This is a genomic window from Catellatospora sp. TT07R-123 (genome assembly GCF_018327705.1).
Taxonomy (GTDB): Bacteria; Actinomycetota; Actinomycetes; order Mycobacteriales; family Micromonosporaceae; genus Catellatospora.
In genome coordinates this window covers 1,377,991-1,434,482 of sequence record NZ_BNEM01000001.1, presented here as the reverse complement: position 1 = coordinate 1,434,482, position 56,492 = coordinate 1,377,991, and the positions used below count along the sequence as shown (strand labels likewise).

Here is a 56,492-nt window from a genome sequence, read left to right as displayed (position 1 = left end):
ACCCAGACCAACCAGCAGTGGACCCTGCCCGCCTAGCGGGCCGGGACAAGACGATGCCGGGCCGGGAGGCGTCCGGCCCGGCATCGGGAAGGGCTCCCCGTGCCCGTTCGCGGCTGTCCGGATCGTTCGGTCCGTTGCCCGTTTCGGGTTCGGGGCATCGGTGGCGCACCTAGGGTGGACTGGGGGGTGTGCCATGGGTGAGGCGCAGTTCAAGGGCGTCATCAAGCTGGACGTGCGGGACTCGGTGGCGGACTGGACGCCGTACGAGTCGCCGAAGGCGCCGGACGGCGCCCCGAACGTGCTGATCGTGCTGTTCGACGACACCGGCCTGGCCGCGTGGGAGCCGTTCGGTGGCCGGATCGAGATGCCGACGCTCAAGCGGCTGGCCGACAACGGTTTGCGCTACTCGCAGTGGCACACCACGGCGCTGTGCTCGCCGACCAGGTCGGTGCTGCTGACCGGCCGCAACCACCACCAGAACGGCATGGCCTGCATCACCGAGGGCTCGATCGGGTTCCCCGGTGCGAACGGGCACATCCCCGACGAGTGCGCGACCATGGCGCAGGTGCTGCGGGACCGGGGCTGGAACACGTACTGGGTGGGCAAGAACCACAGCGTTCCCGTCGAGGAGGCCAACCCGGGCGCGAGCAAGCGCAGCTGGCCGCTGCGCAAGGGCTGGGACCGGTTCTACGGGTTCATCGGCGGCGAGACCAACCAGTGGTATCCGACGCTGGTCGAGGACAACCGCTACATCGACCAGCCGTACCCGCCGGAGGACGGCTACCACCTGTCCAAGGACCTGGCCGACCGGGCGATCCAGATGCTGCGCGACAGTCGCGCCTGCGCGCCGGGCAAGCCGTGGCTGATGTGGTTCAACCCGGGCGCCAACCACGCCCCGCACCACGTCGCCACCGAGTGGGCCGACCGGTACCAGGGCAAGTTCGACGACGGGTACGAGTCGTACCGCGACTGGGCGCTCAAGCGGATGACCGAGCTGGGGATCATGCCGGCGGGGACGAGGCTGACCGGCCTGAACCCGATGCCTGAGGGCACGTTCGACCCCAACGACACGGTACGGTCCTGGGACTCCCTATCCGGCGACGAGAAGAAGCTGTTCGCGCGGATGGCGGAGGTGTACGCCGGGTTCTCCGAGTACACCGACCACCAGATCGGGCGGATCGTCGAGTTCCTGGAGCAGACCGACCAGCTCGACAACACCCTGATCGTGTACTGCGCCGACAACGGCGCCTCGGGGGAGGGCGGCCCGAACGGGTCGGTCAACGAGAACAAGTTCTTCAACGGCTGGCCCGACGAGATGGCCGAGAACATGCGGCACCTCGGCGATCTGGGCAGCCCGAACACGTACAACCACTACCCGACGGGCTGGACGGCGGCGTTCAGCACCCCGTTCAAGATGTTCAAGCGCTACTCGTACGCGGGCGGCACCGCGGACCCGCTGGTGATCTCCTGGCCGAAGGGGATCAAGGCGCGGGGCGAGATCCGGCACCAGTACCACCACGTCACCGACATCGTGCCGACGATCCTGGACTGCTGCGGGGTGGAGTTCCCGGACACCGTGAACGGGGTGGCGCAGGTCCCGCTGCCGGGCGTGTCGATGAGGTACGGCTTCGACGACGCCGAGGCGGCCACCACCAAGCGGCAGCAGTACTACGCGATGCTGGGCACCCGGGGCATCTGGCAGGACGGCTGGAAGGCCGTCACCGTGCACGGTCCGACCTCGGGTCTGGGCAACTTCGACAAGGACGTCTGGGAGCTGTACTACACCGACGACGACCGGGCCGAGGCCGTGGACGTCGCCGCCAAGCATCCGGACAAGCTCGACGAGCTGAAGGCGCTGTGGTTGTCGGAGGCGGAGAAATACCAGGTGCTGCCGCTGGACGACCGGTTCCCGCGCGACATCCTGGCCGACCCGCGCCCGCAGCCGTTCCCGCCGACCGACTCCTACGTCTACTACCCGGACGCGGCCGAGGTGCCGGAGGCGATCGCGGCCAACATCCGCGGCCGGTCGTACCGGCTGCTGGCCAGTGTCGACGTCGCCGAACCGGACGCGTCCGGGGTGATCTTCGCGCACGGCTCGCGGTTCGGCGGGCACGCGCTGTTCCTCAAGGACCGCCGGGTCCACTACGTGTACAACTTCCTCGGGGTGCCGCCGGAGCAGCGGTTCGTCTCCGAGCCGCTGGCACCCGGCCGGTACGTGTTCGGGGTCGAGTTCGCCAAGCAGGGCGAGGGCGAGCACCACGAGACGCTGGGGCACACCAAGCTGTGGGTGAACGACACGATGGTGGCCGAGGGTCCGATGCGTACCCAGATCGGGATGTTCTCGCTGTGCGGCGACGGCCTGTGCGTGGGGCGCGACAGCAGCGACCCGGTCAGCGCCGACTACCCGCAGCCGTCGGCGTTCCGGGGCGGCACCATCCGCCAGGTCGAGGTCTACGTCGGCCAGGACCAGTACCTCGACCTGGAGAAGGAGGCCTTCGCGGCCCTGGCCCGGGACTGACCCGCGGGCCGTCGCCCTGCGCGCTAGCGTCTGCGGGCATGAGATCACGATTGCTACTGGCCAGTGCCGCCGCGGGGGCGGTGCTGCTCGCGGGCTGCGCCGCCCCATGGAACCGGGGCGCGCAGCCCGAACCCGCGCCGGTGTCCACGGAGGACGCGACGGCGACGAGTGAGGCGCTGGCCCTGCTGCGCCTGGGCAACAACTTCGTCGAGACGAGGTTCCGGACGGACCTCGACGTCGGCGGCCTGGTCACCACGGTCGCCTGGACCGACAACCCGCGGAGGCGCTTCGAGGCCACCTTGAAGGCGTCCGGCCGGGTGATCGAGCTGCGCGGGGTCGGCGACGCGGTCTTCCTCAAGCCCGGCGGGGCGGTGCCCGGGGTCGCGGACGGCTGGTACCGGCTGGACCCGGCCAGGGTGCCGCGGAACTTCGCGATCGACTTCACGCCCGGCCACAACGATCCCGGCGGCTCGGACCGCCTGATCGACGCGATCGTGTCGGCGCAGGTGTCGGGCCGGGTGATCAGCGGGACCATCGACCTGGCCAAGATCGGGGTCGGGATCGGCATCAGCATCCCGACGCCTGACGGCGGATTCCCGGAACGGGCGCACCACCAGCTGTTCGACGCGACGCTCGACGACCGCGGCTACCTGATCCGCTTCGAGCTGCCGATCAGCGACTCCGCCGACGCCGTGCTCCAGTACGGGGACTTCGGGACACCGGTCGACGTCGAGGCGCCGCCCGGTGCGCCGTCCGCGCCGGAAGCGCTGTACGCGCTGCTCGGCTCGCCCGGGGCCTGACCGGGTGCCGCCGCGGCCGTCGCCTGCCGGGGCGGCCGTGGCGCATCGGAGTGGCGCGGCGTGCGGGTGGTGTGCCACGATGGGCAACAGTTCTAGAACAGTTGGAGGAACTGTGGGAACCATCGCTGCTCAGAGCCTTGCCGTGCTGCCCGCCGCCGGGCTGATGCCCGACCCTGGCAGCGCCGGCCGGTTCGGCGAGTACGGCGGGCGCTTCGTGCCCGAGTCGCTGATCCCGGCCTGCGCCGAGGTGGAGGAGGCGTTCCGGCAGGCGTGGGCCGACGCGGGCTTCCGCCGCGACCTGAACCGCCTGCTGTCGGTGTACGCGGGCCGCCCCACCGCCCTCACCCCGGCCTGGCGGCTGTCGGCCGAACTCGGCGTGACGCTGCTGCTCAAGCGGGAGGATCTGGCGCACACCGGCTCCCACAAGATCAATAACGTGCTCGGCCAGGCCCTGCTGGCCAAGCGGATGGGCCGCACCCGCCTGATCGCCGAGACCGGCGCCGGGCAGCACGGTGTCGCCACCGCCACCGCCGCCGCGCTGCTGGGCCTGTCCGCCACCGTGTTCATGGGCGAGAAGGACATGGCCCGCCAGGAGCTGAACGTGCACCGCATGCGGGTGCTCGGCGCCGAGGCCGTGCCGGTCACCAGCGGCAGCCGCACGCTCAAGGACGCCACCAGCGAGGCCATGCGCTACTGGGTGACCTGCGTCGACGAGGCGTACTACTGCCTCGGGTCGGTGATGGGGCCGCACCCGTACCCCTGGATGGTGCGCGAGTTCCAGCGGGTCATCGGCGACGAGGCGCGGGCCCAGTGCGCGGCCGAGCTGCCCGCAGCCATCCCCGACTACGTGGTCGCCTGCGTCGGCGGCGGCTCCAACGCCGCGGGCACCTTCGCCGGGTTCGCCGACACGAAGGCGCAGCTCGTCGGGGTCGAGGCCGCCGGGGGCGCCGCGATCGCCGACGGGCGGGTCGCGGTCATGCACGGGCACCGCTCGTACGCCGTCCAGGACGAGCACGGCCAGATCCTGGAGGCCGAGTCGATCGCCGCCGGGCTGGACTACCCCGGCGTCGGCCCCGAGCACGCCCACCTGCACGACATCGGCCGCGCCCGCTACGTCACCGTCACCGACGACGAGGTGCTCGCCGCCGTACGCAGGCTGGCCCGCAGCGAGGGCATCCTGCCCGCGCTGGAGTCCGCCCACGCCGTGGCCTGGGTGATCCGCGCCGCCGAGGGCGGCGAGCTGCCGCAGCACGCCACCGTGCTGCTCACCCTGTCCGGCCGCGGCGACAAGGACACCGCGACCCTGCTGGAGGTGGCCCGGTGACCGCGACCATCGCCGGCACCGCGCTCGGCCCGCACCTGCGGCGGCGCCGCGACGCCGGGCGCAAACTGCTCGCGCCGTACCTGACCGCCGGGGTCTGCGAGAACTGGACCGACTACCTGCGGGCCTACGCCGACAACGGGGCCGACGCGATCGAGATCGGACTGCCGTTCTCCGAACCCGTCGTCGACGGGCCGACCGTGCAGGAGGCGTCGCACCAGGCGCTGCGCCGCGGCGCCAACGTCCGCGACATCCTGGCCGAGCTGCGGCGGGTGCGCCTGGACGTGCCGCTGGCGGCCATGACCTACTACCACCTGGTGCAGCGCGACGGCCTCGGCCCGTTCTGCGCCAACCTCGCCGAGGCGGGCGTGCGCGGGCTCATCGTGCCCGACCTGCCGCTGGACGAACTGGGCGCGTTGGAGCACGCCGCCGAGGCGGCCGAGGTGGACCTCGTGCTGGTGGCCGCGCCCAGCAGCACCCCGGCCCGGCTGCGCGACATCGCCCAGCGCAGCCGCGGCTTCATCTACGCGGTCAGCGTGATGGCCCCGACCGGGGTCCGCGCCGAACTCGCCGACACCGCCGGGCAGCTCGCCGCCCGGCTCAAGCAGTCGACCGACCTGCCCGTGGTGCTCGGCTTCGGCATCGCCACGCCCGACCACGCCGTGGCGGGGGCGCGCGACGCCGACGGGGTCGCGGTCGGCTCGGCGCTGATGCGCGCCATCCTCGACGGGGACACCCCGGCCCAGGTCGGGGCGCGGGTGGCGGCGCTGCGCGACGCGCTGGACCGGGCGTATCCCTGAGCGGTGCGGCGGGGACGCGATACTGCTCGCGTCCCCGCCGCACCGCCGACAGGAGTCCCCGCGCATGCCAGGTCCCCGCTACCGGGCCATCGCCGCCGACCTCGCCGACCGCATCCGCCACGGCGAGTACGCCCCGGGCACCGCGCTGCCCGCCCAGCGCGAACTGGGCAGCCGCTACGACGTGGCGCTGGCGACGGTGCGGCAGGCGTTGCAGGCCCTGGTCGACGACGGGCTGATCGTGGTCGAGGCCGGCCGGGGCACCTTCGTCGCGCCGACCCGCCCGGCATACCGGCTGGACACGCTGCGCAGCTTCGTCGACGACCTGCGCGACCAGGGCCACCAGGTCGCCACCCGGGTGGTGTCCTGCTCGCTGCGGGCCATGCCCGCCTGGGTCGCGGCGCTGTGGGACGAGCGCGACACCGCCGCCCGCGCGCTGCGGCTGGAGCGGCTGCGGCTGGTCGACGGGGCACCGGCCATCCACCAGGTGTCCTGGGTCGACCAGCCGTACGCCGACACCGTGCGGACCTGCGACTTCAGCCAGACCGCGCTGTACGCCGCGCTCGCCGACGCCGGGATGCGGATCGCCTCGGCGGGCGAGCAGATCGCCGCCCAGGCCCTGCCCGCCGCCAGCGCCGCCCTGCTGGGCCGCCCGGAGGGGACACCGGTGCTGGTCAGCGAGCGGGTGACCCGGACGGTCGCGGGGACGGTCGGCGTGGTGGACCGGGCGGTCATCGCCGCCGAACTGGCCATCCGGGCCCAGCGGACGATGCACCAGGTCTCGGTCCAGTGGGGCGCCCCGGCCCGCGCCTGACCACGGGACAGCGACGCCGCCGCCGACCGCATACGATCCCGCCCGTGTCCCACACGTCTCAGCTAGACCTCCGGGTGGCCCAGCCGTTCGACCGCGACCGGGTACTGGCCAACCTGCGGCTGGTGCACGCACCCCGCCTGCACAAGAACAGGTCGTTCGGCATCGCCGCCGGGCTCGTCGGCGTCGGCGGCGCGGTCCTCCTGCTCGTGTACGACCGGATGAGCGTGTACGTGGTCCTCCTGCTCATGCTCGCCGCGTCCGGCTGGTACCTGCGCTGGGCCACCGAGCGGTGGTTCACCACGGGCATCGACGACCTGCCCGCCGTCTGCCGGGAGGACGGCGTGCTCACCCTGACCGAGGACCGGATCATCCAGGAGTTCCCCCAGCTGCGCAGCGAGCTCGCCTGGAGCGCCGTCGTCAGGGCGGTCGAGACCCCGGCGGGCTGGCTCCTCTACTACGGCCGGTGGCACACGGTGTCCGTGCCCCGAGCCGGGCTGACCGACGAGCAGATCGACCAGCTCCGGGCCTTCCTCACCGCCCGGGGTCACCTCGGCTGACCCCTGACCTGGGAAAATCTGCTGCCGATCGCTGATGGCGCCGGTCACATCAGGGCGGTTGCGGGCGCTCGGCGTCAGTACCATGCCGCGCATGCTCCTCCCGCCCACCCCGGCACCCGGCCTTGCGGCCGAGCCTGCCGCCGACCCGCGGCCGCCGGGTCCCCGGTGGCGGACCTTCCTGGCGCGCAGCGGCCGGCTGTTCGCACCCCTGGCCGCGATGCTGCTCGCCGCTGCGATCAGCCAGGTGATCGGCCTGCCGCACTTCTGGGCCGTCGGCGTGCTGGCGGCCGCTCCCATCGGCGCCGGGTGGGTGGCCTACCGCCTGGGCCGCGCGTGGGGTGTCCGGAACCTCGCGGTGGCCACGGCGGTCGTGGCCGGGCTCGGTGCCGTCGGCGCCGGCTATGCCGCACCGCTGACGGCGCTGACCGAACGCGGTGTGCCGACGGTGGCGGTGGTCCAGTCGAAGGAGCGCGACTCGCGATGGCTGAAGGCGTCCCGGTACGGCACCCACAGGTCGTGGCGCTACCGGCTGGTCGCCGCCGACGGGCGTCCGATCGCGGGCGAGCTGGTCCGCGGCCCCGGTGAGCTGCGCGTCGGCGACCGGGTGGAGGTCGTCTACGACCCGCGGGGCCGGATCGAGCCGCAGTTGCCGGCTGCCCTCTCCGGTGCCGGGCCCGTCATGACGGCCTCACTGTCGCTGGTGCTCGCGGCGGTGCCGCTGGGGTCGTGCGCGGTCGGGCGCAGCATCCGTCCCGACGCCGACGAGCGGCTGCGGGCGGCGCTGATGCGCGCCGAGGCGGCCAGGTCGAGGCGTCGCCCGTCGCCGCCGTGGTTCCGCCCGCTCGGGCGGACCCGGCGCGTCGTCGGCCGGGTCTGGTGCGGGCTCGGGCTGGTCGTGGCGGGTGCAGGGGTCGCCGCCATCGTCTGGGGCGGCGGCCGGGGGAGCGCGGGTGACGACTCCACCGGGCCGGTCCTCGCGGTGGGGGGCGGCTGGTTCGGGGCGATCCTCGGCGTCCTCGTCGTGCTGCTCAGCCTGGGGCCCGCGTTCGGCCGGGACACCCGGACCCGCTAGGTCGGTCCACCGCCTGCCGGTCTAGATCTTGTGCACTTTCTGCTGTCAGGGCGACGGAAAGTGCACAAGATCGCCGGGTCGCCGGTCATGCGCCGCCGGGCAGGCTGGCGAGCGCGCGCACCGCGTACGCGACGGCGGCCGTCACCTGCGCGGCGAAGTCCAGGTCGAGCGTGTCGACGGTGTCGCTCGGGCGGTGGTAGTGCGGGCTGCGGAACTCCGTCGTATCGGTCACCATCACGCCCAGGCGGCCGCTGTCCCAGTACGGCACGTGGTCGCTGCGCGCACCGTCGCCCGCGTGGTCGGCGGGCAGCGGCAGCGGCAGCACCGGCAGCGGCGGGTGCTGCGCCCGGCCGCCGGCGAAGATCGCGGCCAGCCAGTCGCCGGCGTCCTCGTCGCCGATCGCGGCGATGAAGTCCGCGCGGTGGAACGCCGACAGGTCCACCCCGAGCTCGTCCCCGACCTCCGGGAACGTCTGCGAGTGCGGCCGCGGGTCGCGGAACCCGATCGACTCCAGCACGATCACGCCCTCGACGTCCTCGCCCGTCGCGTCGAGCCGGGCCACGTGCGCCGTGCTGCCGTTGAACGGCTCCGGATCGCACTCCTCCCCGCCGAAGAAGCAGAACCGCAGCGTACGGGCCGGGGCGGGCCCGGTGGCGAACAGCCGCGCGAGCTCCAGCAGCCCGGCCACGCCGCTGGCGTTGTCGTCCGCACCCGGGCTGCCCGCGACGCTGTCCCAGTGCGCGCCCAGCTCCAGCACCGGGCCGCCGTCCGTGCCGGCGCGCTCGGCCAGCAGGTTCACCTCGTGCGGCGCGTCACCGTAGCGCTCGGTCACGACCTGGTAGCCGTACCCGGTCAGGTGGGCGGTGACGTGGTCGAGTGCCGCCCGCACCGCCTCGGAGTTGCGGCGGTGCCGCGGCCCGTACGCGGTCAGCTGCTCGATGTGCTTCCGCAGCGCCGCAGCGTCGATGATTCCCATGCCGACGGTTCTATCGACCGGGTGCAACAGGACATCCGGGTCGGCTCTAGGCTGCTTGCATGATCTTCCGGGAGGCGACGCGGGCCGACCTGCCCGCCGTCATCGCGCTGCTCGCCGACGACGTGCTCGGCAAGGCCCGCGACTTCGCCGAGGTCGACGACGCGTACGAACACGCGTTCGCCGCGATCGAGGCCGATCCGCGCAACCTGCTGATCGTCGCCGACGACGGCGGCGAGGTCGTCGGCTGCTTCCAGATCACCTACATTCCGGGGCTGGGTCGCCACGGTGCCGAGCGGTCCCTGATCGAGGCGGTGCGGGTGCGTGCGGACCGGCGCGGCCACGGCCTCGGCGCCCAGATGATGCAGTGGGCCATCGACCAGGCCCGTGCCCGGGGCTGCGCCCTGGTCCAGCTCACCACGGACAAGTCCCGCCTCGACGCGCACCGCTTCTACGAGCGCCTCGGCTTCGTCGCCAGCCACGAGGGGATGAAACTCCCGCTGACCTGATCGGCGCTCGGTGCCGGGTCACGCGGCTGCGATGTGCAGGACCTCGTCCATGTAGCGCCCGGCGGCGGCGGAGGCCTCGTCCGAGGTGCTCCCGTGCTGGCGCGCGTCCAGGTACGCGGCGTACCAGTCCCACCAGTTGTGGGGCGCGTGCGTCTCCTCGTAGGGACCGTGGTGCTCGGACGTCTCGTGCAGCAGACCTGCCAGGGAGGCGATGTCCATATCAGCTGACGCTATACCCGTTTCGGGGGCCGCGGGCCTGGTCAGCGCAGGTGGCGGGCCAGGGGCGACCACAGGGTCAGCTGGACGAGGGCGAGCAGGGTCGCGAAGGGCAGCAGGGTCCAGGTGCCCGTGGTCTGGGCGAGGGTGCCCGCCAGCCACGGCAGGGTGGCGCCGCCCAGGGTGGTCAGGCCGTTGGTGATGCCGATGGCGGTGGGCACGAGCCGCTGCTCGGTCAGCCGGGGCATGACGGCCATGGTGGTGGGGAAGATCGGGCCGAGGAAGAACCCGAGCAGGCCCATGCCCGCGGCGGCCGCGGCCGGGTGCGGCACGGCCCAGATCAGCAGGCAGGCCGTGGCGGTGCCGCCGAGGCAGCCGTACGCCATGGCGGCGGTGCCCAGCCGCAGCCGCCCCGCGATCGGGCTGATCAGGAACCGGCCGAGGGTGAGCCCGAGCCAGTAGCCGCTGACGGCGTACCCGGCGAGCAGGTCGGACAGGGCCCGTTCGGTGCGCAGGTAGCTGAAGCCCCAGCTGCCGACACTGATCTCCAGTCCGACGTACACGGCCAGGAACAGGGCGGCGACGATGACGCGCGGCTGGCGCACCGTCGTGGACAGCAGGCCGGGGCCGGCGGCCTGCTCGTGTCGGCGTTCGGGGCGTGGCGTGCGCGGGTGCGCTCGCAGGAAGCCGATCAGCAGCGGTACGCAGATGAGGGCCTGCACGGCCCATACGGCGGTCCAGTCGGTGCGGGTGAGCATCCACGCGGCCATGAGCGGGCCGAGCAGCGCGCCGACGCCGAAGAACGCGTGCAGCCGGTTGATCCGGTCGGTGGCGTGCGGCAGTTCGGCCAGATAGCTGTTCAGGGCCGATTCGAGCAGGCCGGTGCCGGTCCCGGCGAGCAGCGCCACGGCGACGAAGGCGGGCAGCGGCGGCCGGGTGGCGGTGTAGACCGCGGCGGCCGCGAAGGCCGCGGTGCCGAGCAGCAGCGTCGCGCGTACGCCGAGCCGGTGGATCAGCACGCCGGCCCCGGTGGCGCCGAGCAGGAACCCGGCCCCCGAGGTGAAGAAGGTCAGGCCGATGGTGGCCTTGTCGACGCCGTAGTCGGCGATCTGCGCGGGCAGCAGCACGCCGCCGACGCCGGAACTGATCCCGACCAGCAGGAACGCCGCGTACGCGAGCACCACCGCGGCCTGGGCGTCGGGGCGTGCCAGCGCGGGCGCGGCCTGCTCAGCCACGCGGGGCGCAGGCGCTGTCACGGATCACCAGTTCGGTGGCGAGTTCGACGCGGGGGCTTTCGATCTTCTCGCGTTGGGCCAGGCGCAGGACGGTGCGGGCGGCGAGCAGGCCCATCTCGGCCAGGGGTTGGCGGACGGTGGTCAGCGGCGGCGAGCACCAGCGGACTTCGGGGAGGTCGTCGAAGCCGACGACGCTGACGTCGTCGGCCACGCGCAGTCCTTTGCGGCGGATCGCCTCGTAGACGCCGAGGGCCATCTGGTCGCTGGAGGCGAAGATCGCGGTCGGCGGCTCGGCCAGGTCCAGCAGCTGGGTGCCGCCGGTGTACCCGGCCTCGTGGTAGAAGTTGCCCGGGTAGATCAGCTTGTCGTCGAGCGGCAGGCCGGCGGCTTCGATCGCGGTGCGGTAGCCGTCGAGGCGGGCTCGGCTGCACAGCAGCTGCGGGGGCCCGGCGATGAATCCGATCCGCTGGTGTCCCAGGCCCAGCAGGTATTCGGTGGCGCGCAGGGCGCCGTTCCAGTTGGTGGCGCCGATGGTGGGCGCCTCCTGCGGCGGTACCCCGGCCGGGTCGACGATGACGACCGGGATGTTGAGGCGGCGCAGTTCGGCCTGCAACGGCGGCTCCAACGTGGACGTCACGAAGATGACGCCCTCGGTCGAGCGGGAGCGCATGTTGTCCAGCCACTGCTTGGCCGACGAGGCGCGGCGGTGGATCGCCGAGACGACGGTGCCGACCCCGGCCGCGTGTGCGACGTCCTCGACCCCGCGGATGATCTCGACGGCCCACGGGCTGTCCAGATCGTTGAAGACGAGGTCGATCAGACCGGACGTGCTGCGTACGGAGGTGGTGCGGCGCTGGTAGCCGTGCCGGTTGAGCAGCTCCTCGACCCGTTGCCGGGTGGTGGGGGAGACGTCGCTGCGGCCGTTGATGACCCGGGAGACGGTGGGTACGGAGACTCCTGCCTCACGGGCGATCGCCGCGATGGTGACCTTGCGGTTGTCGTCCACGCCGGGGGTGCTCCTTCGGTGCTCGGGTTCGGCCGCGCGATGGTCGGCCTCGGGGAGGACGCTGTCGGCCCTCCCCGGTGTTGCGGGGGTTGGTTGACCTTGAAAGGTACCGGTCGGCCTGAGCGGTCAGCCCTTGACACTGCCCGCGAGGCCGCCGACCAGTTGTCGTTCGGCGATGGCGTAGAAGGCGAGTGCGGGGAGCATGGAGAGGATGACGTAGGCCAGGACGCGGGCGGTGTCGTCGGCGTATTGGCCTTGGAAGGCTTGGACGCCGACGGGCAGGGTCCACCAGTTCTGGTCGGTGAAGACGACGAGGGGGAGCATGAAGTTGTTCCAGCTGGCGACGATGGCCAGGACGGAGACGGTGGCCAGGGCGGGTCTGGCCATGGGCAGCAGGATGCGCCAGAAGAAGGCGAAGGGTCCGCAGCCGTCGAGGGTGGCTGCTTCCTCTACTTCGGCGGGGATGGTGCGGAAGAACGAGCGCAGGATGATGATCGTGGTGGGGAGTCCGAAGGCGGCTTGGGGCAGGATGACGCCGAGGGGGTTGTCGAGCAGGTCGAGGCTGCGCAGCAGGATGAACAGGGGCAGGATCGCGACGGCGAACGGGAACATGAGTCCGACGGCGAACAGGGTGAACAGGAACTCCCGGCCGCGGAAGCTGAATCTGGCGAAGATGTATGCGGCGGCGGCGGATGCGGCGACGACGACGATGACGGTGGCCAGGGCGATGAGGGTGCTGTTGGCGAGTTGGCGCCAGAAGACTTCGCTGCCCAGGATGCCGGTGTAGTTCTCGGGGTGCCAGGGGTGGGGTAGGCCGATGGGGTTGGTGGAGAGCTGGCCGTTGTCTTTGAAGCCGCCGAGGATGCCGAATCCGATCGGGATGACGATGAGTGCGCCGATGGTGATGGAGATCAGATGTAGGAGTGTGCGGCGGGCGCGGGTGGCCATGGTGGTTTTCATCGCTGGACTCCGCGGGTGGTGAGTGCGCCCTCGAGGTCGCGGCGGAGTACGAACCGCTGGTAGAGCAGGGCGAAGATGAGGCTGAGCAGGAACATGGCGATGCTGATGGCGCTGGCGTAGCCGACTTCGAAGCGGCGGAAGCCGTACTGGAACATCGTGACGGCCATGGTTTCGGAGCTGTGGATGGGTCCGCCGCCGGTGAGGACCCAGACCATGTCGAACAGCTGGATCGTGCCGATCACCGACAGGAACAGGCTTACCCGGATGGTGGGTCCGAGTAGCGGCAGCGTCACGTGCCGGAAGACCTGCCAGGGTCCGGCTCCGTCGGTCGTGGCCGCCTCGGTCAGCTCGCGCGGGATGCCCTGCCGCCCGGCGAGGAGGAGGATCATGTGGAAGCCGAAGTACTTCCAGGAGATGACGAAGAACAGGGCGTAGATGACCTGTTCGGGGTCGGCGAACATGTCGCCGCCGAACGCCAGTCCCCGGTTGGGTGAGAAGACGAGGGTGAACAGGACCGCGGTGGTGACTTCGGAAAGGACGTAGGGGGCGAAGAAGACGAGGCGGTAGACGGCGCGTCCGCGTAGGGGCTGGTTGAGCAGCATGGCCAGGGCGAGTGAGACCGGTAGCTGGACCAGGACGGACAGGGCGATGAGCAGGCCGCCGCGGCGCAGGTCGCCGAGGAAGGTGGGGTCGGCGAATGCGCGGGTGTAGTTGTCGAGGCCGACGTAGTTCTCGGGCAGGTTGAAGCCGTTCCATTTGAACAGGCTGGTGTAGCCGGCGACCACGATCGGCACGAGCACCAGCAGCAGGAACAGGATCAGGGCCGGGGCGAGGAAGACGGCGATGGTGCCCAGTCGGCCGACACGGGGCCGGGCGCCCCGGGCCGGGGCCCGGCGGCCACGCGGAGGCGTGACCGCCGGGAGCGCCGTCAAGAGCTCGGTCGCCGTGTCTTCGGGTCGTCGTCCGGTGTTGGTCGACAGGGTCATCGGTCCAGCTCCAGCCGGTCGTCGTACACGGAGGCGGGTTCTTGAACGGGGCGCATTACTGGCTCTTCGCGACCTGGGTGATGTCCTTGACGATCTGCTCCGGGGTCTTCGACCCGGCGATCAGCTCGGCGACGCTGTCGTTGACCTGCTGCCCGACCGCGGGCGGGTACGCCTGGTCCAGGTACAGCTGGAACCCGGTCGCCGCGGCGAGGCTCGTGGCGACGACCTTGCTGTTCGGGTCCTTGACCCCGTCCACGGCGTCCTTCACCGTCGGCAGCACCGCGCCGGTGGCCGCGCTGGTCCGCTGGTTCGCCGCGGTCATCAGCGACTTCAGGAAGTCCGTGGTCGCCGCGGGGGCGTTCTTGCCCACCACGAACCCGTTGCCGCCGCCGAACGCCTCCGCGACGGTGCCCTTGCCGCCGTCCACGGCCGGGAACGCGAAGAACCCCAGCTTGTCACCGAGACCCTTCTTGCTGGTCGACGACGACGCCTGGACCGACGGCGCCCACTGGCCCATCAGCTCCATCGCCGCGCCGCCGTTGCCCATCGTCGCCGCCTGGCCGTCCGGGCTGCCGTACTCGGCACCGAGGAACGCCTTCTGGAACGGGGACAGGGCGACGAGGTCCTTCAGCGCCTTACCGGCGGCGATGAAGTCGGGGGTGTCGAAGTTGCCGTCCTTGGCCGCCTGCTGCAACGCGCCCAGGCCGCCGATCCGCATCGCCAGGTACGCCCAGTAGAAGTGGCCGGGCCACTTCTCCTTGCCCGCCAGCGCGATCGGGACGATGCCCTTGGCCTTGATCGCCGACACCGTCGTGAGCAGCTCGGCCCACGTGGTCGGCGCCGCGGTGATCCCGGCCTGGGCGAACAGGTCCTTGTTGTACCAGAACCCGACCATGCCCACATCGAACGGAATCCCGTAGATCTTCCCGTCGATCGTGAACGGCTGCACCGCCGCCGGCAGCAGCGTCCCGATCCACGGCTGGACGTCGGCCGTGATGTCCTTGACCAGCCCCGCGTCGACCTGCTGCTTGAGCACGCCGCCGCCCCAGGACTGGAACAGGTCCGGCGGCGACCCGGCCTGCGTCGCCGTGGTGAGCTTGGCCTTGAACGCCTCGTTCTCCAGGGGCTGGATCTCGATCTTCACGTTCGGGTGCGCGGTCGTGTAGTCCTTGGCCATCGCCGCCCACACGGGCAGCATCGGCTCGGTGTTCTGGATGTGCCACCAGTTGATGGTCTGCGCGCCATCCGGGCTGGCGGGCTCGTCGTCGCCGCACGCTGCGAGCAGAAGCGCGCCGGCGGAGGCACCGGCGATACCCAGCAGCGATCTGCGGGAGAGGTACGCGGTCATAGCCGTCCCTTCGAGGTACTGGCATGTACTCGGGGTGCCGACCTTGGTCGGCCGTGGGGGATGAGCTGAGCAAGTACCGGTTCCGAAACTTTCAGCATCGAGCCGGTCGTTTTCAAATGATGGCGGGCACGTTACGACCCTTGTACGCCAACGGTCAAGGGCTGTTGCGGCGCGGGCTTGGGCGCTATGGTGGCCGAGAATTCCGAGCGATCATCCCCGAAACTTCCGGGGACTGGGCCGGAAGTGGGACTGCCAGAGGAGATTCAGCATGTCGACCGACTTCGCAGACGTGGTGACGGCCGCGCGGTCCATTCGCAACCCGGTCCTGCCCGGGTTCCACCCGGACCCGTCGATCCTGCGCGTGGGCGACGACTACTACCTGGCCACCTCGACGTTCGAGTGGTATCCCGGCGTACGCGTGCACCACTCCCGCGACCTGGTCCACTGGCGCCCCCTGGGCGGCATCATCGACCAGAAGCGGCTACTGGACCTGCGCGGCAGCGGCGACTCCAACGGCGTCTGGGCACCAGACCTGTCCTGGCACGACGGCGTGTTCTACCTCGTCTACAGCGACGTCGCCAGCTTCGCCTCCGGCTTCTGGGACCCCCAGAACTACCTCACCACCGCCACCAGCATCGACGGCCCGTGGTCGGACCCGGTCAAGCTCCACTCCCACGGCTTCGACGCGTCCCTGTTCCACGACCCCGACGGCACCACCTGGCTCCTGGCCATGTCCGCCGACTGGCGCCCGGGCCGCGACCGATTCGCCGGCATCGAAATCCAGCGGTACGACCGCACCCGCAAACGCCTGGTCGGCAACGCGCAGACGATCTACACCGGCACGGCGGCCGGCCTGACCGAAGGCCCCCACCTCTACCATCACGACGGCTGGTACTACCTGCTCACCGCCGAAGGCGGCACCAGCTGGCAGCACCAGGCGACCATCGCCCGCTCCCGCACCCTCCACGGGCCCTACCTCGCCGATCCGCGCGGTCCTCTGCTCACCTCGCACGGCCGCCCCGACCTGGCCCTGCAGAAAGCCGGACACGGCAGCCTCGTCCAGACCCAGACCGGTGACTGGTACCTCGCCCACCTCGTCGGGCGCCCCTACACCCCGCTGGGCAACTGCGTCCTCGGCCGCGAGACCGCCATCCAGAAGGTCGACTGGCCCACCGGCGGCTGGCCGTCGATCCCCGGCGGCATCCCCGCCGACGAAGTCCCCGCCCCCGACCTGCCCATCCACGAGTGGCCGCCGGAGCCCGCCACCGATCACTTCGACGCCGCGACCCTCGGCCCCGCCTGGTCCACGCTGCGACGGCCGGCCACCCCCGACTGGGTCGACCTCACCAGCCGCCCCTCCCACCTGCGCATCCACGGCGGCCAGTCACCCGTCGGCAGACAGGCCCCCAGCCTGGTCGCGCGTCGGGTCGGCTCGGTCCACTGCTCACTGGAAACCGTGATCGAGTTCGACCCCGCCGACCACCGCCACCTCGCCGGCATCACCGCCTACTACAACACCGCCAACTGGCATCACGCCTACCTCACCCGCAACGACGACGGCCGACGCACCCTCGAACTCCTCACCAGCAACCACGGCCGCCTCACCACCCATCCGCAGCTGACCGTCGACGCCACCAGCGCCGACCGGGTCGGGCTGCGCGCCACGTTCGACGGCCCCGCCGTCTACTTCGCCTACAACCTCGGCCACGGCTGGCACGACATTCCGCACCAGTTCGATGCCACCATCCTGTCCGACGAGCACGCCGCCACCGTCATCGACGGCGAACCCGCCGCCTGGGGCTTCACCGGCGCCTTCCTCGGCCTCTGGGTCCAAGACCTCGGCGCCGACGGCATCCACGCCGACTACGACCACGCCACCTACCAAGAGCACTGACCCCCGCCTTACGCACCGACCCACCCCGGACCTGGACCCACCCCAAGATCGGCCAAGTTGCCCGGCAAACGGCCGAAAACAGGGCACTCAAACGCCCGATCGCCCGGCAACTTGGCCGATCTTGGAGCAACGGCGGGCACCTCGCGTACCTGCACCAACGCCGTACCGGAGCGGAATCCGCCGCTCCGAGCGGGCGTTCGTTCGCGCAACCCGACGCGCAGTCAACCAGGAAGGACCCTTCCATGAACGTCAGACGGTGGTTCACCGTCGGCGCCGTCGCCCTCGTGGCAGCCGGTGCTCTCAACGCCATGCCCGCCACGGCCGGCCACATCCCGGACCCGGCCGACCAGAGCCTGCGTACCCTCGGTATGCGGCACGACCTGTACATCGGCACCGCCGTCGACATGGCGGCCCTCGACGACCCGGCCGACCCGCAGTACCGGGAGAAGGTCGCCTCGGAGTTCTCCACGGTCACCGCGGAGAACGTGATGAAGTGGGAGAGCCTGGAGCCCACCCGAGGCACGTACGACTGGGCGGCGGCCGACCAGCTGATCGCCTTCGCGAAGCAGAACAAGCAGCTGGTGCGCGGCCACGTGCTCGTGTGGCACAACCAGCTGCCGAGCTGGCTCACCGCCGGGGTCGCCGACGGCACGATCAGCGACGCCGACCTGCGAGGCATCCTGAAGAACCACATCACGAACGTGGTGCGGCACTTCAAGGGCAAGATCTGGCAGTGGGACGTGGTCAACGAGGCCGTCAGCGACCCGTGGGACAACCCGCCGACCCTGCACTACAAGGGGTTCTGGGCCGAGCACCTGGGCGAGGGCTACGTCGCCGACGCGTTCCGCTGGGCGCGGGCGGCCGACCCGAAGGCGCTGCTGTTCTACAACGACTACAACATCGAGGCGTTCGGTTCGGGCGACCCGGCCAACGACAAGACCCAGTTCGTGTACGACATGGTCAAGGGCCTGCGTGACGCGGGCGTGCCGATCGACGGCGTGGGCAGCCAGGGCCACCTGGGCACCCAGTACGGCAACTACGACACGTTCCAGGTGGCCGACGCGCTCAAGCGCTTCACCGACCTGGGGCTGGCGACGGCGTTCACCGAGGTGGACGTGCGCAGCCAGTTGACGGACAAGGTGCAGGCGGGCGACTCCAACGAGGTCAACCCGCGGCTCCAGGCGTCGGCGTCGAACTTCAGCGTGCTGCTCCAGGCGTGCCTGGCCAACCGGCACTGCCTGTCGTTCACGGTGTGGGGCTTCACCGACAGGCACTCGTGGGTGCCGACGTGGTTCAAGGACCCGCCGGAGGGCCTGGCCACGCTGTACGACGAGAACTACCAGCCCAAGCGGGCATACCAGATCGTGAAGGCGGACCTGGTGTTCGCCGGTGCGCCGTACGTGCTGCCGCGCATCGCGCAGAAGCCCCGGCGCTGACCCGGGTGGCGGCGGTGGGGCCGGACCGGTCCCGCCGCCGCGTTCACGCCGGGGCGAGCTGCGCCAGTTCGGCGGCGATGCGGGAGGCGTCGCGCGACCCTAGTTCGGCGTACAGCGCCAGCGCGGCGCGCAGATGCTCGCGGGCCGCCCCGGCGTCGCCGAGGTCGAGCGCGCACCGGCCCGCACCCTCCTGGCCACGGGCCCGCTCGACGCGGCTGTCGACCTCGGCGGCCGGCCGCAGCGCCAGTTCATGCTGTTCCCGGCCCTGCCGCGGCCGCCCGGCGGCGCGGTGCAGCTCGCCGAGGCTGTTGCGCACCTCGGCCTCGCCGAGCCGGTCGCCCAGATCCTGGAACGTTGCCAGGGCCTGGTCCAGGGCGGGCTGCGCCTCGGCGAACGTGCCGAGGCCGGACCAGGCGCGGCCGAGGCAGGCCAGGCTGGTGGCCTCGCCGTAGCGGTCGCCCATGTCCCGGTAGATGCCCAGCGCTTCGCGCAGCGCGGTCAGGGCGGCGTTCGGGTCGCCCGCCTGGCGGTGCACGTCGCCGAGGCAGGTGAGCACGTTGGCGGTGCCCAGCCGGTTGCCGAGTTCGCGGAAGACCGACAGGGCCTGTCGCGCGGCGTGGACGGCGGCGTCGTGCTCGCCGGTCATGCGGTGCAGCTCGGCCAGGTAGGTCAGGGCGTTCGCCTCGCCGAGCAGGCTGCTCAGCTCGCGGTACCGGCCGAGGGCCTGTTCCAGCACCTGGGCCGCACCCGGGTAGTCGCCGCTGAGCTGGCGTACGTTGCCGAGGTTGAGCAGCGCGTGGGCTTCCCCGAGGCGGTGGCCGAGCACCCGGTAGCGCCCGAGGGCTTCGGTCAGGGACCGGTCGGCGGCGGCGTAGTCGTCGACGAGGTACTGCACCACGCCCTGGTTGGTGTACGCGCCCGCCTCACCGAGCGAGTCGCGCAGGTCACGGTAGATCCGCAGGGCGTCGGCGGCGGCCTGGGCCGCTTCGGGGAAGTCGCCGGTGAGCTGCCGGACCATGCCGAGGTAGGACCGGACGTTGGCTTCGCCGAGCCGGTCGCCGCCGGTCAGACACTGCCGCAGCGCCCGCTCCAGCAGCGCGGTGGCAGTGGCGTAGTCGCCGGTCAGGTAGCGGATCACGGCGAGGTCGAGCAGCGCCGCCGCCTGCGCGACGCCGTCGCCGAGCCGGGTGGCGGCGGCCACGGCCGCGGTGTGCACGTCGACGGCCTGGTCCCAGGGGCCGTCGCTGTGCAGGAGGTAGGCCAGGCCGGCGGCGATGCCGACGTAGCGGGCGTCGTCGCCGGTGTCGGCGGCGTGCGCGAGCGCGGCCAGCAGGTTGGCGCGCTCGGCGCGCAGCCAGGCGACGGCCTGTTCGTGGCCGGTCGGCTCGGGCACGGTCACGGGCGCGGGCGGCACGGTCGCGGCGGTCGGGCGTACGTGCCTGGTCAGCTGGCTGTCGGCCCGGGTGGCGGTGTAGCGGTGGTAGTCGAGCAGGCGCCGGTCGGCGGCGGCGCCGTCCGCGGCGGTGTCCTCGGCGGCGGCCAGCTCCGCGGCGTACCGGCGCATCAGGTCGTGGATGGTGTAGCGGCCCGGCTTGTGCTGGCTGATCATGCTGGCCTGCGCCAGTTCGGCCAGCAGCGGGCGGATCCGGCCGAGCGGCAGGTCGGCCAGGTTGGCCGCGGCCGGGGCGGTGAGGTCGTGCCAGGGACGGCGGCCCAGCAGCCGGAACAGCCGGGCGGCGGCGGGGCTGAGGCGATGGTAGGACAGCCAGAAGACGCTGCGGATGTCGACGGCGGTGTCGTCGGCGGACCAGCCGGTCAGGCCGGGCCCGTCGTCGCGCAGCTGCGCGGCGAAGACCGACAGGTCGAAGTCGGGGTGGGTGGCGGCGCGGGCGGCGACGATCGCCAGCGCGAGCGGGAGCCCGCCGCAGCGGGCCACGATCTCCTGGACGCCGGCCTGGTCGGCCCGCAGCCGGCCGGGGCCGAGGCGGGCGGCGAGCAGCAGTTCGGCGTCGGCGGCGGTGAGCGGTGCGACCCGCAGGGGATAGGCGCCCTCCGAGACGATCAGGCCGGGCAGCTCGTCCCGGCTGGTCACGATCGCCATGCAGGTCGGCGAGCCGGGCAGCAGGGGCCGGACCTGGTCGGCGTCGCGGGCGTTGTCGAGCACGACGAGCACGCGCCGCTCGGCCAGCAGGCTGCGGTACAGGCTGACCTGCGCGTCGTGGTCGGCGGGGATGCGGGCGGCGGGCACGTCCAGTGCTTCGAGGAAGCGCTGCACCGCCTCCCCGGCGGGGGTGGGGCTGTGGGTCGGGTCGTATCCGCGCAGGTTGGCGTAGAGCTGCCCGTCGGGGAAGTGGGCCAGGACGCGGTGCGCCCAGTGCACGGCCAGCGTGGTCTTGCCCACGCCCGCGTTGCCGGACAGCGTCGCCACGTACATGGCGGTGGGGTGGGCGTCGGCTTCGGCGCGCAGCCGGTCGAGGCGGTGGAGCAGGTCCTGGCGCCCGCTGAAGCCGTTGACGTCCAGTGGCAGCTGCGCGGGGATGCGGCGGGGCGCGGGTGCGGGGGCGGGCTGCTCGCGGTCGCCGCGCAGGAGCTGCCGGTGTACGCGGGCCAGGGCCGCCCCCGGGTCGCTGCCGAGTTCGTCGGCGAGCCGCCGGCGGATCAGCCGGTAGTGGGCGAGGGCGTCGGCGGGTCGGCCGCTGCGGGACAGGGCGTGCATGAGCTGTGCGGCGATGCGCTCGTCGAGCGGATGCGCGTCGGCGGCGGCGGTGAGCCGGGGCAGCAGCCGGGCGTGCTGGCCGCAGCCGAGGGCGACGTCGTTGCGGTCGAGTTCGGCCGCGCGCTGCTGCTGGTGCAGGGTCTCGCGGACGCCGTTGAGCCAGGGGGTGTCCAGCCCGGTCAGCGCCGGTCCGGTCCACAGGGCGAGGGCCTGCTCGAACAGGTCGAGCGCGCCGGGTCCGGCGGCGGCGCGGGCCTGGCCGACCAGGTGGTGGAACCGGTGGAGGTCGAGGGCGTCCCGGTCGACGGCCAGGCGGTAGCCGCTGCGGCCGCGTTCGATGCGCGAGCCGCCGTCGGCCAGCACGGTACGCAGCCGGGACAGGTAGCTGTAGAGGGCGGCCCGGCGTTCGCGGGTGGGTCCGGCCCAGACCCGCTCGGTGAGGGTGTCGGCGGAGACGCTGTGACCGGCCTCGACGAGCAGGACGGCCAGCACGCACCGCTGCCGGGCGTGCCCGAGGTCGAGCGGCTGCCCGCCGCACCGGGCGGTGACGTCGCCGAGCAGCGTGAACTCCACCGCCATGTGCACCCCAGAACCCCGACTGATCGAAAGATTCAAGGTTCTCACAAGATTTCGGTATGGTCGCGCCGTCATCCTCGGAACTGATCCGGTTCCGGTCTCGGCGACGGCGTCCGCCCCAGGTCCCAGCGTGGGCGCCGTCGCCGTTTCTGCTGTCCGCCCCGCGATGTACGCCGGGCTTCTTGCGGAATCTTTCATACAGCACTGCCGATCAGCGCCAGATTACGGGCGTGCGCGCGTGCTTCATGAACCGTATCAGTGCAGTACAGCAGCCATTTTAGGCGATCTGCACGGACCGAAACTTTTCCGGAAGTTGTTGACGGTGTTACGGCGACGTGCCCAAAATGATGACCGCGAATCGAACGATCCGCCCTCCACAAAGGAATCGGCAGCTCCGCCCGGCTGCCGACCTCGTCCGGCGCGGCGGCTCCCACTGGCCGCGCCGGACGCGCCCACGGAACTCCCTCACTGCCCGAGGAGGTACCCATGTCATCCGTACGACCTCTGCGCCGCCGCGCGCTCGCCGCGCTCACCACCGCTGCGGCCGTCGCCGCGGGCGCGGTCGCGGTGCTGGCCGCAGCCAGCCCGTCGGCGGCCGCGAACACCTGCAGCGCCGGGTACGTCGCGCTCACCTACGACGACGGCCCGATCGCCGGCAGCACCACGAACCTGATCAACGCGCTCACCTCGAACGGCGTCCGTGCGACGTTCTTCGACATCGGCCAGAAGGCACAGGCCAACCCGTCCCTGGTGCAGGCGCAGAAGAACGCGGGCATGTGGATCGGCAACCACAGCTGGACCCACCCGCACCTGACGCAGCTGTCCACCGCCCAGATCACGTCCGAGATCAGCCAGACCCAGCAGGCGATCCAGCAGGCCACCGGCACCGCTCCCAAGCTGTTCCGGCCGCCGTACGGCGAGACCAACGCGACGCTGAAGTCCATTGAGGCGCAGTACGGCCTCACCGAGGTGCTGTGGAGCGTCGACAGCCAGGACTGGAACGGCGCCAGCACCGCCCAGATCGTCCAGGCCGCGAGCACCCTGACCAACGGCGGCGTCATCCTGATGCACGACGGCTACCAGACCACGGTCAACGCGATCCCGCAGATCGTGGCGAACCTGAACAGCCGCAACCTGTGCGCGGGCATGATCTCCACGGCGACCGGCCGGGCCGTGGCCCCCGACGGCACCACCCCGCCCAGCGCCAGCCCGTCGCCCGGCGGAGGCGGCGGCAGCTGCACCGCCACCTACCGGGAGACGCAGCGGTGGGGTGACCGGTTCAACGGCGAGGTGACGATCCGCGCCGGGTCGACCGCGATCACCAGCTGGACCGCGACCGTGACGGTGCACGCGCCGCAGAAGGTGTCGACGGTGTGGAACGGCAGCCCGAGCTGGGACAGCAGCGGCAACGTGATGACGGTGCGCCCCAGCGGCAACGGCAGCCTGCCCGCCAACGGGTCCACCACGTTCGGGTTCACGGTCATGGCCAACGGCCAGTGGGCCGCGCCGACCGTTTCCTGCCGTACCCCCTGATGAACTCGCCCGGTCGGCGGTCCGGTCCAGGACAGCGGATCGCCGGCCGGGCGCCCTCGCCGACGAAAGGCCGACCACATGTTCCTGCCGAACCGGGGCCTGTCGCGCACCGCGATCGCGCTGGGCGCGCTCAGCCTCGCGCTCGGCGCGGCGAGCCCCGCCGCAGCCCATCCTCAGGCCACCGCCGACATCGTCGACACCGCGCGCGGGAACGGCGACACCGTCAGCTTCACCTTCGACGACGGCCCGAACCCGGCCGACACGCTGCGGCTGCTCGACGTGCTGCGCCGCCACCACGTCAAGGCGGTCTTCTGCCTGTGGGGCGACCATGTCGTCGAGCACCCCGACGTGGTGCGGCGCATCGTCGCCGCAGGCCACACCCTGTGCAACCACAGCATGCACCACGACGACCTCAGCGTCCTGACGCCGGCGCAGATCGAGGCGGACCTGGCCGAGACCAGCGCCGCGATCCGCCGGGCGGTGCCGGGCGCGCGCATCCCGTACTTCCGCGCCCCGTTCGGGGCCTGGGGGCAGGCGCCCGAGGTCGCCGCGCGCCTGGGCATGCAGCCGCTCGGCTGGCGGCTGGCCATCACCGACTGGGAGCCGCCGGGCACCGACGTCCTGGTGCAGCGGCTGCGCGACGGCATCACCCCCGGCGCGGTGGTGCTGATGCACGACGGCGGCGGCGACCGCAGCCAGACCGTCGACGCCGTCGACCGTGTCATCCCGGAACTGCGCGCCCAGCACTGGCGCTTCACCCTCCCGCAGCCCCCCGGCCACGCCGCCTGATGCCGCGTCCGGGCGCGGACGGCCCTGCCCACCGCCCGCGCCCGGCCGCTCAGTGGGCGTGGTGGGGGTTGGGGCGGGGGTGGAGGGTGGTGGGGGAGGGGGCGCGGCGGGCTACCGCGAACGAGAGCAGGCCCAGCAGCAGGGCGATCAGCGAGGTCACCGCGTACACGGTGGGCAGGGTGATGCCCGCCGCGAGCACGGGGCCGACGCCGAAGGCGGCGATGCCGTACCCGAGCTGGTAGAACGCGATGACGCCGCCCGCGACCGACCCGGAGAACCCGGCCAGCTCCGACTGGCCGAAGCTGATGGTCAGCGGCAGCAGCGCCGAGCAGCCGATGCCCGCCATCGCGAACGCCAGCACCGCCAGCGCCGGCTGCCCGGCCGGCAGCAGCGCGATCAGCACGAACACGGCCGCGAGCAGGAACGGCAGGCTGTGGTACACCGTCCGGGGGCCGATCACGCTCTGCGCGGCGGCGAACCCGACCCGGCCGAGGGTCACCATCGCCCAGAACGCGGTCAGCGACAGCGCGGCGACGGTGGCCGAGGCGCCGAGGCTGCCGGTGACGTCGAGGGTGGCCCAGTTGCCGTTGACGGTCTCGCAGACGCCGTACGCGACGGCGAAGCCCGCGTAAACCCAGAACCGCGCCGGGACCGCCGCGCGCCCGTCCGTGGCCGCCGGGGTCGCCGCGGTGCGCATCGCCAGCGGCAGGCTCACCAGCAGCAGCCCGACCAGCAGCAGCGTCGACAGCACGGGCAGGCCCCACCAGAACCCGAGCCCGACGAACAGCGCCACGAACACCGGCGCCAGCGCGGTGCCCAGGCCCAGCAGCGCGTTGAGCACCAGCACCGCCGAGTCGACGCTGCCCGGATGGAACGCGGCGGCCAGCGAGTTCAGCGCCGGGACGGTCAGCCCGAACCCGGCGCCCAGGGCCGCGGTCGCGGCCAGCAGCAGCGGGTACGCCGCGGCCTGGTGCATCACCGGGATGCTGGCCAGCAGCAGCGCCATGGACAGCAGCGAGCAGGCCAGGCCGGTCAGGTACACCGGCTTCGTGCCCCAGCGCCGCGACAGCCACGCCCCGACCAGCGACGCGGTGATGGCCAGCACCACCTGCGGCAGGAACATGGCGCCGTAGCGGCTGGTGGACAGGCCGTACTCGGCCGGGTCGGTGAAGATGGTGCTCGCCGCCGGGATGGTGACGAGCACGATGCCCTGCACGACGCCCGCGACGTCGACGACCAGCCCTTCGGTGCGCGAGGCCATGGCGCCGGCTCAGCGGGCCTGGTCCGGACCGCCCGCGGTCGTGGCGACGGATTGGACGCCCAGGCGTTGCAGCAGGTGGTCGCCGACGCGCAGCGCGTTGGCCATCGCGGTCAGCGCCGGGTTGACCGCGCCGATGCTCGGGAAGCAGCTGGTGTCCACGATGTACAGGTTGTCCAGCTCATGGGCCTTGCAGTTCGCGTCGAGCACGGAGCTGTTCGGGTCGGTGCCGAACCGGCAGGTGCCCGCCTGGTGGGCCACGCCCGCGATCGGGATGTCGCTCTTCATGTACGCGAACCGGTGGATCAGGTGGCCGGAGTGCATGCCCAGGTGGCCCAGCATCGACTTGAGCTGCCGGTACAGCCGGTCGGCTGCGGTCGGGTTGCTGTTGCGGTAGGTGAGCTTGATGTTGCCGTCGGAGCTGAGCGTGACCCGGTTCTCGGGCAGCGGCAGGTCCTCGGTCGACAGCCAGAAGTCGACGGCGTGCCGGGCGACGTCGGCCAGCGCCCAGGTCGGGGCCAGCTTGGTCGCGAGCGGCTTCTCGCCGCGGAACATGTCGGGCTGCGACTTGCCGATCATCTGGATGTTGCCCATGGGGTAGTCGAAGTCGGGCCCGCGGAAGTAGAAGTCGTTGACGCCCAGCGTCTTCTGGAACACGGTCGGGTTGGGCTCCTTCGACAGGGCCAGCACAGCCTGGCTGTCGTGGAACATGTAGTTGCGCCCGACCTGGTCGGAGCCGTTGGCCAGCCCGCGCGGGTGCTGGTCGGTGGCCGAGGCGAGCAGCAGCTTGGCCGAGTTGGCGGCACCGGCAGACAGCACCACGATGTCGGCGCTGTAGCGCTCCTCGTGCCCCTCGTGGTCGACGACCACGGTGGTCACGGCGGTTCCGGCCGCGTTCGTCTCCAGCCGCACCACCTCGGCGTGGGTGAGCAGCTCGACGTTGGGCTGCTGGAGTGCGGGGCGTACGCCGAAGACCTCGGCGTCGGACTTGGCATGCAGCGGGCACGGGAACCCGTCGCAGCTGGCGCACCGTACGCACACGCTGTAGGGCATGTTCGTCTCGGTGAGCCGGATGCCGCACGGGGCGTGGAACGGGTTGTACCCGGCCGCGGCCAGGTCGTCGGAGAGCTGCTGGATGCGCGGCTCGTGCGACACCGCCGGGAACGGGTAGGGCGCGCTGGCGGGCGGCTCGGTCGGGTCCTCGCCGCGCGTGCCGTGCACCTGGTACATCTGCTCGGCCAGGGTGTAGTAAGGCTCGATCTGGTCGTACGTGATGGGCCAGGCCGGGGAGACGCCGTCGTGGTGCTGCAACTGGCCGAAGTCCTCGCGGCGCAGCCGGTACAGCGCGGCGCCGTACAGCTTGGTGGCGCCGCCGACGAAGTAGTGCACCTGCGGCTGGAACGGCTTGCCGTCCCCGGTGTACCAGGTGTCGGCCGAGATGTACCTGTTGTCGATGAAGACGTCGGCGGCGCTCCAGTTCGCCGGTTCGCGGGGCAGCCAGTCGCCGCGCTCCAGCAGCAGGATGCGCTTGCCCGACCCGGCCAGGTGCCGGGCGAGCGTGCCACCGCCCGCCCCGGTGCCGATGATGATGACGTCGTAGCTGTCCACGGCTATAGCTCCTCGAGTATCTCGGCCAGGATGATCCGCCCGGCGGCCTCGATGAGCGCCAGGTGGGAGAACGCCTGCGGGAAGTTGCCGAGGTGGCGGCCGGATTCGGTCTCGAACTCCTCGGCGTACAGGCCCAGCGGCGAGGCGACGGCTAGCAGCCGCTCCATCATGTCGCGGGCGCGGTGCATGTCCCCGACCGCGGCCAGCGCCGACACCAGCCAGAACGAGCAGATGAGGAAGGTGCCCTCCTTGCCGCTCATGCCGTCGTCGGTCTCGTCGGTGCGGTAGCGCAGGACGAACCCGTGCTCGCTCAGCTCGTCGGCGATGGCCGTCACGGTCTTGCGCAGCCGCTCGTCCTCGGGCGGCAGGAACCCGAACAGCACCGCCAGCAGCGTGGAGGCGTCCAGCGAGTCGGTGGCGTAGTGCTGGCGCAGCACGCCGCGCTCGCTGACACCGTGGGCCAGGATGTCCGCGCGGATCTCCTCGGCCACCGCGCGCCAGGCCTTGCTCTGCTCCTGGTCGCCGCGGATGTCGGCCAGGGTCGCAGCCCGGTCCAGGGCCACCCAGCACATCAGCTTCGACGACACGTAGTGCTGCGGATCGCCGCGCGCCTCCCAGATGCCCTGGTCGGGTTGCTTCCACACCTTGATGGCGCATTCGGCCTGGGACTGCACGATCGGCCACAGCCGCCGGGGCAGGCGGCGGCTGTGCCGGGTGTGCAGCAGGATCGAGGCGAGTACGGCGCCGTAGACGTCGTTCTGGCGCTGGTCGAACGCGCCGTTGCCGACGCGCACCGGGCGGGCGCCGTCGTAGCCGGACAGGTCGTCGCGGGTGGTCTCGGGCAGGTCGCGGCGGCCGTCGATGCCGTACATGATCTGGAGGGAGCCGTCCTCGGTCGCCTCGACGTCGGCGACGAACTGCATGAACTCGTCGGCTTCCCAGTTGAGGTTGAGCCAGTGCAGCGCCTTGAGGGTGAAGGTGCTGTCGCGCATCCAGGTGTAGCGGTAGTCCCAGTTGCGCTCGCCGCGCGGCGTCTCGGGCAGCGACGTGGTGAGCGCGGCGACGGTGGCGCCGGTCGGCATGTAGGTCAGGCCCTTGATGACCAGGGCGGAGCGCTGGAGCGGTTCGCGCCAGCGGTGGTCGGGCACGCGCGCCCCGGCCAGCCAGGTGCGCCAGTAGTCGGTGGTCGCCTCGATCATGGCCTGGGCCTGCTGCTCGTCGGGCACGCCGGTGGTCGACGAGCCCCAGGACAGCGCGCAGTAGGCGCGCTCGCCGGCCTGCAGCACGTGCCTGCCGCGGACCCGGCTGCCCTCGATGCCCATCGCGAGGTCGGAGCGCAGGCGCAGGGTCTGGCCGGGGCCGGTGGTGGCGGCCGAGGAGCAGTCGCCGTCGGCCAGGGTCCATTCGGCGGGCGTACGGCCGTAGTCGAACACCGGTTCGCAGATCAGCTCCAGCTCGACCTGCCCCTTGAGGCACTGCGCGGTGCGCACCAGCACGTGGGCGGCGTCGTAGTCGGCCGGTGGCCGGGTGTGCGGGGTGACCTCGCAGTCGCCGGAGCGCTCGGTGACGATCAGGGCGTCGGTGATCAGCAGCCAGCCCGACGGGGTGCGCCACGTCGTCTCCAGCACGTTGGTGCCGGGGCGGTAGAACCGGGCCGTCGGGTGGGCGATGCCGTACGGCGCGAACCGGAACGTGCCCGCCTCGCGGTCCAGCAGGGCGCCGAAGACGCTTGGGGAGTCGAAACTGGGCACGCACAGCCAGTCGACCGAGCCGTCGGCGGCGACGAGCGCGCCGGTGTGGCAGTCGGACAGGAAGGCGTACTCGGCGATCGGCGGGAAGGGCGAGACCGCTCCGGCGCTCGGTGGTGCGTCGGCGACCGTGTCGACAGCGGTCATGACTTCGCCCCCTGCCTGGCGTTATTCATGCGCACGGCGCCAGCGTATGACCGAGCGTGTGTCGACAGTGACGGATTGCTGATTCCGATACCCGGCGGCGGGCTAGCGTGGGACACGCGGAACCGTCGCTGGAGGCTGGCGTTGGACTTGATCCATCTGCGGCTGGTGAGCCCGCCGGGGCGGACCGGTCAGATCATGGCCCTGCTCGCCGCCGATGCGTGCACGGTGAACGTGGCGCTGCATCGTGCGGCGGTCACCGACCCCACCGCGGACCTGGTCGAGTGCGACGTCGTGCCGGGTGGCGTGGACTCGGTGCTGGCCGGTCTGCGTGACCTGCAGGTGCACCGGTACGGGTCGCTGAGCGCCCAGCCGGTGGCGCTGACCGTCTCCGACCGGGCCGAGGCCGCCGCGGCGGCGCTGCCCCGTGCCATGGCGCGGGGGCCGGTCTGGGCGGCGGTCGAGGCGCGCATCGCCGCCGACGCGACCTACGCGCCCAGTTTCTACCTGTACCTGGTGATCGCCGGGGTCATCGGCGCGGTGGGCCTGCTGACCAACTCGCAGATCCTCATCGTGGCGGCGATGATCCTCGGGCCGGAGTACGGCGCGATCGCGGGCGTGACGCTCGGGCTGGACCGCCGGGCCGGTTGGCGGGTGCGCCAGGGGCTGCTGGCATTGGCGGCAGGTTTCGGCCTGGCGATCGTCGCGGCGTACGCGTTCACCCTGGTGGTGCGCGGTCTGGCCATGATTCCGCCGGCCTACGCCGCAGGGGTGCGGCCGGTCTCGCACCTGATCGACACCCCGGACTTCTTCTCGGTGGTGGTCGCGGTGCTGGCCGGCGTCGTCGGGATGGTCGCGCTGACCCACATCCGCACCAGCACCCTGCTCGGGGTCTTCGTCTCGGTCACCACGATCCCGGCCGCCGCCGACGTCGGGGTCGCGCTCGCGACGGGCAGCCTCCGGGCCGCGCGCGGTTCCCTGCTGCAACTCCTGCTCAACATAGTGCTGCTGGTCGTGGTGGGCTTCCTGACGCTGCGGGCACAGCGCGCCATCTGGGCCCGCATCACCCGCAGGACCGCATCACGCCGTTCCTGATACTCAGCCTGATTTGCCGAGCTTCATATGATCTGCGGTTTTCATCCTCAACGGTGTGTGACGATGACCTGCGGGGGCGGAGGCATCGCCTCCCCGGACTCAGCACGGGGCGATGATGGATGCGGACGTGAGAGTGGTCATCGTTGGCGGCGGTTTCGCGGGCGTCGCCTGCGCGAAGCGGCTGGCCAACGAGTCGGGCGTACGGGTCGATCTAATAGACCGAGCTGGATACCACCAGTTCCAGCCCCTGTTGTACCAGGTGGCCACTGCGGAGCTGACCTCCGAGGACATCCGGTTCGACCTGTGCCGCCTGTTCCGGGACAGTCCGAACGTCACCGTACGCAAGGCGGTGGTGGCCGCCGTCGACCCGCAGGCCCGGACGGTCACGCTCGACGACGGGCAGGTCCTGGCAGCCGACCACCTCGTCCTGGCCGCCGGTGCCCAGCCCAACTTCTTCAACACCCCCGGCGCGGCCGAGCACGCGTTCCCGCTCTACAGCGTCGATGACGCCCAAGCCGTACGCGGCCGCATCCTGACCATCCTGGAGGACGTCAAGCAGCGCCCGGAGCTGGTGGAGCAGGGCGCGCTGAACTTCGTCATCGTCGGCGGCGGGCCGACCGGCGTGGAGACGGCCGGTGCGCTCGGCGAACTCATCCACGACGTGCTGCCGCACGCCTACCGGGGCCTGCCGCTCGATCGTGCGCAGGTGATCCTGGTCGATGCCGGTCCCGCCCTGCTGACCGCCTTCTCCGCTCAGGCGGGTGGCTACGCCGCCACGCAGCTGCGCAAACGCGGCGTCGAGCTGCGGCAGAACACCAGCGTCAAGCAGATCGACCCCGATCAGGTGACGCTGTCCGACGGCGAAGTGATCAAGACCAGGCTGGTGGTCTGGGGCGGCGGTGAGAAGGCCGCCGCCGTCGCCGCCACGGGCGGCCTGCCGACCGGCCACGGCGGCCGGGTGACCGTCGGCGGCGACCTGACCGTGCCGGGCTTCCCGCACGTGTACGCCCTCGGCGACGTCGCCAACATCCCGTCCGGCGACGAGCCCGCGCTGCCGCAGCTGGGCAGCGTCGCGCAGCAGTCGGGCCGGTGGGCCGCCGACAACATCCTGGCCGAGGCACGCGGCAAGACACCGCACCCGTTCCACTACCGGGACAAGGGCATCATGGCCATGATCGGCCGGAAGGCGGCGATCGCCGAGGTCGGCGCCCACCGTCACGAGATCCACGGAGATTTCGCGTTCGCCGCCTGGCTGGGTGTGCACATGCAGCTGCTGGACAGCATCGGCGCGCAGCTCAAGGCGTACGCGGCCTGGGCACAGGAGTTCTACCTGCGGCCCGACCACCGCTCGGCCGAACTGCTGGAGCCGTCGCGCGTCGACAGCCCCCGCATCGACTGGGACCAGAAGGGCTGACGGTCGGCGCTGCCACACCTCACCCGGCGAACACGTCGACATCACACGGCGAAAAGGACTGCGACATGCGTGTAGTGGTGGACCTGACGAAGTGCGAGGGGTACGCGCAGTGCGCGTTCCTGGCGCCGGAGGCGTTCCGGATGGTCGGCGACGAGGCGCTGATGTTCGACCCGTCGCCGCCCGATGAGCTGCGGGAGAAGGTGCTGCGGGCCGCCGCGGCCTGCCCGGTGCAGGCGCTGCAGGTCGACATGGCCGATCTGCCGCCGCAGCCGCAGGCCGAGACGACGGCGGTCCACGGCGACGACCGGCTGCGGCACGACGGCCGCGTCGTGATCGTGGGCGCGTCGCTGGCGGGGCTGAAGGCGGCCGAGCAGTTGCGGGCCGAGGGGTTCGCGGGCTCGCTGACGATGATCGGCGACGAGCCCGAGGAGCCCTACGACCGGCCCCCGCTGTCCAAGCAGGTGCAGACCGGCTGGGTCCATTCGGCCGACACCACGCTGCCGCGGCGCCGCGAGATCGACGCCGAATGGAAGCTCGGTGTCGCCGCGACCGGCCTCGACCTCGACCGCAACGTGGTGACCCTGGCCGACGGGCAGGAGGTCGGGTTCGACCGGCTGCTCATCTCCACCGGCGTACGGGCCCGGCCCTGGCCCATCCCGGAGGAGGCGGCGCTGGACGGCGTGTTCACCATCCGCACCCGCGCCGACGCGTCCGGGCTGCGCGAGCGGCTGATGAACAAGCCGTCGCGGGTGCTGGTGATCGGCTCGGGCTTCACCGGCTCCGAGATGGCCTCGGTCTGCGTGGAGCTGGGCATCCCGGTGACCGTGGCCGAGGCGGGGCCCGCCCCGCTGTCCGGGGCGCTGGGCGGCGTGATCGGCCGCATCGCCGGCGGCATCATGCGCGAGCACGGGGTCGACCTGCGTACCAACACCATGGTCACCTCCCTTCAGGGTGAGGACGGCAGACTGCGGCGGGCGCTGCTGTCGGACGGCACCACCATCGACGTCGACGTGGCCGTGGTCGCGCTGGGCGGCATCCGCAACGTGGAGTGGCTGGAGAACTCGAACCTGGCGGTCGGGGTGTGGGGAGTGGCCTGCGACGCGGGCTGCCGCGCGTTCGACGCGAACGGGCTGGTCACCGACGACGTCTTCGTCGCCGGGGATGTGGCGCGCCAGCCGCAGCCGATGTTCGGCTACCAGTTCCTGGCCATGGAGCACTGGGGCAACGCGGTCAGCCAGGCCGAGGTCGCCGCGCACAACATGATCAGCAGCGAGAGCGACCGCTGGCCGCACCTGGAGGTGTCGGCGTTCTGGTCGCTCCAGTTCGGCAACAACATCAAGTCGGTGGGCGTGCCGACCTTCGCCGATCAGGTCGCGATCACCCAGGGGTCCGTGCACACCCGGCAGTTCGTCGCGGCGTACGGCTACAAGGGCCGGATGGTCGGCGCGGTCAGCTGGAACCAGGGCAAGTGGCTCGACTTCTACGAAGACCTGATCGAGCAGGCTGCCCCGTTCCCGCCGCCGTACGAGATGACGAACCCGCCCGAGGACCGCACCCCGGTGCCCGCCGAGTTCCCCGAGCGCACCTACCCGGGCCGGGAGGCCACCGTCGTGGTCACCGGCCACGACCCCAGCGAGCGCCGGGCCACTCTCGTCCGCAACGCCCGCCGACGCTGAGCAGGAGCGACCGCGATGACCGAACCGAGCCTCTACGACGAGATCCTCGACTACGCCAACCGGGCCAACCCGTGGCCGCTGTACGAGAAGCTGCGCTCCCAGCCGGTGTGGCAGGAGGCCGACGGCACCTTCGTGGTCAGCACCTATCGCGAGGTGCTCGCGCTCCAGCACGACCCGCGGCTGAGTTCCGATCCGAGCAATCTCCTGCCCGAGTTCGCCGCCATGCGCCCGCCCGCTGAGGCGGGCGGAGGGGCGACGGGCTTCATCCGCACGGATCCGCCCCGGCACGACGTCCTGCGCCGCATCGCCATGCGGCAGTTCGGGCCGCCGCACCGGCCCGACTACGTCGACAGTTTCGTGCCGGCCATGCAGGGCATCGTCGGCAAGCTGGTCGACAAGCTGGCGGACAAGCAGGAGGCCGACGTCGTCGACGACGTGGCCTACCCGCTGCCGGTGGCGGTCATCTGCCGGATGCTCGGGGTGCCGCCCGAGGACGAGCCCACGTTCAGCGCGTGGGTGGAGCCGATCGTCAACTCGCTGGGCAATCCCACGCCGGAGCAGTTGAAGGAGCGCGGCGACGCGGTCCAGGCGATGGCGAACTACATGTTCGAGCTGGCGCAGCGCCGCCGGGCCGAACCCGGCGACGACATGATCTCGGGGTATGTCCAGGACGACGGCCCGGACGGGCGGCTGGAGGGCGCCGACCTGTTCGGCACGCTCGTGCTGCTGCTGATCGCCGGGCACGAGACCACCGTCAACCTGATCACCAACGGCTGGCTGACCCTGCAACGGCACCCGGACGTGCTGCAGCGGCTGCGCACCGAACCCGACTTCAGCATCCGGCTGGTCGAGGAGCTGCTGCGCTACGAGCCGCCGGTGCACATCCTGCCGTTCCGGACCGCGACCGACGACATCGAGCTGGGCGGCGCGACCATCCGCAAGGGACACCCGATCTCGGTGATGCTCGCCTCCGGCAACCACGACAGCACCTGCATCCCGCACGCCGACCGCTTCGACCCCGACCGGCGCGACAACGTGCACCTGTCGTTCGCCAGCGGGGTCCACTACTGCTTCGGCGCGCCGCTGGCCCGGCTGGAGGCCCAGCTGGCCCTCACCGAGCTGGCCAGGCGGCTGGACAACCCGCGCCTGCTGGCGGACCCGCCGCCGTACCGGCCCAGCCCGGTGCTGCGCGGGCCCGTCCACCTGCCGATCGCCTACGACGGCGTCAGCCCGGCCTGACCCGGGCACACCTCGAACCCTGTCCGAGCCAGAAAGGCTGACCGCCATGACCGCACCAGCGGCACCGGCCGCGGCACCGGCCGACGTCTTCGTCATCTTCGGTATCAGCGGCGACCTCGCCAAGGTGATGACGTTCCACTCGCTGTACCGGCTGGAGGCGCGCAACCTGCTGGACTGCCCGATCATCGGGGTCGCCGCCGACCCGTGGACCGAGCAGGACCTGCGCGAGCACGCTCGCGCCGCGATCGAGGGCAAGGGCGACAAGGTCGACGAGGACGTGTACGAGCGCCTGATGGGCCGCATGTCCTACCTCGCGGGCGACTTCGCCGACCCCGGCACGTACGCCGGGGTCGGGGCGGCGATCGGCGACGTGCGCACCCCGGTGTACTACCTGGAGATCCCGCCGTCGCTGTTCGGGATGGTCATCAAGGGCCTGGCCGACGCGAAGCTGGTGCGCGGGGGCCGGGTGGTGGTGGAGAAGCCGTTCGGCCACGACCAGCAGTCCGCGCGGGCGCTGGCCGACGAGCTGCACCAGTACATCGCCGAGCCGCAGCTGTTCCGCATCGACCACTTCCTGGGCAAGATGGGCCTGGACGAGCTGCTCTACCTGCGGTTCGCCAACACGTTCCTGGAACCGGTGTGGAACCGCAACTACGTCGACTCGGTGCAGATCACGATGGCCGAGGACTTCGGGGTCGAAGACCGGGGCCACTTCTACGATCCGGTCGGCGCACTGCGTGACGTGGTCGTCAACCACCTGATGCAGGTGGTGTCGGCGGGGGCGATGGAGGCCCCGGCCGGACCGGACCCGGACACCATCAAGAACGCACAGGTCGCGCTGTGGAAGGCGGTCAACACCGCCGCCCCGGCGCAGTACGTGCGCGGCCAGTACGAAGGCTATCTGGGCATCGACGGGGTCGCGAAGGACTCGGCTACGGAGACGTACGCGGCGCTGCGACTGGACATCGACAACTGGCGCTGGTCGGGGGTGCCGTTCTTCATCCGTACCGGCAAGTGCCTCTCGACGACGCAGACCGAGTTCCGGCTGATCTTCAAGAAGCCGCCCCGGCTGGGGCTGCGGCTGCCGTTCGAGCGCAAGCCGGAGACCAACGAGATCGTGGTGCGCCTCGATCCCGGCACGGGCATCCGGTACTGGTTCGACGCCAAGCGCGCCGACTCCGCCGAACCGCAGGCCGTCAGCGCCGACGTCGAGTTCGCCCGCGAGGGCGGCGAGGGAGCCACGCCGTACGAGGTGCTGCTCCAGGCGGCGCTGGTCGGCAACAGCATGCGGTTCACCCGGCAGGACGGGGTGGAGGAGACGTGGCGGATCATGCAGCCGCTGCTGGACTCGCCGCCGCCGGTGCACCCGTACGCCAAGGGCGGCATGGGCCCGCAGGCCGCCGACGCCCTGGTCGCCGAGGTCGGCGGCTGGCGCGACCCCTGGCTGTCCTGACCTTTCCGCTGTCCTGACCTTTTCCACCACATGGCCATCTCTGTCCGCCTAACGCCGATATCGTGAGGCTATGGGCGAATAATCGCCTGAGGACGGGGGAGACCATGCGTGACTGGCTGCTGTCGGACCAGCCCGCGCAACTGCTGCCGGCGCGCCAGCAGATGGCACTGACGCTGATGTTCCACATCGTCTTCGTGCCGCTCGGGGTCGCGCTGCCCACGCTGATGCTCATCGCCCACCACAAGGGCCTGCGCCGCGACGACCCGGTCGCGCTGCGGCTGGCCCGCCGCTGGTCGCACGTCGCCGGGCTCACCTTCGCCGTCGGCGCGGTGTCGGGCACCGTGCTGTCGTTCGAGATGGGCCTGCTGTGGCCCGGCCTGACCGGCGTCTTCGGCGACGTGTTCGGGCTGCCGTTCGCGATCGAGGGCATCGCCTTCTTCCTGGAGGCGATCCTGGTCGCGATCTACATCTACGGCTGGCGGCGCCTGAAGCCGTGGACCCACTTCAAGCTCGGCCTGCCGATCCCGTTCATCGCCCTGCTGGGCATGTTCTCCATCATCTCGGCGAACTCGTGGATGAACACCCCGGCCGGGTTCACCATGGGCTCCGACGGCCGCCCCACGAACATCGACCCGATCGCGGCGATCATCAATCCCGCGCTGCCGTACGAGTTCACGCACTTCCTGCTCGCGACGTACATGGCCGCCGGATTCCTGGTCGCCTCCGTGTACGCGGTCGGCTGGCTCAAGGGCCGCCGCGACCGCTACCACCGGCTCGGCTTCCTCATCCCGTTCACCGTCGCCGCGATCGCCACGCCGCTGCAGTTCATCGCCGGTGACACCATCGCCCGCTGGCTGCCCACGGCCCAGCCGGCGAAGTTCTCCGCGATGGAGGTGGTCACCCAGTCCGGCACCCACCAGCCCGAGGTCATGTTCGGCCGGTACGACCCCGCGACCAACACCGTCAGCGGCGGCATCAGCATCCCGGACCTCAACTCGATCCTGGTCGGCTTCAGTCCGAACACCTACGTGCAGGGGCTGAACGCGGTGTCGCCCGCCGACCTGCCCTCCAACATCAACATCGTGCACTGGGCGTTCGACATCATGGTCACCATCGCGTCGCTGCTGATGGTGCTGGCACTGTGGTACGCGTTCCTGTACTGGCGCAAGCGCGAGGTCCCGAGCAGCAGGCTGTTCCTGTGGTGCGCGATCGCGGCAGGTCCGCTCACCGTCCTGGCGGTCGAGTCGGGCTGGATCGTCACCGAGGTCGGCCGCCAGCCGTGGATCGTCTACAACGTCATGCGGACCTCGCAGGCCGTCACCGACTCCGACGGCGTCTGGGTCAGCCTCACCGTGGTCGCCCTGCTCTACCTGTTCCTGGCCGCCGCCACCATCACCGTGCTGCGCGCCATGGCCCGCCGCTGGCGGGAAGCCGACCACGCCGACGACACCGCCGCCGTGTACGGCCCCCGCCCCGGCCTCGACCGGAGCACCGCCGCATGAGCACCGCGGGAGCCGTCGCCGCGGTCCTGGTCATCGCGATCACCCTGTATGCCTGGTCCGGCCTGGCCGACTACGGCGCCGGGCTCTGGGACCTGCTCGCCGGCGACCGCGACAGCGGCCGCCGCCCCCGCCAGCTCATCGACACCGCGGTCACGCCGGTGTGGGAGGCCAACCACGTCTGGCTGATCTTCATCGTGATCCTGACCTGGACCGCGTTCGGGATCGCGTTCGCCTCGATCATGACGACGCTGTTCATCCCACTGTGCCTGGCCCTGCTGGGTGTCGTGCTGCGCGGGGCCAGCTTCGCGCTGCGCAAGGACGCCGCCCGTGCCGGACGCCGCCACCTGGCGGGCTGGCTGTTCGGCCTCGGCTCGATCCTCACCCCGTTCTTCCTGGGCGCCGTGCTCGGCGGGATCGTCGCCGGGCGGGTCCCGGTCGGCAACGCCGCGGGCAACGAGATCACCAGCTGGTGGAACCCGGTCTCGGTGCTGACCGGCGTGCTCGCGGTGGCCACCGGCGCGTTCCTGTCGGCCGTGTACCTGGTCGCCGAGGCCCGCCGCCGCGACCTGCCCGACCTGGAGCGCTACTTCTGGACCCGGGCCGTGGTCATGGCGGTGGTCGGGCTGGCCGTCGGGCTGGCCGCCGCGATCGCGCTGCGCGGCGACAACCGGCAGATGTTCGACCGGCTCGTGAGCCGCAGCATCCCGTTGCTGCTCATCGGTGTGATCGCGCTGGGCGCGACGATGTGGCTGGCCCGCCGCGCGGTGGTGCGCGGGCTGCGCGTGGTCGCCGCCGCCGGGGTGGCCGCCCTGATCTGGTCCTGGGCGGTGGCGCAGGCGCCGTACCTGCTGCCGTTCACGCTCACCATCGCCGACGGCGCGGGCGCCCCCGCGACGCTGCGCTGGCTGCTGATCTGGGCGGTGATCGCGCTGCTGCTGGTCGTCCCGGCCCTGGCCCTGCTGTACACCCTCGACCAGCGCACCACCGACCTCGGCGAGGACCCGACCACCTCCCGCCCCGAACCCGACCTGACCCGTTAGGCGAGCGCATGGACTCCCTGCGTACGACCGGCGCGAAAGCCTGGTCCCTGGTCGGCATCGGACTGGTGGCCGCCGCCGTCGTCTTCCTGATCATCCTGCTGAAACCGCTGGCCGTCGCGCTCGGCGCCGCGCTGTGCGTGTCGCTGGCCCTCACCCCCGCCGTGGACGCCCTGGCCCGGCGCGGGCTCAAGCGCGGCATGCTGGCCGGGCTGGCGATCCTGCTGCTGCTCCTGGTCGCGGTCGGGGTGCTGCTGCTCGTCGTCAAAGGCCTGGCCAGCCAGTGGAGCGAGCTGTCGGCGGCCCTGAGCAAGGGCGTCGCCCAGCTGCGCGACGTGCTCGCGTCAGTGGGCCTGGCCGGCTCGCTGGCCGAAGCGGCCCGCACGTCGGTGTCCACGCACGCGGCGAGCCTGATCTCCGGCCTCGGCCCGCCGCTGGGCAGCCTGCTCGGCGGCCTGGCGAGCCTGTTCATCATCGGCTTCGTCTTCCTGTTCACGACCTTCTTCATGCTCAAGGACGGCCCGGCCATGGCCCGCGCGGCGGTGCCGTGGGTGCCGCTGGGCCCGGCGTGGCTGGCCCAGATCGGGAAGATCATCCGGGGGTACGTCGTCGGGCTGACCCTGCTCGGCGCGTTCAACGCCGCCGTGGTGGCGCTGGGCGCCTTCGCGCTGGGCGTGCCGCTGATCGGCACCCTCATCGTGATCACGCTGCTCGGCAACTACGTGCCGTACCTGGGGGCGTGGGTCGCCGGGGCGTACGCGGTGCTCATCGCGCTGGCGGCGGGCGGCGCCCAGACCGCGCTGCTCATGATCGTGGTGGTGTGCCTGGCCAACGGCACCCTCCAGACCATGCTGCAACCCTTCGCGTACGGCGCCGCCCTGCGCATGCACCGCTCACGATCCTGCTGTCCACGGTCGTCGGCGGCCTGCTCGCGGGCATCATCGGCGTCATGATCGCCGCCCCCGTCGCCGCGATCATCCAGCACACCGCCCACATGCTCCGCCACCCCCCGCCGGTGGCCGGACCCAAGACCGGCCGAGTTGCCGGGCAATCGGGCGAATGAGGGCCCTTCTTTCCCACGTTTGCCCGGCAACTTGGCCGATCTTGAGGGTGTTCGGGCGAGCGTGGTGGAGCGGCCGGGGCTGTTGCGGTGTTGGGCGGGTGGGCGGGGGCGGTGGGCTAGGCTGGGTGCTCGTTCTCGCTGCCGGGAGGTCGCTGTGCAGGGATCGGGCGCCGCCGCCCTGGCCGCCACGGACGCCGTCGGGCGGCCGCTGCTGGTCTACCGGGACGAGGCCACCGGTGAGCGGATCGAGTTGAGTGCCGCGGAGCTGGCCGACGGGGTCGCCCGGACCGCGAGCCTGCTGCGCGACGGGTGCGGGCTCACCGCCGGGGATCGGATCGCGGTGCTGCTGCCGCCGCACTGGCAGACCGCCGCCGTGGTGCTCGGTGCCTGGTCGATCGGTGTCGCGGTGTCGTACCGGTCATGGGCGACCGCGGGCCTGGACGACCGCGGTGGCACCGAGCCGCTGGACGCCGTGTTCGCGGCCCGCGACCGGGTGGGCAGCTGGCTGGAGACCGTGCCCGAGGCGCGGCACCGGTACGTCCTCGGCCTCGGCGCCCGGGACGCCGCCCTGGCCGAGGTCCCGGACGGCTACCTCGACTACGCCGCCGAGGTGGGCCGGTTCGCCGCCCACACCCCGGCATACCGGTCGATCGCGGGCACCGATCCGGCCACCCCCGACGGCACGACCTTCCAGGAGTGGGCCAGGTTGGCCGGCGGCATCGCGCACTGGCTGGAGCTGCGGCCCGGGGACCGGCTGCTGGTGGACACCGCCAGGCACGCCGACCCGGTGAGCTGGCTGCTGGCGCCGCTGGCGGCGCGGGCGACCCCGGTGATCGTCGCGAACCTCGGCCCGGACGCGGTGGACCGGATCGTCGCGGCCGAGGGCGTCACCCGCGTGCCCTGACCGGGCTCAGCCGAGCTTCACCTGGTACTGGTCGTGCCGCGCCCAGAACTCGATCCATTCCTCCTCGCTGAGAGTGCGACCGGACGCCCCGATCTCGGCCAGCTCCCGGAAGAACGCCTCGCGCGGCGGCGCCGGTGCGAACAGCACCAGCATCGACGCGAGCTCGTCGGTGTCGTTGCGGAACCCGTGCGCCACGCCCTCGGGTACGTGCAGGAAGTCGCCGCTGCGCGCGGTGATCCAGTGCGCGCCGTCATAGAGGGTCAGCTCCCCGGAGGTGACGTAGAACGACTCCGAGAAGGTCTTGTGCAGGTGGGCGTCGGTGGCGCCGGTGCGCGGCGCCGCGACCCATTCGAACAGGCCGAACCTGCCCTGGGTGGCGGTGCCCGGGGCGATGAACCGGGCGGTGCTGCCCGTGCCCATGGTCACGCCTTCGATGCTGTCGGCGGGGTGGAACCCGGCTCGGGCCGGGGTGGCGAGGTCTGTCATCACTGCGCTCCAGGTGGTGTTCGACTCATGGGTGTACGGGTGCGACGTCCGCGAGGTAGTCGGCGACCTGCTGCTCCAGGTGGCTGCGGCAGGCGCGGTACAGGTGCGGCCCGAAGCTGATGCGGGCGACGCCGAGCGCGGCCAGCCCGCCCAGCCCGCCGCCGCTGCGGGCCAGGATGTTGACCGGTGCCCCGGCCGCGGCGACGACCTCGGCGACGGCGTCCGGTGCCGACAGCCCGATCGGGTACACGCAGTCGGCCCCGGCGGCGTGGTAGCGGCGGGCCCGCCGGACGGTCTCGTCCAGCAGCGCCGCCGGGTCACCCGCCGGGCGCAGGTACGTGTCGATGCGGGCGTTGAGCACCAGGTCGATGCCCTGGTCGTGAGCGGCGGCGCGTACCTCGGCCAGCAGGTCGGCCTGCCGCCCGGCGTCGACGAGTTCGCCGGTGCCGGGGTCGGAGTCCTCCAGGTTGCACCCGGCGGCACCGGTGGCGGCGAGCCGTTCGACCAGCTCGGCGGGTGTCATCCGGTAGCCGCGTTCCAGGTCCGCGGTGACCGGGACGCCCACCGCGGCGGCGATGCGGGCGATCGCGTCGAGCAGCAGCCCGACCGGCGCCGCCTCACCGTCGCGGTAGCCGAGGCTGTCGGCCATCGCGGCGCTGCTGGTGGCCACGGCGGGCAGCCCGGCGGCGACGACCGCCCGCGCCGACGAGCAGTCCCAGACGTTCGGCAGCAGCAGCGGGGTGCCGGGCCGGTGCAGCTCACGCAGGGTGGCCGCGTGCCGGTTGACCGCGGCCGCGGGGTCGCTGGTCTGCCCGCCCGCGGCGGCGGGAGACCAGCGACCGTGCGGCTTCACGACAGCGGCCAGGGCCGGGCGGCGGCGCCGAGCCGGTTCCAGGCGTTGATCACGGTGATCGTCCACATGAGTTCGGCCAGCTCCGTCTCGCCGAAGTGCTTCGCGGCCGTGTCGACGACGTCGTCGCCGACCGGCGCCTCGGTGAGCCTGGTCATCGCCTCGGTCAGCGCCAGGGCGGCGCGCTCGCGCTCGGTGAAGAACGGGGTCTCCCGCCACACCGGCAGCGCGTACAGCCGGCGGGGGTCCTCGCCGCCGTTGACGGCGTCCTGCGAATGGGTGTCCACGCAGTAGGCGCAGCCGTTGAGCTGCGAGGCGCGGGCCCGCACCAGCTCCAGCAGCCCGGCCTCCAGGCTGACCTCGCGGGAGGCGGTGTCGAGGGCGTTCATGGCCTTGTTGATGTGCGGAGCGAGCTTCCCGACGGCGACGCGGACCGGGATGTCGAGGTAGGTGTTCGTCATGACCATTAATTTACGAGGAGAGTGGCTCCATACTAAGGTCCAATCGTGTGAGTATCGAGTGGGCCAATTCTGTCGACCTGCATCTGGACCTGGACGCTGCGGGCGGCCGCCGCCAGGCGCTGGAACACGCGCTGCGCGAGGCGATCCGGTCCGGGCGGCTCGCGCCGCAGACCCGGCTGCCGTCGACCCGGGCGCTGGCCGCCGGGCTGCACCTGGCCCGCAACACCGTCGCCGCCGCGTACGAGCAGCTCACCGCGGAGGGCTACCTCAGCGCCCGGGTCGGTTCCGGCACCGAGGTGGCCGGTGCGCCGGCGCGGCCCGCGCCCGCCGCCGCGCCCGCCGCACCCGCCGCGCCGCGCTACGACCTGCGCCCGGGCAGCCCGGAGGTGGGGACCTTCCCGGTCGACGCGTGGCTGCGGGCCACCCGCCGCGCCCTGGCCGCGGCTCCGGTGTCGGCGTACGACTACGGCGATCCGCGCGGCCGCCCCGAGCTGCGCGCCGCCCTGGCCGCCTACCTGGGACGCGCCCGGGGCGTGCTGGCGGACCCGGAGCACATGATCATCTGCTCCGGGTACGTCCAGGCTCTTGGGCTGCTCGCGCGCACGCTCGGCGGCCCGATCGCGATGGAGGACCCGGGCCTGCCGTTCCATCGCGAAGTGGTCCGCCACCACGGCGCGGACGTGCTCGCGCTGCCGGTCGACGACCTGGGCGCCCGCACCGACCTGCTGGGCCGTGACGGCCTCGCGGCGGCGCGGGCGGCGGTGCTGACCCCCGCGCACCAGTACCCGCTGGGGGTGACCCTGCACCCGGCCCGGCGCCGGGCCGCGGTCGCCTGGGCCCGGGCGCACGACGCGATCGTGATCGAGGACGACTATGACGGCGAGTTCCGCTACGACCGGCAGCCGGTCGGCGCACTCCAGGCGATGTCGCCGGAGCAGGTCGTCTACATCGGCACCGCGGCCAAGACCCTGGGCCCGGCACTGCGGCTGGCCTGGATGGTGCTGCCCGAGCGGCTGGTCGGACCGCTCGCGGCGGCCAAGCGGCTGTCCGACCTGCACACCGAGTCGATCGGCCAGCTGGCCCTCGCGGACCTGATCGGCACCCACGACTACGACCGGCACGTCCGCTCCTGCCGCCTGAACTACCGGCGCCGCCGGGACCTGCTGATCGACCGGCTCGGCCGGCATCACCGGCTGCACGGCATCGCCGCCGGGATGCACGCGCTCGTCGGCCTGCCCCCGGACGGCCCGAGTGAGGCCGAGGTGGTGGCGGGCGCCGCGGCGCGCGGCCTGGCGGTGGGAGCGCTGGGTCCGCACCGGCACCACCCGGCCGAGGGCGCCGCGCCGGGCCTGATCATCGGGTACGCCACACCGAGCCGGGCGAGCTATCCCGCGGCCGTCGACATCCTGGCCCGCACACTTCACACACTCTGATCCCATTCCGGGGCAGGGGGTGCGTCGGCCGGTGGGTAGCCGCAGTCTCGGGGAAACTGCTGTGTCGAGGCTCCGAATTCCCGCAGTTTCCCCGAAACTGCACCCAAGCCCGGCGCGCGGCGGGCGCGTCAGGCGGTGGCCCGGGGCGGGGTGAGGCCGGCGAGGAGCTGGCGGGCCTGGTCGGCGTGCTCGGCGGTGACGCTGACGGCGTACTCGCCGGCCTGGAGCGACTCGGCCGAGCTGAAGTCGCGGGTGCCGCGCGTCATGGCGTGCGCGACCGCGCCGAAGATCGCACCCCAGATCGCCGCGATGACCACGGCGGCGACGATGATGGCGAGCCAGTTCCCGTGGACGAAGATGCCGAACAGCAGACCGATGAACAGGCCGAACCAGGCGCCGCCGCCCGCGCCGTACAGCGCGGCCCGGCCGGTGGTCATCCGGCCGAGGATCTTCTCGACCAGGCGCAGGTTGGTGCCGACGATCGCGGAGTGCTCGACCGGGAACTTCTGGTCGGAGAGGTAGTCCACCGCCCGCTGGGCGTCGCGGTATTCGGTGTAGGTCGCGACGGTCACCATCGCCCGGGTGGGATCGGTGGCCTGCGTGGGCGGCAACGGTGTAGTCATGTCCCGATCTTCACATTTTCCGATGTTCTGACGGGAAGGTTCGTGGAAGTCCGGGCGGTTCGTGGAAGTCCGGGCATGGGGCGGCCCCGGAGCCGCGGGAGGAGGTCGCGGCGTCCGGGGCCGAACGCCCGTCAGCGGTGCCGGTCACCCCCATGCCCGCCGCCGCCGAGCACCCCGGCCTGTGCCGCCTTCACGATCGCGTCCGCCTCCGCCTGGGTCAGCTTGCCGTCCTTGACCGCCTGGTCCAGCCGCTCCTTGAGCTTCGCGGTCCGATCGGCCTGGTTCTGGTCGTCGGACTTCGAGCCGTGCTCGGCCCGCAGCTGCGCACGCACCTTCGTGAGCGCGTCGGAGACCTTCTGCTGGTCGATGCCGAGTTCCTTGGCCAGCGCCGCGGCGAAGGCGGCCTGGCCCGCCTCGCGGTCGTTCTGCGAGGAAGACGTCGACGAGGACGCCGACGGCGACGGGCTGGGGTCGTTCGCGTACGCCATGCCGGGCACCGCCACCGCGAGCGCCAGCGCGCCGCCGACCCCGAGTGCCACCAGCTTCTTCTTCGTCAGGTTCACCATCGGTCTCACTGCCCTTTCTGAGTCGCCGGCCGTGTCGGCCGCCGGTCGATCGGTTCGGATCCGACAGTGGCCCGCCAGCCTCGAAGAATTGCCTGGTCAGCCTGGGAAGATCCTGGCAACTGATCCGGGTAGGTGGAGGTATCTCCGCGTTGACGGCGGGGTGTCCCAGGTGTGCCGGACCGCACCATCGGGTACGAATGCGGCGGAGGCGCGATGACCGGCACCGAATTCGACGCCGTGGTGGTCGGCACCGGCCCGAACGGGCTCACCGCCGCGGTCACCCTCGCCCGGGCGGGGCTGCGCGTGGCCGCGTACGAGGCGGCCGACACCGTCGGCGGCGGCGCGCGCACCGAGTGGCTGACCCTGCCCGGCTTCCGGCACGACCCCTGCTCGGCGGTGCACCCGCTCGGCGCGGGCTCGCCCGTGCTGCGCGGCTGGCCCCTGCACGACCACGGCCTGACCTGGCTGGACCCGGACGTGGCGCTGGCCCACCCGTTCCCGGACGGCTCTGCGGCGGTGCTCGACCGGTCCGTGACGCGCACCGCCGCCTCGCTGGGCGCCGACGCCGAGCCGTACCGCCGACTGGTCGGGCCGTTCCTGCGCGACTGGGACGACCTGGCCGCCGACGTGCTGCGCGCCCCGCTGGACGGGCTGCCCCGGCACCCGCTGCTGCTGGCCCGGTTCGGCCTGCGCGCGGCGCAGCCCGTGGCGCTGCTGGCGCGCCGGTTCGGCGGGCCGCGGGCCCGAGCGCTGCTGGCCGGGCTGGGCGGGCACGTCATGGCGCCGCTGACCACCCCCGCGACCGGCGGCGTGGCGCTGCTGTTCGCGCTGGCCGCGCACCGGTTCAGCTGGCCGGCGCCGCAGGGCGGGTCGCGCCGGCTGTCCGAGGCGCTGTCGGGCTACCTGCGGGTGCTGGGCGGCAAGGTGTTCACCGGGCACCTGGTGGCCAGCCTCGACGAGCTGCCGGCGGCGCGGGCGTACCTGCTCGACGTGACCCCCCGCGCGCTGGCGGCACTGGCCGGAGCCCGGCTGCCGGACCGGTACGCGCGGCGCCTGCGCGCCTACCGGCCAGGTCCGGCCGTGTTCAAGCTCGACTACGCGCTGGCGGGACCGGTTCCGTGGACGGCTCCGGAGTGCCGCCGCGCGGGCACCGTGCACGTCGGGCCGTCGTACGCCGAGATCGACGCGTCGCTGCGCGCCGTGCACCGCGGCCGCGCGCCCGAGGTTCCGTACCTGATCGCGGCCCAGCCGAGCCTGGCCGACCCCACCCGCGCCCCGGCCGGGCAGCATGTGCTGTGGGTCTACGCGCACGTGCCCAACGGCTGGACCGGCGACCTCACCGGGCCGGTCGAGGCGCAACTGGAGCGGTTCGCGCCGGGGTTCCGTGATCTTGTGCTGGCGCGGGCCGCCGCCGGCCCGGCCGAGGTCGCGCGGCGCAATCCGAACAACCTCGGCGGCGACATCGGCAACGGCCGCGCCGACGGCCTGCGGTTGCTGCTGCGTCCGGTGCCGGTACCGGTTCCGTACGCCACCCCGGACCCGGCCGTGTTCCTGTGCTCGGCGGCCACCCCGCCCGGCCCCGGCGTGCACGGGATGTGCGGCTACCACGCCGCCCGCACCGCGCTGCGCCGCGTGTTCGGCGTCGACGGCGGGCCGTGACCGTGGACTGGTTCACCGCGCCGGACTACTGGTGGGGCAGGCTGCTGTTCCAGCGCGGACTGGCCGCGATCTACCTGGTCGCGTTCCTGGTGGTGGTGAACCAGTTCCGGGCGCTGCTGGGCGAGCGCGGGCTGACGCCGGTGCCGGAGTACCTGGCGTACACGCCGTTCCGGCGCGCGCCCAGCCTGTTCCACTGGCGCTTCAGCGACGGGCTGGCGGCGGCGGTGGGCTGGACCGGGGTGGCGGTGTCGGCGGCGCTGCTGGCCGGGGTCGGCGACCTGCTGCCGGTATGGGCCGCGATGGCGCTGTGGCTGCTGCTGTGGGCCCTGTACCTGTCGGTCGTCAACGTCGGCCAGGTCTGGTACTCGTTCGGCTGGGAGAGCCTGCTGCTGGAGGCCGGGTTCCTGGCCGTGTTCCTCGGCAACGCCCGGGTCGGGCCGCCGGTGCTGGTCCTGTGGCTGCTGCGCTGGCTGCTGTTCCGGCTGGAGTTCGGCGCGGGTCTGATCAAGATGCGCGGCGACCGGTGCTGGCGCGACCTGACCTGCCTGTACTACCACCACGAGACCCAGCCGATGCCCGGCCCGCTCAGCCGGTTGTTCCACCACCTGCCCAGACCGCTGCACCGGGCGGAGGCCGCCGCCAACCACGCCGTGCAGCTCGTCGTGCCGTTCGGGCTGTTCCTGCCGCAACCGGTCGCCACGATCGCGGCGGCGTGCATCATCGTCACCCAGCTGTGGCTGGTCGCCTCCGGCAACTTCTCCTGGCTGAACTGGATGGCCGTCATCCTGGCCGCCTCCGCGCTGGACCTGTCCGCGCCGCTGGGCACCGGTCCGACCGCGGCCGCCCCCGGCTGGTGGGCCGCGCTCGTGCTCGCCGTGACCGTGCTGGTGCTGGTGCTGAGCTACCGCCCGGCCCGCAACCTGCTGTCGCGGCAGCAGCTGATGAACGCCAGCTTCGACCGGTTGCACCTGGTCAACACGTACGGCGCGTTCGGCAGCGTGACCCGGGTGCGCCGCGAGCTCGTCCTTGAGGGCACCGACGCCACCGAGCTCACCCCCGGCACCGTGTGGCGCGAGTACGGCTTCAAGGGCAAGCCCGGTGACCTGCGCCGCCTGCCGCCGCAAGTCGCGCCGTACCACCTGCGGCTGGACTGGCTGATGTGGTTCGCGGCCCTGTCACCCGGTTACGCCGAACCGTGGCTGCTGCCGCTGCTGCACAAGCTGCTCGACGGTGACCGGGCGACGCTGCGGCTGCTGCGCACCGACCCGTTCCCGGACAAGCCCCCGGTATACGTCCGCGTCCTGCTGTACCGCTACCGGTTCACCACCCGGGCCGAGCGCCGCCAGACCGGCCACCGCTGGCACCGCACCCTGATCGGCGAGTTCACACCCCCGATCGCGCTGCGCCGCCGGTGACTCCCGGCCGCACCCCGCCCGCGTCCACCGGTTCGTGGTCGTCCACGGGGGCGAACCTCGCGCGGCGGCACGCCCGCGCCCACCCGGATGCCGGGGCGCGGCGGCCGTGCTGGCTAGGGTGCAATCCATGACCGACACCGACGCGCGCAAACGGGCCGCCGGCGAGCTGGAGGCCGAGGTGATGGGCGTGCTGTGGTCCGCCGGGTCGCCGCTGACCCCGGCGCAGGTGCAGGAGCGGCTCCAGCCCGGACTGGCGTACAACACGGTGCAGACGATCCTGACCCGGCTGGCCGACAAGCGGCTGGTGTCGCGGGCCCAGGTGGGGCGGGCGCACGCGTACCAGCCGGTGCTGGACGAGGCGGCCTCGGCGGCGGCGCGGCTGCGGGCCACCCTGGACGCCGCGGGTGATCCGAGGCTGGTGCTCCAGCGCTTCGCCGAGACGCTGGACGGCGACGAGGCGCGCCTGCTGCGGGAGCTGCTGGGGGCGCCCGGGGACCGTCCGTGAGGACGTGGGTGTACCTGCCGCTGCTGCTGTCGGCGGCGGTGCCGTGGCTGGCGAGCTGGGCCGGGGCCCGGGTGTCCCCGGCGGCCGCGGTGCGTACGGCCGCGACGGCCGCCGCGGTCGCGACGGCGGCGTGGGTGTGCTGCCTGTCGCTGCTGGCGCTGACGCTGTTCGACGACCTGCCGCCGCTGTCGGCCTTCGACGACCGCGGCCTCGGGCTGCCGGAACCGGTCCCGGGCCTGGTGGCGCTGGCGGCCGCGGCGGTGCTGGCCGCCGGTGCGGTCCGGCTCGCGCGCGAGGTGGCCCGGCGGCGCCGGGTGCTGCGGGAACTGCGCGCCGTGGGCTGCCCGCACGACGGCCTGCTCGTCGCGGACTGGGCCGAACCGTTCGCGGTCGCGGTGCCGGGACGCCCCGGGCACCTGCTGGTGACCTCGGGCATGCTGCGGCTGCTGGACGGCCGGGAGCGGCGGGTGCTGTTCGCGCACGAGCGGTCGCACCTGAACCGGTGCCACCACCGGTGGGTCGCGGTCGCGGCGTGGTCGGCGGCGCTGAACCCGCTGCTGGCGCCACTGGCGGTGCAGGTGGCGCACGCGGTGGAGCGCTGGGCCGACGAGGACGCCGCGGCCGAGGTCGGCAACCGGGAGCTGGTCGCGCGTACGGTGGCCAAGGCGGCGCTGGCAGGTGACGCGAAGCGGCTGGAACCGGCGATGGCCCTGCACGGCTCCGGGGTGGTGGCCCGGGTGCGGGCGTTGCAGGCGCCGTGCCCGGCGGGCGACCGCCGGGTCCTGGCCGGGCTGGCCGCCTGCTGCACCCTGCTGCTGGCTGCCACGGTCATCGCGGCGGGCGATTTCGTGTCCGTCGCCCAGGCCTGGCTCTCCCAACTGAGCTGAACGCCCCACCCCGCCCCGCCCTGAGCGTGGGTGGGTCAGTGGGGTACGCGGTCGGGGGTGGTGTGGGCGGGGCGGTGGGGGTGCGGGCGGGGGCGGCGGGGTGGAGTGGCCGGGGCGGGGCGGCCGGACGGGTCGTGGCCGAAGGACCGCAGCAGCAGCGCGTCGTAGGCCAGGCCCAGCACCGCTGCGGTGACCAGCGGCGTCACTGCGGCGGCCAGGGGTGCGAGGGTCAGTGCGGTCGCGGCCAGCGGGCTGGTGGTGACCGCGATGCTGCGGGCGGCGCTGGTCAGGCTGGCGGCGGCGGTCCGCTGCGACGGGGCGACGAGCGCCGCCGTGAACGCCTGCCGGGCTGGAACGTCGATCTTCGACAGGGCGCAGCGGCTGACCAGCAGCGCGGCGGCGGCCGGGAAGGTCGGGGCGAAGGCGGCGGCCAGCAGCAGCAGGTTGGAGGCGGCGTGCGGCCACAGCATCGCGGGCAGCAGGCCGCGCCGGGCGGCCAGGGCGGGGGCGGCGAGCTGGGCCAGCGCCGCGGCCAGGTTCATGGCGAAGAACAGCAGGCCCAGGCCGCTGAGGGCGATGCCGTACCGCTCATGCAGCCACCAGGCCAGCAGTGACTGCACGACCAGCCCGCCCGCGAACGCGTCCAGTCCGAACAGTGCGGCCAGCGTCCGGACCCGGGAGGGCACGGGCTGGGCGGCGGTCCGGGTGCCGGCGCGGCGGGCAGGGGCTTCGGCCTGGTCGGACAGGCACGCCGCGAGCAGCCCGATGGCCAGGGCCAGCACCGTGTACAGGACGAACGCGTACTGCCCGGCGCGGGTGCCGCCGGTGGCGGCCAGTCCGGCGGCGGCGAGGCCGCCGAGCGCTCCGGCGAGCTGGGCGCTGACGTTGTACCAGGTGAACACGCGGGTGTGGTGGCCCGGTGGGGTGGTGTGGGCCAGGATCGCCTGCTCGATGCCGCTGAACGGGGTGTTGTCGTTGGTGGAGGGCGACACGGTGCCGACGAACGCCGCCGCCAGCAGCAGCGGGTAGCTGTGGCAGGTGGCGAAGACGGCACCGGCGGCGGCCATGAGCAGTGCGCTGACGGCCAGGCTGGCCCGGCGGCCGCACCGGTCGGCGCAGGCGGCCATGAACACGGTGCCGGTGACGCTGCCCGCGCAGGCGACGGCGATGAGCGCGCCGATCTGGGCGGCGGTGCAGCCGTCGGCGGCGAGGCGGTCGGCCAGCAGGACGCTGGTGCAGCCGAAGCCGAAGGTGCGCAGGGCGCGGGCGGCGATGATGCGGCGGCTGTCGGGGTGCGGCGCTGGGGTCCTGGCCGGTACAAGCATCAAATGATGATGAAACACCAGCTATCCGGACAAACTCCGACACGCCGTAGGAGGTGCCGCCGCGTCCGGGCGGCACCTCCCGGTGGAGGTCACAGCTCGGTGCGTTCCTCCACCCGGTAGTCGACCGGCTCGCGGGTGACCACGGCGCGCCGGCGCGGGCCCCAGATGAACGTGGTGAGGATCAGGCCCACCGCACCGCCGATCATGAGGATCCAGCCGACGACGTCGATGTCGAGCCCGCCGATGTGGAAGTCCACGGCGAACGCGAGGATCGCGCCGAGGACCATCAGGAAGATGCTGGCGCCGATACCCATGGCGGCCTCCTTTGCTGACTGCGAGCGTTGGCTTGCGGTCATTCGGATACCCGCCCGGCAGCCCGGGAAACGGATCGCGGCCGACGTGCTGCCCGCGAGGTCAGGAAGCGGCGGTCGGCGGCGGGGTGCGCGGCAGGCGCGTGGCGACCAGCAGGCCGACCAGCGCGACGACGCCGAGCACGGCCATGGCCAGCCCGTACGACCGCTGGGGGGTCGACGTGATCCCGGCGACCAGGATCGTGCCCGCCACGGCGGTGCCCAGCGAGGAGCCGAGGTTGGAGACGCTGCGCGACAGGCCGGAGATCTCGCCCTGTAGCGAGTCGCCGAAGCTGGACTGCACCACGTTCACCGACGGGGTGAGCATCATGCCCAGGCCGAGGCCGATGAGCAGCAGGCCGGGCGCGAACGCCCACGGGCTGGGCGAGCCGGTCACCAGGGCGAGCAGGGCCGCGACGCCGACGGCGGTGAGCACGAAGCCGACCTGGATGAGCAGGCGCTGCGGGCGCCTGCGGGCGAACCGCTCGGCGGCCAGGGAGGAGGCGAGCAGGCCCGCGGTGGTGGCGGTGAAGACGATGCCGGTCTGGATCGGGTCGTAGCCGCGGACCACCTGGAGATACGCCGAGACCACGAACGAGGTGCCGGTGAGCAGCAGCCACTGGGCGTTCTGGGTGACCAGGCCCAGGTTGGAGGTGCGGTTGCGGAACAGCGCGGTCGACAGCAGCGGCTCCTGCCCGGCGCGCTCCTTGGCGCGTACGGACCGGAAGAACAGCGCCAGCAGCAGCACGCCCGCAGCGATCAGGCCCAGCATGACCCAGCCGTTGTTGTCGGCGGCCAGGATGCCCGCGACGATCAGCACCAGCCCGCCCGCCGACAGCACGGCGCCCTTGGTGTCGAACGGCCGGGTCGGGTCCGCCGGCAGGGGGTCGGTGATCCTGCGGCTGAGCAGGACGATCGCGGCGATCACCACGGCCTGGAACACGAACGCCCAGCGCCAGCCGAGTGTCGAGGCGATGAGGCCGCCGATGAGCGGGCCCGCGGCGGCGCCGATGCCGCCGAGGGCGCTGATCGCGCCGAAGGCGCGGGCTCGGTTGGTGACCCCGGTGAACACCAGCGTGGTCAGGATGTAGACGGGTGGGATCAGCAGCGCGGTGCCGACCCCCTCGAAGATCGAGTTGCCGAGGATGAGGATGCCCAGGCCCGGCGACACGGCGCTCATCAGGGCACCGATGCCGTAGAGGATCAGGCCCGCGAGGAAGCAGCGCTTGCGGCCGTACCGGTCGGTCAGTTTGCCGCCGGGGATCATCAGCGCGGCCATCACCAGCAGGAAGATCGTGATCGCGATCTGCACGCCCTGGACCGTGGTGTTCAGGTCCTTGCTGATGTCGTTGATCATGACGTTCATGTTGGAACCGGCGAAGCTGCAGATGAACTGCGCCAGCGCCAGCGGCACGAGGATCTGCCGCAGCGCCGGGGAGAACCGCCCGGCCGGCAGGGACTCAGCCGCGGCCATGGCAACCTCCCGAGTGATCTGGTCTTCAGTCCAGGATCACCGCAGAACGGCCGCAACGTCGCCGGAACGCCCACATTCGGCCGTCAGCCGCGCTGCTGCCACATCTGCGCCTCGGCCCGGTGCTGGCTGCCCTGCCAAAGCAGCGCCGGGCCCGCGCACAGCGAGATGAAACCGGCGAAGAAGCTGATGCCCAGCCAGGGGTCGGACGGGGCGTCCTCCTCGACGGTCTCGAAGGCGTGGCCGAAGAAGTAGACGGCCGACACCGCGAGCACCGCCAGCAGTGCCAGGCCCAGCAGGATGTACACCGTCGCCTTGACCCCCTCGCGGCGGGCCCGCTCCTGCGGCGGCAGGTCGGCCACGCCGCTGAGCTGCTCGCGGTGGGCGGCGAGGATCTCCTTCGCCTCGGCGCCGGTGAGGCCGAGCTCGGCCAGCAGCCGTCGCTGCGGCATGAGCAGCAGCAGCCCGATCAGCACGCCGACCCCGGCGCCCAGGCGGGCGTCGATGTCGTTCTTGATGAGCACCACGGCGACCAACACGATCGCCGCCAGGGTGATCAGGAGGGAGAGCTTGAGGCGGCGGTTCGACCGGACCAGGCGGTCGAGGTCGTGGGGGTTGAGTTTTCGCACCGGTCGACATCCTTCGTTCGGGAGACTCCTGTGATTGTCCTCTATGGACGGCACCTGCGGCGAGCCGCGTACTCACGGTGACGCCAGGACGCCGGGGCGGACGTGCCCGGTCGGGTTACCTCCCCTGGGCCGCGGCGCGGCGGCGCTTGCGCTCGGCGGCGAGGATCTCCTTGGCCTCGGCGTTGGTCAGGCCGAGTTCGGCGAGCAGGTTGCGGTGGGGGATGAGCAGCAGCAGCCCGATCAGCACCCCGAGGCCCGCGCCGCAGCGGAAGTCGATGCCGACGGCCACCAGCACCCCGACCAGCACGAACATCAGCAGCACCACGAACAGGGCGGAGAGCTTGAGGCGGCGGCCGGACTTGACCAGGCGGTCGAGGTCTGCCGGGCTGAGGTCGCGCATGATGGTCATCACCTCTCGACGGTCGGAAACGGCTTTGATAGACGTTGGCCTATGACATCGAAGATGATCTCGGTTCAGTCGATGTGATAGGCCAACGTCTATCGAAAAACGCGGACCGCGCAGCTGGTCCGCTGCGTGCGACGGTAGGGGCGCGCCGCGATCCGCCGTAGTGCCGGTGCTCGATGTCATGCCGGTATCCGCAGGCCGGAAGGCCTCTCCTGCGGCGCGCGGAAGTCCCCGGTGCGGCCCGGTCCGGCACGGCGGCGGCCGTCGGCCGTACCCCCTCGCGGCACCTAGAATCGTGATCAGACTGTCGTCGGAGAGAAAGTCGCGGGTGCGGGATGGCGCAGCGCAGCGACGGCGGACCGGCCGATCCCCGGGCCGCGTTCGCGGCCGCGCTGGCCCGGCTGCGCGCCGCCGTGCCCGACGCCTCCGACGAGGTGCTCGCCCGGCGGGCCAGCGCGACCGCGCTGCCGTCCGGGCGGCGGATCACCGTGAACGCGCGCCGCCTGGGTGAATGGTTCAACGGCCGGTCGGTGCCCCGGGACTTCGAGCAGGTCCTGGCCGTGGTCCAGGCCGTCGCGGCGATGACCGCGGCGGCGGGCGTGGCGGCCGGGCCGCCGCCGCAGCAGTGGCGGCGGCTGTGGCGCGACGCCCACGAGCACCGCGCGGAGCGCCCGGCCGGGCCGGTGCCCACGGCGGCGGACCTGGTCGTCGGCCGCCCGCCCAGCGACGCGGTGGCGCTGCGGGAACGGACCCCGCTGGCCGACGCCATCGACGCGGCGCTGGCCGACCCGGCGGTGCGCCAGGTGGTGCTGACCGGGCCGGGCGGCTCGGGCAAGTCGCAGCTGGCCGCGGCCGCCTTCCACCGCTGCCGCAGCGACGGCGGTGTGCACGTGTGGGTTCCGGCGTCCTCGCGCCAGTCGGTGCTCACCGCGTACGCCCGCGCCTGGCGTGCCCTGGCCGCCGACCGCGACGGCGGCGGGTACGGCCACGACGAGGAGACGCAGGCGGACCTGCTCGTGGCCTGGCTGCGCACGGCCCAGCGGCCCTGGCTGGTGGTGCTCGACGACGTCGACGATCCGGCCGACCTGGACGGGTTGTGGCCGATCGGCGACCGCGGCCGCAGCGTCGTGACCACCCGCCGCCGCGACGCCCCGGTGCTGCGCCCCGACGCCCGGATGGTGCCGGTCGGCATGTTCAGCGCCGCCGAGTCGGTCGACTACCTGCGCAGCCGCCTGTCGGTCGCCGACCCGGCGCAGGCCCCGGCCGACGCCGAGCTGGCCGACCTCGCCGAACGGCTCGGCCACTTCCCGCTGGCGCTGTCGCAGGCCGCCGCGTTCCTGCTCGACAGCCGGACGAGCGTCGCGGCGTACCGGCGGCTGCTGGACGATCGGCGGGAGCGCCTGGTCGACCTGTTCCCGTCCTCGTCTCCGGCCGACGGGCACGCCCGCACCGTGGCCAGCACCTGGCAGCTGGCCGCGCAGCGTGCCGCGGCGCTGGCCCGGCCCGGGGTGGCGCAGCGGATGCTGGAGCTGGTGGCGGTGCTGGCACCGGAAGGGGTGCCGCAGGAGGTGGTGCTGACCGAGGCCGCCTGCGAGTGGGTCGGCGGCACCGCCCGCGAGGCGCTGGCGGCGCTGCGGGCGCTGCACCGGCTCAGCCTGGTCAACCACGACGGCGCCACCGTGGCGACCCACGCCCTGGTGCAGCGGGCCGTGCTGGAGGCCGCGCCCGACCAGCCTGGCCTCGCCCGCGCCGCCGCCGACGCGCTGGAGCAGGCGTGGGCCGTCGACGGCGGCAGGCACCTGGCCGCGCTGTACGACAGCGTCACCGCGCTGCGCCGCGCCGCCGGCGACCACCTGTGGCACGAGCGGATGCACCCGGTGCTGCGCCGCATCGGCGACCACCTCGCCGGCCTCGGCCGCGTCGCCGCCGCCCAGCAGGCCACCGCCCAGCTGCTGGCGCAGGCCCGCGGACACCTGGGCGAGCAGCACCGCGACGTCCTGTTCCTGCGGATGCAGGCCGCCCGCGCCGACGGGGAACTGGGCCGGGTGGCCGAGTCCTACGCCGCGCTCACCGGCGTGCGTCAGGACGCGCAGCGGCTGCTCGGGGCGGATGATCCGGAGACCCTCGCGGCGCGGGTGCACGAGGCCCGGCACCGGCTGGAGCTCGGGGCCGCCGCGGCCGCGCTGGCGGACCTCGTCCGGGTGGCCGACGACGTGACCCGGGCGCTGGGCGCCGGGCATCCGACCGCGCTGACGGTCCGTCGCCACGTCGCGCTGTGCCGGGGGCTGTCGGGCGACGCGGCGGGCGCGCGGGCCGACTACGCCGCGCTCGCCGAAGACCTGGCCCGGCTGCGCGGGCCGTCGCACCTGGACACCCTGATCACGCACTCCGAACTGGGGCGGTGGATCGGGGAGACCGGGGACGCCGCCGGGGCGGTGCACACGTACGAGGGGGCGGTGGCGGGGCTGGAAGAGCTGCTCGGGCGGCTCCACCACCAGACGCTCCAGGCGCGGCACAACCTTGCCTACTGGCGGGCCCTGGCCGGGCAGCCGGCCGCGGCGGTGCCCGAGTTCGCCGTGGCGGCGGGCGACGCCCGGCAGGCATTAGGGCCGAGGCATCCGACCACGCTGACGTTCCAGGCGAACCTGGCCTACTGGCGGGGCCGGTCCGGGGCGGCGTCGGCGGGGGCGGAGCTGGCCGAGGTGGGTGCGGTCGTGGCGGAGGTGCTGGGGCCGGACCATCCCCGTACGCTGCGGATCCGGCAGCAGCGGGCCGAGCTGGGCCACGGCGGCGGCGACCGGGCGGCGGCGGTGGCCGAGCTCGCCGGGGTGCTGGCCGACATGCGGCGGGTGCAGGGCGCGGAGCATCCGCGTACCCGGGAGGTCGCGGCCCTGCTGGCGGACTGGTCCGGCGAAACGGCCTAAGGCTGCTGCGACCTCGGCCGGGCGCGCAGGTGCGCCCGCTCGCCCTGGCGGCCGAAGAGGCTGAGGAACTCGACCGGCTCGTCGTCGGCGGCGCCGAACCAGTGCGGCACCCGGGTGTCGAACTCGGCCGCCTCACCCGGGGCGAGCACCAGGTCGTGGTCGCCGAGGACCAGCCGCAGCCGCCCGTTGAGGATGTAGAGCCACTCGTAGCCCTCGTGCGTCTGCGGGTCGGGTGCCGCCGATCGGCTCTTCGCCGACAGGACGATCTTGTATGCCTGGATGCCGCCCGCCCGCCGGGTCAGCGG

At 72.6% G+C, this 56,492-nt stretch carries 50 protein-coding genes (2 of these 50 only partly in view); 28 read left to right on the top strand and 22 right to left on the bottom strand.

Features of this window, described 5'->3' with window-relative positions:
* From Cs7R123_RS05990 to Cs7R123_RS05955, 8 genes are all read left to right on the top strand, one after another.
* Positions 1–36, top strand: the 3' portion of a protein-coding gene (locus Cs7R123_RS05990; RefSeq protein ID WP_212824078.1) for a glycosyl hydrolase. The gene continues 1,410 nt to the left of window position 1, outside the view; only the last 36 of its 1,446 coding nucleotides appear in the window; the start codon falls outside the window, past its left edge; its stop codon occupies positions 34–36.
* A 157-nt stretch (positions 37–193) separates the two neighbouring features.
* Positions 194–2,518, top strand: a complete 2,325-nt coding sequence (locus tag Cs7R123_RS05985) for an arylsulfatase (RefSeq protein ID WP_212824076.1) — start codon at positions 194–196, stop codon at positions 2,516–2,518.
* Between the two features lie 38 nt (positions 2,519–2,556).
* Positions 2,557–3,318 carry a hypothetical protein gene (locus Cs7R123_RS05980; protein ID WP_212824075.1) on the top strand — a complete coding sequence of 254 codons (762 nt, stop codon included), beginning with the start codon at positions 2,557–2,559 and terminating at the stop codon, positions 3,316–3,318.
* A 163-nt stretch (positions 3,319–3,481) separates the two neighbouring features.
* Positions 3,482–4,642 carry a tryptophan synthase subunit beta gene (trpB, locus tag Cs7R123_RS05975; protein WP_244871959.1) on the top strand — a complete coding sequence of 387 codons (1,161 nt, stop codon included), beginning with the start codon at positions 3,482–3,484 and terminating at the stop codon, positions 4,640–4,642.
* Positions 4,639–5,439, top strand: coding sequence for a tryptophan synthase subunit alpha (trpA, locus tag Cs7R123_RS05970; RefSeq protein WP_244871638.1), 801 nt, complete (start codon positions 4,639–4,641; stop codon positions 5,437–5,439). Before trpB ends, trpA begins: the two co-directional genes overlap by 4 nt.
* A 64-nt stretch (positions 5,440–5,503) precedes the next feature.
* Positions 5,504–6,250 (top strand): GntR family transcriptional regulator, encoded by a 747-nt coding sequence (locus tag Cs7R123_RS05965; RefSeq protein ID WP_212824071.1) that lies wholly within the window; start codon positions 5,504–5,506, stop codon positions 6,248–6,250.
* Positions 6,251–6,294: 44 nt separating this feature from the next.
* Positions 6,295–6,807: a YcxB family protein gene (locus tag Cs7R123_RS05960; protein ID WP_212824069.1), complete on the top strand. Its 513-nt coding sequence runs from the start codon at positions 6,295–6,297 to the stop codon at positions 6,805–6,807.
* A gap of 91 nt (positions 6,808–6,898) precedes the next feature.
* A complete protein-coding gene (locus Cs7R123_RS05955; RefSeq protein ID WP_212824067.1) occupies positions 6,899–7,879 on the top strand; it encodes a hypothetical protein in 981 nt (326 codons plus the stop codon).
* An 85-nt stretch (positions 7,880–7,964) separates the two neighbouring features.
* Here Cs7R123_RS05955 and Cs7R123_RS05950 read toward each other — a convergent pair whose 3' ends face one another.
* The gene (locus Cs7R123_RS05950) at positions 7,965–8,855 is read right to left on the bottom strand and encodes a M20/M25/M40 family metallo-hydrolase (RefSeq protein WP_212824065.1); all 891 of its coding nucleotides are present in this window, start codon (positions 8,853–8,855) and stop codon (positions 7,965–7,967) included.
* A gap of 59 nt (positions 8,856–8,914) precedes the next feature.
* Here Cs7R123_RS05950 and Cs7R123_RS05945 point away from each other — a divergent pair, with 59 nt between their 5' ends.
* Positions 8,915–9,361 (top strand): GNAT family N-acetyltransferase, encoded by a 447-nt coding sequence (locus Cs7R123_RS05945; RefSeq protein WP_212824063.1) that lies wholly within the window; start codon positions 8,915–8,917, stop codon positions 9,359–9,361.
* Positions 9,362–9,379: 18 nt separating this feature from the next.
* Here the strand turns inward: Cs7R123_RS05945 and Cs7R123_RS05940 are convergent, their stop codons facing one another.
* The 6 genes from Cs7R123_RS05940 to Cs7R123_RS05915 form a co-directional block, all read right to left on the bottom strand.
* Positions 9,380–9,580, bottom strand: a complete 201-nt coding sequence (locus tag Cs7R123_RS05940; protein WP_212824061.1) for a bleomycin resistance protein — start codon at positions 9,578–9,580, stop codon at positions 9,380–9,382.
* Between the two features lie 41 nt (positions 9,581–9,621).
* Positions 9,622–10,812: a sugar MFS transporter gene (locus tag Cs7R123_RS05935; RefSeq protein WP_244871637.1), complete on the bottom strand. Its 1,191-nt coding sequence runs from the start codon at positions 10,810–10,812 to the stop codon at positions 9,622–9,624.
* On the bottom strand, positions 10,805–11,818 hold the full coding sequence (locus Cs7R123_RS05930) for a LacI family DNA-binding transcriptional regulator (protein WP_212824060.1): 1,014 nt from the start codon (positions 11,816–11,818) through the stop codon (positions 10,805–10,807). The genes Cs7R123_RS05935 and Cs7R123_RS05930 overlap by 8 nt, the downstream gene beginning before the upstream one ends.
* A 126-nt stretch (positions 11,819–11,944) precedes the next feature.
* Positions 11,945–12,778: a carbohydrate ABC transporter permease gene (locus Cs7R123_RS05925; RefSeq protein WP_212824059.1), complete on the bottom strand. Its 834-nt coding sequence runs from the start codon at positions 12,776–12,778 to the stop codon at positions 11,945–11,947.
* On the bottom strand, positions 12,775–13,764 hold the full coding sequence (locus Cs7R123_RS05920) for a carbohydrate ABC transporter permease (protein ID WP_212824058.1): 990 nt from the start codon (positions 13,762–13,764) through the stop codon (positions 12,775–12,777). The genes Cs7R123_RS05925 and Cs7R123_RS05920 overlap by 4 nt, the downstream gene beginning before the upstream one ends.
* A gap of 55 nt (positions 13,765–13,819) precedes the next feature.
* Positions 13,820–15,112: an extracellular solute-binding protein gene (locus Cs7R123_RS05915; RefSeq protein ID WP_212824057.1), complete on the bottom strand. Its 1,293-nt coding sequence runs from the start codon at positions 15,110–15,112 to the stop codon at positions 13,820–13,822.
* 268 nt (positions 15,113–15,380) lie between these two features.
* Between Cs7R123_RS05915 and Cs7R123_RS05910 the strand changes: the two genes are divergently transcribed.
* Positions 15,381–17,006 carry a glycoside hydrolase family 43 protein gene (locus Cs7R123_RS05910; RefSeq protein WP_212824056.1) on the top strand — a complete coding sequence of 542 codons (1,626 nt, stop codon included), beginning with the start codon at positions 15,381–15,383 and terminating at the stop codon, positions 17,004–17,006.
* Between the two features lie 242 nt (positions 17,007–17,248).
* The gene (locus Cs7R123_RS05905; protein WP_212824055.1) at positions 17,249–18,442 is read left to right on the top strand and encodes an endo-1,4-beta-xylanase; all 1,194 of its coding nucleotides are present in this window, start codon (positions 17,249–17,251) and stop codon (positions 18,440–18,442) included.
* A gap of 43 nt (positions 18,443–18,485) precedes the next feature.
* On the opposite strand, the gene Cs7R123_RS05900 is transcribed toward Cs7R123_RS05905, so the two are convergent.
* A complete protein-coding gene (locus Cs7R123_RS05900) occupies positions 18,486–21,737 on the bottom strand; it encodes a tetratricopeptide repeat protein (protein WP_212824053.1) in 3,252 nt (1,083 codons plus the stop codon).
* A gap of 483 nt (positions 21,738–22,220) precedes the next feature.
* Here Cs7R123_RS05900 and Cs7R123_RS05895 point away from each other — a divergent pair, with 483 nt between their 5' ends.
* Positions 22,221–23,267 carry a polysaccharide deacetylase family protein gene (locus Cs7R123_RS05895; RefSeq protein ID WP_212824051.1) on the top strand — a complete coding sequence of 349 codons (1,047 nt, stop codon included), beginning with the start codon at positions 22,221–22,223 and terminating at the stop codon, positions 23,265–23,267.
* A gap of 78 nt (positions 23,268–23,345) precedes the next feature.
* A complete protein-coding gene (locus tag Cs7R123_RS05890; protein WP_212824049.1) occupies positions 23,346–24,056 on the top strand; it encodes a polysaccharide deacetylase family protein in 711 nt (236 codons plus the stop codon).
* Positions 24,057–24,105: 49 nt separating this feature from the next.
* On the opposite strand, the gene Cs7R123_RS05885 is transcribed toward Cs7R123_RS05890, so the two are convergent.
* The 3 genes from Cs7R123_RS05885 to Cs7R123_RS05875 are packed head-to-tail and all read right to left on the bottom strand — an operon-like array spanning position 24,106 to position 28,817.
* Positions 24,106–25,317, bottom strand: coding sequence for a sugar MFS transporter (locus Cs7R123_RS05885; RefSeq protein WP_212824047.1), 1,212 nt, complete (start codon positions 25,315–25,317; stop codon positions 24,106–24,108).
* 9 nt (positions 25,318–25,326) lie between these two features.
* A complete protein-coding gene (locus Cs7R123_RS05880; RefSeq protein WP_212824045.1) occupies positions 25,327–26,922 on the bottom strand; it encodes a GMC oxidoreductase in 1,596 nt (531 codons plus the stop codon).
* Positions 26,923–26,924: 2 nt separating this feature from the next.
* Complete coding sequence (locus Cs7R123_RS05875) at positions 26,925–28,817, bottom strand: glycoside hydrolase family 15 protein (RefSeq protein ID WP_212824043.1); 1,893 nt, start codon at positions 28,815–28,817, stop codon at positions 26,925–26,927.
* 141 nt (positions 28,818–28,958) lie between these two features.
* On the opposite strand from Cs7R123_RS05875, the gene Cs7R123_RS05870 reads away from it, so the two are divergent.
* From Cs7R123_RS05870 to Cs7R123_RS05830, 9 genes are all read left to right on the top strand, one after another.
* Positions 28,959–29,909: a DUF389 domain-containing protein gene (locus tag Cs7R123_RS05870; protein WP_212824041.1), complete on the top strand. Its 951-nt coding sequence runs from the start codon at positions 28,959–28,961 to the stop codon at positions 29,907–29,909.
* Between the two features lie 127 nt (positions 29,910–30,036).
* On the top strand, positions 30,037–31,323 hold the full coding sequence (locus Cs7R123_RS05865; RefSeq protein WP_244871636.1) for an NAD(P)/FAD-dependent oxidoreductase: 1,287 nt from the start codon (positions 30,037–30,039) through the stop codon (positions 31,321–31,323).
* Positions 31,324–31,388: 65 nt separating this feature from the next.
* Positions 31,389–32,999 carry an FAD-dependent oxidoreductase gene (locus tag Cs7R123_RS05860; RefSeq protein WP_212824037.1) on the top strand — a complete coding sequence of 537 codons (1,611 nt, stop codon included), beginning with the start codon at positions 31,389–31,391 and terminating at the stop codon, positions 32,997–32,999.
* A 15-nt stretch (positions 33,000–33,014) separates the two neighbouring features.
* A complete protein-coding gene (locus Cs7R123_RS05855) occupies positions 33,015–34,238 on the top strand; it encodes a cytochrome P450 (RefSeq protein WP_212824036.1) in 1,224 nt (407 codons plus the stop codon).
* 46 nt (positions 34,239–34,284) lie between these two features.
* Entirely contained in the window at positions 34,285–35,691 is a 1,407-nt protein-coding gene (zwf, locus tag Cs7R123_RS05850) for a glucose-6-phosphate dehydrogenase (protein WP_212824035.1), read from the top strand.
* 104 nt (positions 35,692–35,795) lie between these two features.
* Positions 35,796–37,193, top strand: a complete 1,398-nt coding sequence (locus Cs7R123_RS05845) for a cytochrome ubiquinol oxidase subunit I (protein ID WP_212824034.1) — start codon at positions 35,796–35,798, stop codon at positions 37,191–37,193.
* Positions 37,190–38,233, top strand: coding sequence for a cytochrome d ubiquinol oxidase subunit II (locus Cs7R123_RS05840; RefSeq protein ID WP_212824033.1), 1,044 nt, complete (start codon positions 37,190–37,192; stop codon positions 38,231–38,233). Before Cs7R123_RS05845 ends, Cs7R123_RS05840 begins: the two co-directional genes overlap by 4 nt.
* An 8-nt stretch (positions 38,234–38,241) precedes the next feature.
* Positions 38,242–39,183: an AI-2E family transporter gene (locus Cs7R123_RS05835; RefSeq protein WP_212824032.1), complete on the top strand. Its 942-nt coding sequence runs from the start codon at positions 38,242–38,244 to the stop codon at positions 39,181–39,183.
* 264 nt (positions 39,184–39,447) lie between these two features.
* Positions 39,448–40,197 (top strand): TIGR03089 family protein, encoded by a 750-nt coding sequence (locus Cs7R123_RS05830; RefSeq protein WP_244871635.1) that lies wholly within the window; start codon positions 39,448–39,450, stop codon positions 40,195–40,197.
* A 6-nt stretch (positions 40,198–40,203) separates the two neighbouring features.
* On the opposite strand, the gene Cs7R123_RS05825 is transcribed toward Cs7R123_RS05830, so the two are convergent.
* From Cs7R123_RS05825 to Cs7R123_RS05815, 3 genes are read right to left on the bottom strand one after another with little or no spacing between them, the layout of a single operon-like run.
* Positions 40,204–40,683 carry a cupin domain-containing protein gene (locus Cs7R123_RS05825; protein WP_212824031.1) on the bottom strand — a complete coding sequence of 160 codons (480 nt, stop codon included), beginning with the start codon at positions 40,681–40,683 and terminating at the stop codon, positions 40,204–40,206.
* Positions 40,684–40,708: 25 nt separating this feature from the next.
* The gene (locus Cs7R123_RS05820) at positions 40,709–41,536 is read right to left on the bottom strand and encodes an isocitrate lyase/phosphoenolpyruvate mutase family protein (RefSeq protein ID WP_212824030.1); all 828 of its coding nucleotides are present in this window, start codon (positions 41,534–41,536) and stop codon (positions 40,709–40,711) included.
* The gene (locus Cs7R123_RS05815) at positions 41,533–41,994 is read right to left on the bottom strand and encodes a carboxymuconolactone decarboxylase family protein (protein ID WP_212824029.1); all 462 of its coding nucleotides are present in this window, start codon (positions 41,992–41,994) and stop codon (positions 41,533–41,535) included. Before Cs7R123_RS05815 ends, Cs7R123_RS05820 begins: the two co-directional genes overlap by 4 nt.
* Before the next feature lie 47 nt (positions 41,995–42,041).
* Here Cs7R123_RS05815 and Cs7R123_RS05810 point away from each other — a divergent pair, with 47 nt between their 5' ends.
* Positions 42,042–43,427, top strand: a complete 1,386-nt coding sequence (locus Cs7R123_RS05810; protein ID WP_212824028.1) for a PLP-dependent aminotransferase family protein — start codon at positions 42,042–42,044, stop codon at positions 43,425–43,427.
* A 128-nt stretch (positions 43,428–43,555) separates the two neighbouring features.
* Here Cs7R123_RS05810 and Cs7R123_RS05805 read toward each other — a convergent pair whose 3' ends face one another.
* Together Cs7R123_RS05805 and Cs7R123_RS05800 are read right to left on the bottom strand one after the other, a co-directional pair.
* Positions 43,556–44,002 carry a general stress protein gene (locus Cs7R123_RS05805; protein WP_212828915.1) on the bottom strand — a complete coding sequence of 149 codons (447 nt, stop codon included), beginning with the start codon at positions 44,000–44,002 and terminating at the stop codon, positions 43,556–43,558.
* A gap of 179 nt (positions 44,003–44,181) precedes the next feature.
* Positions 44,182–44,616: a hypothetical protein gene (locus Cs7R123_RS05800; protein WP_212824027.1), complete on the bottom strand. Its 435-nt coding sequence runs from the start codon at positions 44,614–44,616 to the stop codon at positions 44,182–44,184.
* Between the two features lie 213 nt (positions 44,617–44,829).
* On the opposite strand from Cs7R123_RS05800, the gene Cs7R123_RS05795 reads away from it, so the two are divergent.
* The 4 genes from Cs7R123_RS05795 (at position 44,830) to Cs7R123_RS05780 (ending at position 49,082) form a co-directional block, all read left to right on the top strand.
* Positions 44,830–46,275, top strand: coding sequence for an NAD(P)/FAD-dependent oxidoreductase (locus Cs7R123_RS05795; protein WP_212824026.1), 1,446 nt, complete (start codon positions 44,830–44,832; stop codon positions 46,273–46,275).
* Positions 46,272–47,690 carry a lipase maturation factor family protein gene (locus tag Cs7R123_RS05790; RefSeq protein ID WP_212824025.1) on the top strand — a complete coding sequence of 473 codons (1,419 nt, stop codon included), beginning with the start codon at positions 46,272–46,274 and terminating at the stop codon, positions 47,688–47,690. Before Cs7R123_RS05795 ends, Cs7R123_RS05790 begins: the two co-directional genes overlap by 4 nt.
* Positions 47,691–47,817: 127 nt before the next feature.
* Complete coding sequence (locus tag Cs7R123_RS05785) at positions 47,818–48,195, top strand: BlaI/MecI/CopY family transcriptional regulator (protein ID WP_212824024.1); 378 nt, start codon at positions 47,818–47,820, stop codon at positions 48,193–48,195.
* Entirely contained in the window at positions 48,192–49,082 is an 891-nt protein-coding gene (locus Cs7R123_RS05780) for a M56 family metallopeptidase (RefSeq protein ID WP_212824023.1), read from the top strand. Before Cs7R123_RS05785 ends, Cs7R123_RS05780 begins: the two co-directional genes overlap by 4 nt.
* Before the next feature lie 35 nt (positions 49,083–49,117).
* Here Cs7R123_RS05780 and Cs7R123_RS05775 read toward each other — a convergent pair whose 3' ends face one another.
* The 5 genes from Cs7R123_RS05775 to Cs7R123_RS05755 form a co-directional block, all read right to left on the bottom strand.
* Positions 49,118–50,407 carry an MFS transporter gene (locus Cs7R123_RS05775; protein ID WP_212824021.1) on the bottom strand — a complete coding sequence of 430 codons (1,290 nt, stop codon included), beginning with the start codon at positions 50,405–50,407 and terminating at the stop codon, positions 49,118–49,120.
* A gap of 89 nt (positions 50,408–50,496) precedes the next feature.
* Complete coding sequence (locus Cs7R123_RS05770; RefSeq protein ID WP_212824019.1) at positions 50,497–50,721, bottom strand: DUF6458 family protein; 225 nt, start codon at positions 50,719–50,721, stop codon at positions 50,497–50,499.
* A gap of 100 nt (positions 50,722–50,821) precedes the next feature.
* Positions 50,822–52,231 carry an MFS transporter gene (locus Cs7R123_RS05765; protein ID WP_212824017.1) on the bottom strand — a complete coding sequence of 470 codons (1,410 nt, stop codon included), beginning with the start codon at positions 52,229–52,231 and terminating at the stop codon, positions 50,822–50,824.
* Positions 52,232–52,314: 83 nt separating this feature from the next.
* Positions 52,315–52,857 (bottom strand): hypothetical protein, encoded by a 543-nt coding sequence (locus Cs7R123_RS05760; RefSeq protein WP_212824016.1) that lies wholly within the window; start codon positions 52,855–52,857, stop codon positions 52,315–52,317.
* A gap of 115 nt (positions 52,858–52,972) precedes the next feature.
* Positions 52,973–53,266 carry a hypothetical protein gene (locus tag Cs7R123_RS05755; RefSeq protein WP_212824015.1) on the bottom strand — a complete coding sequence of 98 codons (294 nt, stop codon included), beginning with the start codon at positions 53,264–53,266 and terminating at the stop codon, positions 52,973–52,975.
* A gap of 332 nt (positions 53,267–53,598) precedes the next feature.
* Here Cs7R123_RS05755 and Cs7R123_RS40680 point away from each other — a divergent pair, with 332 nt between their 5' ends.
* Positions 53,599–56,187 carry an NB-ARC domain-containing protein gene (locus Cs7R123_RS40680; RefSeq protein WP_212824014.1) on the top strand — a complete coding sequence of 863 codons (2,589 nt, stop codon included), beginning with the start codon at positions 53,599–53,601 and terminating at the stop codon, positions 56,185–56,187.
* Here the strand turns inward: Cs7R123_RS40680 and Cs7R123_RS05745 are convergent.
* On the bottom strand, positions 56,184–56,492 hold the 3' portion of the coding sequence (locus tag Cs7R123_RS05745; RefSeq protein ID WP_212824012.1) for a helix-turn-helix domain-containing protein. 282 nt of this gene lie beyond the right edge of the window; 309 of the gene's 591 nt are visible here — the last part of the coding sequence; the start codon falls outside the window, past its right edge — the gene reads right to left on this strand; it ends in the stop codon at positions 56,184–56,186. The two genes, Cs7R123_RS40680 and Cs7R123_RS05745, sit on opposite strands and share 4 nt — an antisense overlap.

Excerpts from the sequence above, each read along its gene's own strand:
- Cs7R123_RS05915 (WP_212824057.1), bottom strand. The coding sequence starts at position 15,112 with ATGACCGCGTACCTCTCCCGCAGATCGCTGCTGGGTATCGCCGGTGCC.
- Cs7R123_RS05940 (WP_212824061.1), bottom strand. The coding sequence starts at position 9,580 with ATGGACATCGCCTCCCTGGCAGGTCTGCTGCACGAGACGTCCGAGCAC.
- Cs7R123_RS05785 (WP_212824024.1), top strand. The coding sequence starts at position 47,818 with ATGACCGACACCGACGCGCGCAAACGGGCCGCCGGCGAGCTGGAGGCC.
- Cs7R123_RS05775 (WP_212824021.1), bottom strand. The coding sequence starts at position 50,407 with ATGCTTGTACCGGCCAGGACCCCAGCGCCGCACCCCGACAGCCGCCGC.
- Cs7R123_RS05860 (WP_212824037.1), top strand. The coding sequence starts at position 31,389 with ATGCGTGTAGTGGTGGACCTGACGAAGTGCGAGGGGTACGCGCAGTGC.
- Cs7R123_RS05835 (WP_212824032.1), top strand. The coding sequence starts at position 38,242 with ATGGACTCCCTGCGTACGACCGGCGCGAAAGCCTGGTCCCTGGTCGGC.
- Cs7R123_RS05920 (WP_212824058.1), bottom strand. The coding sequence starts at position 13,764 with ATGACCCTGTCGACCAACACCGGACGACGACCCGAAGACACGGCGACC.
- Cs7R123_RS05795 (WP_212824026.1), top strand. The coding sequence starts at position 44,830 with ATGACCGGCACCGAATTCGACGCCGTGGTGGTCGGCACCGGCCCGAAC.
- Cs7R123_RS40680 (WP_212824014.1), top strand. The coding sequence starts at position 53,599 with ATGGCGCAGCGCAGCGACGGCGGACCGGCCGATCCCCGGGCCGCGTTC.
- Cs7R123_RS05770 (WP_212824019.1), bottom strand. The coding sequence starts at position 50,721 with ATGGGTATCGGCGCCAGCATCTTCCTGATGGTCCTCGGCGCGATCCTC.
- Cs7R123_RS05950 (WP_212824065.1), bottom strand. The coding sequence starts at position 8,855 with ATGGGAATCATCGACGCTGCGGCGCTGCGGAAGCACATCGAGCAGCTG.
- Cs7R123_RS05905 (WP_212824055.1), top strand. The coding sequence starts at position 17,249 with ATGAACGTCAGACGGTGGTTCACCGTCGGCGCCGTCGCCCTCGTGGCA.
- Cs7R123_RS05965 (WP_212824071.1), top strand. The coding sequence starts at position 5,504 with ATGCCAGGTCCCCGCTACCGGGCCATCGCCGCCGACCTCGCCGACCGC.
- Cs7R123_RS05900 (WP_212824053.1), bottom strand. The coding sequence starts at position 21,737 with ATGGCGGTGGAGTTCACGCTGCTCGGCGACGTCACCGCCCGGTGCGGC.
- trpB (WP_244871959.1), top strand. The coding sequence starts at position 3,482 with ATGCCCGACCCTGGCAGCGCCGGCCGGTTCGGCGAGTACGGCGGGCGC.
- Cs7R123_RS05755 (WP_212824015.1), bottom strand. The coding sequence starts at position 53,266 with ATGACCATCATGCGCGACCTCAGCCCGGCAGACCTCGACCGCCTGGTC.
- Cs7R123_RS05910 (WP_212824056.1), top strand. The coding sequence starts at position 15,381 with ATGTCGACCGACTTCGCAGACGTGGTGACGGCCGCGCGGTCCATTCGC.
- Cs7R123_RS05815 (WP_212824029.1), bottom strand. The coding sequence starts at position 41,994 with ATGACGAACACCTACCTCGACATCCCGGTCCGCGTCGCCGTCGGGAAG.
- Cs7R123_RS05895 (WP_212824051.1), top strand. The coding sequence starts at position 22,221 with ATGTCATCCGTACGACCTCTGCGCCGCCGCGCGCTCGCCGCGCTCACC.
- Cs7R123_RS05765 (WP_212824017.1), bottom strand. The coding sequence starts at position 52,231 with ATGGCCGCGGCTGAGTCCCTGCCGGCCGGGCGGTTCTCCCCGGCGCTG.
- Cs7R123_RS05805 (WP_212828915.1), bottom strand. The coding sequence starts at position 44,002 with ATGGTGACCGTCGCGACCTACACCGAATACCGCGACGCCCAGCGGGCG.
- Cs7R123_RS05955 (WP_212824067.1), top strand. The coding sequence starts at position 6,899 with ATGCTCCTCCCGCCCACCCCGGCACCCGGCCTTGCGGCCGAGCCTGCC.
- Cs7R123_RS05845 (WP_212824034.1), top strand. The coding sequence starts at position 35,796 with ATGCGTGACTGGCTGCTGTCGGACCAGCCCGCGCAACTGCTGCCGGCG.
- Cs7R123_RS05855 (WP_212824036.1), top strand. The coding sequence starts at position 33,015 with ATGACCGAACCGAGCCTCTACGACGAGATCCTCGACTACGCCAACCGG.
- Cs7R123_RS05875 (WP_212824043.1), bottom strand. The coding sequence starts at position 28,817 with ATGACCGCTGTCGACACGGTCGCCGACGCACCACCGAGCGCCGGAGCG.
- Cs7R123_RS05945 (WP_212824063.1), top strand. The coding sequence starts at position 8,915 with ATGATCTTCCGGGAGGCGACGCGGGCCGACCTGCCCGCCGTCATCGCG.
- Cs7R123_RS05890 (WP_212824049.1), top strand. The coding sequence starts at position 23,346 with ATGTTCCTGCCGAACCGGGGCCTGTCGCGCACCGCGATCGCGCTGGGC.
- Cs7R123_RS05885 (WP_212824047.1), bottom strand. The coding sequence starts at position 25,317 with ATGGCCTCGCGCACCGAAGGGCTGGTCGTCGACGTCGCGGGCGTCGTG.
- Cs7R123_RS05840 (WP_212824033.1), top strand. The coding sequence starts at position 37,190 with ATGAGCACCGCGGGAGCCGTCGCCGCGGTCCTGGTCATCGCGATCACC.
- Cs7R123_RS05980 (WP_212824075.1), top strand. The coding sequence starts at position 2,557 with ATGAGATCACGATTGCTACTGGCCAGTGCCGCCGCGGGGGCGGTGCTG.
- Cs7R123_RS05985 (WP_212824076.1), top strand. The coding sequence starts at position 194 with ATGGGTGAGGCGCAGTTCAAGGGCGTCATCAAGCTGGACGTGCGGGAC.
- Cs7R123_RS05800 (WP_212824027.1), bottom strand. The coding sequence starts at position 44,616 with ATGGTGAACCTGACGAAGAAGAAGCTGGTGGCACTCGGGGTCGGCGGC.
- Cs7R123_RS05825 (WP_212824031.1), bottom strand. The coding sequence starts at position 40,683 with ATGACAGACCTCGCCACCCCGGCCCGAGCCGGGTTCCACCCCGCCGAC.
- zwf (WP_212824035.1), top strand. The coding sequence starts at position 34,285 with ATGACCGCACCAGCGGCACCGGCCGCGGCACCGGCCGACGTCTTCGTC.
- Cs7R123_RS05925 (WP_212824059.1), bottom strand. The coding sequence starts at position 12,778 with ATGAAAACCACCATGGCCACCCGCGCCCGCCGCACACTCCTACATCTG.